Source organism: Salinicola sp. CPA57 (assembly GCF_003206035.1).
Lineage (GTDB): Bacteria > Pseudomonadota > Gammaproteobacteria > Pseudomonadales > Halomonadaceae > Salinicola > Salinicola socius.
On record NZ_PZJR01000019.1, the window covers coordinates 1 to 57,671 of the forward strand.

The 57,671-nt window shown below is 62.4% G+C and carries 49 protein-coding genes, 1 tRNA gene and 1 riboswitch (1 of these 51 running past the window's edge); of the genes, 15 read left to right on the forward strand and 35 right to left on the reverse strand.

What is annotated here, in order from left to right; all coding sequences use genetic code 11:
* Nucleotides 1–201, forward strand: a 201-nt coding sequence (locus tag DOM36_RS20530) for a hypothetical protein (protein ID WP_232823927.1), incomplete at its 5' end; no start/stop codon positions are given.
* A gap of 220 nt (nucleotides 202–421) precedes the next feature.
* Nucleotides 422–1,210 (forward strand): GntR family transcriptional regulator, encoded by a 789-nt coding sequence (locus DOM36_RS18720; protein WP_110644002.1) that lies wholly within the window; start codon nucleotides 422–424, stop codon nucleotides 1,208–1,210.
* Here the strand turns inward: DOM36_RS18720 and DOM36_RS18725 are convergent, their stop codons facing one another.
* The gene (locus tag DOM36_RS18725; protein WP_075570237.1) at nucleotides 1,211–1,744 is read right to left on the reverse strand and encodes a gamma carbonic anhydrase family protein; all 534 of its coding nucleotides are present in this window, start codon (nucleotides 1,742–1,744) and stop codon (nucleotides 1,211–1,213) included.
* 52 nt (nucleotides 1,745–1,796) lie between these two features.
* On the reverse strand, nucleotides 1,797–3,137 hold the full coding sequence (locus tag DOM36_RS18730; RefSeq protein WP_110644062.1) for a sodium-dependent transporter: 1,341 nt from the start codon (nucleotides 3,135–3,137) through the stop codon (nucleotides 1,797–1,799).
* A gap of 230 nt (nucleotides 3,138–3,367) precedes the next feature.
* Between DOM36_RS18730 and prlC the strand changes: the two genes are divergently transcribed.
* Both prlC and DOM36_RS18740 read left to right on the forward strand, forming a co-directional pair.
* Nucleotides 3,368–5,419 (forward strand): oligopeptidase A, encoded by a 2,052-nt coding sequence (gene prlC / locus DOM36_RS18735; protein ID WP_075570248.1) that lies wholly within the window; start codon nucleotides 3,368–3,370, stop codon nucleotides 5,417–5,419.
* A gap of 67 nt (nucleotides 5,420–5,486) precedes the next feature.
* Nucleotides 5,487–5,744 carry a YheV family putative zinc ribbon protein gene (locus DOM36_RS18740; RefSeq protein ID WP_075570238.1) on the forward strand — a complete coding sequence of 86 codons (258 nt, stop codon included), beginning with the start codon at nucleotides 5,487–5,489 and terminating at the stop codon, nucleotides 5,742–5,744.
* A gap of 22 nt (nucleotides 5,745–5,766) precedes the next feature.
* Here the strand turns inward: DOM36_RS18740 and DOM36_RS18745 are convergent, their stop codons facing one another.
* From DOM36_RS18745 to DOM36_RS18765, 5 genes are all read right to left on the reverse strand, one after another.
* Entirely contained in the window at nucleotides 5,767–6,429 is a 663-nt protein-coding gene (locus DOM36_RS18745) for a haloacid dehalogenase type II (protein WP_110644003.1), read from the reverse strand.
* A gap of 55 nt (nucleotides 6,430–6,484) precedes the next feature.
* Nucleotides 6,485–7,156 (reverse strand): metal-dependent hydrolase, encoded by a 672-nt coding sequence (locus DOM36_RS18750; RefSeq protein ID WP_110644004.1) that lies wholly within the window; start codon nucleotides 7,154–7,156, stop codon nucleotides 6,485–6,487.
* 165 nt (nucleotides 7,157–7,321) lie between these two features.
* Nucleotides 7,322–7,855 (reverse strand): superoxide dismutase family protein, encoded by a 534-nt coding sequence (gene sodC / locus DOM36_RS18755; protein ID WP_075570241.1) that lies wholly within the window; start codon nucleotides 7,853–7,855, stop codon nucleotides 7,322–7,324.
* A gap of 90 nt (nucleotides 7,856–7,945) precedes the next feature.
* Nucleotides 7,946–8,785 carry a methylenetetrahydrofolate reductase [NAD(P)H] gene (gene metF / locus DOM36_RS18760; RefSeq protein ID WP_075570242.1) on the reverse strand — a complete coding sequence of 280 codons (840 nt, stop codon included), beginning with the start codon at nucleotides 8,783–8,785 and terminating at the stop codon, nucleotides 7,946–7,948.
* 210 nt (nucleotides 8,786–8,995) lie between these two features.
* Nucleotides 8,996–9,988, reverse strand: coding sequence for a cation diffusion facilitator family transporter (locus tag DOM36_RS18765; RefSeq protein ID WP_075570243.1), 993 nt, complete (start codon nucleotides 9,986–9,988; stop codon nucleotides 8,996–8,998).
* A 284-nt stretch (nucleotides 9,989–10,272) separates the two neighbouring features.
* Between DOM36_RS18765 and DOM36_RS18770 the strand changes: the two genes are divergently transcribed.
* The gene (locus tag DOM36_RS18770; protein WP_075570244.1) at nucleotides 10,273–10,818 is read left to right on the forward strand and encodes a ferritin-like domain-containing protein; all 546 of its coding nucleotides are present in this window, start codon (nucleotides 10,273–10,275) and stop codon (nucleotides 10,816–10,818) included.
* A gap of 52 nt (nucleotides 10,819–10,870) precedes the next feature.
* Here DOM36_RS18770 and DOM36_RS20170 read toward each other — a convergent pair whose 3' ends face one another.
* The 16 genes from DOM36_RS20170 to DOM36_RS18845 all read right to left on the reverse strand — a co-directional run bounded on the left by DOM36_RS20170 (nucleotide 10,871) and on the right by DOM36_RS18845 (nucleotide 32,570).
* Nucleotides 10,871–11,041: a hypothetical protein gene (locus DOM36_RS20170; RefSeq protein ID WP_157958685.1), complete on the reverse strand. Its 171-nt coding sequence runs from the start codon at nucleotides 11,039–11,041 to the stop codon at nucleotides 10,871–10,873.
* A gap of 606 nt (nucleotides 11,042–11,647) precedes the next feature.
* Nucleotides 11,648–11,743: transfer RNA gene (locus tag DOM36_RS20175), tRNA-Sec, on the reverse strand.
* 30 nt (nucleotides 11,744–11,773) lie between these two features.
* Nucleotides 11,774–13,732: a selenocysteine-specific translation elongation factor gene (selB, locus tag DOM36_RS18775; RefSeq protein ID WP_110644063.1), complete on the reverse strand. Its 1,959-nt coding sequence runs from the start codon at nucleotides 13,730–13,732 to the stop codon at nucleotides 11,774–11,776.
* A complete protein-coding gene (gene selA / locus DOM36_RS18780) occupies nucleotides 13,729–15,192 on the reverse strand; it encodes an L-seryl-tRNA(Sec) selenium transferase (protein WP_232823928.1) in 1,464 nt (487 codons plus the stop codon). The genes selB and selA overlap by 4 nt, the downstream gene beginning before the upstream one ends.
* Nucleotides 15,193–15,344: 152 nt before the next feature.
* Entirely contained in the window at nucleotides 15,345–16,328 is a 984-nt protein-coding gene (gene fdhE, locus DOM36_RS18785; RefSeq protein WP_232823929.1) for a formate dehydrogenase accessory protein FdhE, read from the reverse strand.
* Nucleotides 16,312–16,959: a formate dehydrogenase subunit gamma gene (locus DOM36_RS18790; RefSeq protein WP_110644005.1), complete on the reverse strand. Its 648-nt coding sequence runs from the start codon at nucleotides 16,957–16,959 to the stop codon at nucleotides 16,312–16,314. The genes fdhE and DOM36_RS18790 overlap by 17 nt, the downstream gene beginning before the upstream one ends.
* Entirely contained in the window at nucleotides 16,956–17,885 is a 930-nt protein-coding gene (gene fdxH, locus DOM36_RS18795; RefSeq protein ID WP_075570246.1) for a formate dehydrogenase subunit beta, read from the reverse strand. Before fdxH ends, DOM36_RS18790 begins: the two co-directional genes overlap by 4 nt.
* 9 nt (nucleotides 17,886–17,894) lie before the next feature.
* Nucleotides 17,895–20,969: a formate dehydrogenase-N subunit alpha gene (fdnG, locus tag DOM36_RS18800; RefSeq protein WP_280952814.1), complete on the reverse strand. Its 3,075-nt coding sequence runs from the start codon at nucleotides 20,967–20,969 to the stop codon at nucleotides 17,895–17,897.
* A 223-nt stretch (nucleotides 20,970–21,192) separates the two neighbouring features.
* Nucleotides 21,193–23,382 carry a TRAP transporter permease gene (locus tag DOM36_RS18810; protein WP_075571436.1) on the reverse strand — a complete coding sequence of 730 codons (2,190 nt, stop codon included), beginning with the start codon at nucleotides 23,380–23,382 and terminating at the stop codon, nucleotides 21,193–21,195.
* Between the two features lie 24 nt (nucleotides 23,383–23,406).
* Nucleotides 23,407–23,901 carry a DUF1850 domain-containing protein gene (locus DOM36_RS18815; RefSeq protein ID WP_075571435.1) on the reverse strand — a complete coding sequence of 165 codons (495 nt, stop codon included), beginning with the start codon at nucleotides 23,899–23,901 and terminating at the stop codon, nucleotides 23,407–23,409.
* Nucleotides 23,902–24,017: 116 nt separating this feature from the next.
* The gene (locus DOM36_RS18820; RefSeq protein ID WP_110644007.1) at nucleotides 24,018–25,364 is read right to left on the reverse strand and encodes a TAXI family TRAP transporter solute-binding subunit; all 1,347 of its coding nucleotides are present in this window, start codon (nucleotides 25,362–25,364) and stop codon (nucleotides 24,018–24,020) included.
* Nucleotides 25,365–25,489: 125 nt separating this feature from the next.
* On the reverse strand, nucleotides 25,490–26,737 hold the full coding sequence (locus DOM36_RS18825; RefSeq protein ID WP_110644008.1) for a sodium:proton antiporter: 1,248 nt from the start codon (nucleotides 26,735–26,737) through the stop codon (nucleotides 25,490–25,492).
* Nucleotides 26,738–26,955: 218 nt separating this feature from the next.
* On the reverse strand, nucleotides 26,956–28,176 hold the full coding sequence (gene metK, locus DOM36_RS18830; protein WP_110644009.1) for a methionine adenosyltransferase: 1,221 nt from the start codon (nucleotides 28,174–28,176) through the stop codon (nucleotides 26,956–26,958).
* Between the two features lie 211 nt (nucleotides 28,177–28,387).
* Entirely contained in the window at nucleotides 28,388–29,209 is an 822-nt protein-coding gene (locus DOM36_RS18835; RefSeq protein WP_110644010.1) for a hypothetical protein, read from the reverse strand.
* Nucleotides 29,206–31,011 (reverse strand): glycerol-3-phosphate dehydrogenase/oxidase, encoded by a 1,806-nt coding sequence (locus DOM36_RS18840; protein WP_110644011.1) that lies wholly within the window; start codon nucleotides 31,009–31,011, stop codon nucleotides 29,206–29,208. The genes DOM36_RS18835 and DOM36_RS18840 overlap by 4 nt, the downstream gene beginning before the upstream one ends.
* Nucleotides 31,008–32,570, reverse strand: a complete 1,563-nt coding sequence (locus DOM36_RS18845) for an FGGY-family carbohydrate kinase (protein WP_110644012.1) — start codon at nucleotides 32,568–32,570, stop codon at nucleotides 31,008–31,010. The genes DOM36_RS18840 and DOM36_RS18845 overlap by 4 nt, the downstream gene beginning before the upstream one ends.
* A gap of 281 nt (nucleotides 32,571–32,851) precedes the next feature.
* Here DOM36_RS18845 and DOM36_RS18850 point away from each other — a divergent pair, with 281 nt between their 5' ends.
* On the forward strand, nucleotides 32,852–33,958 hold the full coding sequence (locus DOM36_RS18850) for an alcohol dehydrogenase catalytic domain-containing protein (RefSeq protein ID WP_198651335.1): 1,107 nt from the start codon (nucleotides 32,852–32,854) through the stop codon (nucleotides 33,956–33,958).
* The gene (locus DOM36_RS18855; RefSeq protein ID WP_110644014.1) at nucleotides 33,955–34,758 is read left to right on the forward strand and encodes a DeoR/GlpR family DNA-binding transcription regulator; all 804 of its coding nucleotides are present in this window, start codon (nucleotides 33,955–33,957) and stop codon (nucleotides 34,756–34,758) included. Before DOM36_RS18850 ends, DOM36_RS18855 begins: the two co-directional genes overlap by 4 nt.
* A 94-nt stretch (nucleotides 34,759–34,852) precedes the next feature.
* Here DOM36_RS18855 and DOM36_RS18860 read toward each other — a convergent pair whose 3' ends face one another.
* The 6 genes from DOM36_RS18860 to rpiB form a co-directional block, all read right to left on the reverse strand.
* A complete protein-coding gene (locus DOM36_RS18860; RefSeq protein ID WP_110644015.1) occupies nucleotides 34,853–35,809 on the reverse strand; it encodes a D-ribose ABC transporter substrate-binding protein in 957 nt (318 codons plus the stop codon).
* Nucleotides 35,810–35,884: 75 nt separating this feature from the next.
* Nucleotides 35,885–37,054 (reverse strand): ABC transporter permease, encoded by a 1,170-nt coding sequence (locus DOM36_RS18865; RefSeq protein ID WP_075571428.1) that lies wholly within the window; start codon nucleotides 37,052–37,054, stop codon nucleotides 35,885–35,887.
* A gap of 40 nt (nucleotides 37,055–37,094) precedes the next feature.
* Entirely contained in the window at nucleotides 37,095–38,651 is a 1,557-nt protein-coding gene (locus DOM36_RS18870; protein ID WP_198651336.1) for a sugar ABC transporter ATP-binding protein, read from the reverse strand.
* Nucleotides 38,651–39,301 (reverse strand): DUF2291 domain-containing protein, encoded by a 651-nt coding sequence (locus tag DOM36_RS18875; protein ID WP_075571427.1) that lies wholly within the window; start codon nucleotides 39,299–39,301, stop codon nucleotides 38,651–38,653. Before DOM36_RS18875 ends, DOM36_RS18870 begins: the two co-directional genes overlap by 1 nt.
* A gap of 31 nt (nucleotides 39,302–39,332) precedes the next feature.
* On the reverse strand, nucleotides 39,333–40,445 hold the full coding sequence (locus DOM36_RS18880; RefSeq protein WP_075571426.1) for an alcohol dehydrogenase catalytic domain-containing protein: 1,113 nt from the start codon (nucleotides 40,443–40,445) through the stop codon (nucleotides 39,333–39,335).
* A gap of 299 nt (nucleotides 40,446–40,744) precedes the next feature.
* The gene (gene rpiB / locus DOM36_RS18885; protein WP_075571425.1) at nucleotides 40,745–41,206 is read right to left on the reverse strand and encodes a ribose 5-phosphate isomerase B; all 462 of its coding nucleotides are present in this window, start codon (nucleotides 41,204–41,206) and stop codon (nucleotides 40,745–40,747) included.
* A gap of 363 nt (nucleotides 41,207–41,569) precedes the next feature.
* Here rpiB and DOM36_RS18890 point away from each other — a divergent pair, with 363 nt between their 5' ends.
* The 3 genes from DOM36_RS18890 (at nucleotide 41,570) to tkt (ending at nucleotide 46,270) form a co-directional block, all read left to right on the forward strand.
* The gene (locus DOM36_RS18890; protein ID WP_075571424.1) at nucleotides 41,570–43,294 is read left to right on the forward strand and encodes a dihydroxyacetone kinase family protein; all 1,725 of its coding nucleotides are present in this window, start codon (nucleotides 41,570–41,572) and stop codon (nucleotides 43,292–43,294) included.
* A gap of 84 nt (nucleotides 43,295–43,378) precedes the next feature.
* Nucleotides 43,379–44,146, forward strand: coding sequence for a triose-phosphate isomerase family protein (locus DOM36_RS18895; protein WP_110644017.1), 768 nt, complete (start codon nucleotides 43,379–43,381; stop codon nucleotides 44,144–44,146).
* Between the two features lie 129 nt (nucleotides 44,147–44,275).
* A complete protein-coding gene (gene tkt / locus DOM36_RS18900) occupies nucleotides 44,276–46,270 on the forward strand; it encodes a transketolase (RefSeq protein ID WP_110644018.1) in 1,995 nt (664 codons plus the stop codon).
* A 166-nt stretch (nucleotides 46,271–46,436) separates the two neighbouring features.
* Here the strand turns inward: tkt and DOM36_RS18905 are convergent, their stop codons facing one another.
* A complete protein-coding gene (locus tag DOM36_RS18905) occupies nucleotides 46,437–47,423 on the reverse strand; it encodes a sugar-binding transcriptional regulator (protein WP_075571421.1) in 987 nt (328 codons plus the stop codon).
* 148 nt (nucleotides 47,424–47,571) lie between these two features.
* Nucleotides 47,572–47,736, forward strand: a riboswitch (FMN riboswitch).
* 151 nt (nucleotides 47,737–47,887) lie between these two features.
* On the opposite strand from DOM36_RS18905, the gene DOM36_RS18910 reads away from it, so the two are divergent.
* Nucleotides 47,888–48,385, forward strand: coding sequence for a 6,7-dimethyl-8-ribityllumazine synthase (locus tag DOM36_RS18910; RefSeq protein WP_075571420.1), 498 nt, complete (start codon nucleotides 47,888–47,890; stop codon nucleotides 48,383–48,385).
* 99 nt (nucleotides 48,386–48,484) lie between these two features.
* Here the strand turns inward: DOM36_RS18910 and DOM36_RS18915 are convergent, their stop codons facing one another.
* The 4 genes from DOM36_RS18915 to DOM36_RS18930 form a co-directional block, all read right to left on the reverse strand.
* Entirely contained in the window at nucleotides 48,485–49,987 is a 1,503-nt protein-coding gene (locus DOM36_RS18915; protein WP_075571419.1) for a tripartite tricarboxylate transporter permease, read from the reverse strand.
* A gap of 18 nt (nucleotides 49,988–50,005) precedes the next feature.
* A complete protein-coding gene (locus DOM36_RS18920; protein ID WP_075571439.1) occupies nucleotides 50,006–50,449 on the reverse strand; it encodes a tripartite tricarboxylate transporter TctB family protein in 444 nt (147 codons plus the stop codon).
* Between the two features lie 93 nt (nucleotides 50,450–50,542).
* Nucleotides 50,543–51,595 carry an ABC transporter substrate-binding protein gene (locus DOM36_RS18925; protein ID WP_075571418.1) on the reverse strand — a complete coding sequence of 351 codons (1,053 nt, stop codon included), beginning with the start codon at nucleotides 51,593–51,595 and terminating at the stop codon, nucleotides 50,543–50,545.
* A gap of 267 nt (nucleotides 51,596–51,862) precedes the next feature.
* Entirely contained in the window at nucleotides 51,863–52,915 is a 1,053-nt protein-coding gene (locus tag DOM36_RS18930) for a class I fructose-bisphosphate aldolase (protein WP_075571417.1), read from the reverse strand.
* Between the two features lie 567 nt (nucleotides 52,916–53,482).
* Between DOM36_RS18930 and DOM36_RS18935 the strand changes: the two genes are divergently transcribed.
* The 3 genes from DOM36_RS18935 (at nucleotide 53,483) to DOM36_RS18945 (ending at nucleotide 55,549) form a co-directional block, all read left to right on the forward strand.
* Nucleotides 53,483–53,911: a CidA/LrgA family protein gene (locus DOM36_RS18935; RefSeq protein WP_110644066.1), complete on the forward strand. Its 429-nt coding sequence runs from the start codon at nucleotides 53,483–53,485 to the stop codon at nucleotides 53,909–53,911.
* Entirely contained in the window at nucleotides 53,904–54,632 is a 729-nt protein-coding gene (locus tag DOM36_RS18940; RefSeq protein ID WP_110644019.1) for an LrgB family protein, read from the forward strand. The genes DOM36_RS18935 and DOM36_RS18940 overlap by 8 nt, the downstream gene beginning before the upstream one ends.
* Before the next feature lie 158 nt (nucleotides 54,633–54,790).
* Nucleotides 54,791–55,549, forward strand: a complete 759-nt coding sequence (locus DOM36_RS18945; protein WP_110644020.1) for an alpha/beta hydrolase — start codon at nucleotides 54,791–54,793, stop codon at nucleotides 55,547–55,549.
* A 50-nt stretch (nucleotides 55,550–55,599) separates the two neighbouring features.
* On the opposite strand, the gene DOM36_RS18950 is transcribed toward DOM36_RS18945, so the two are convergent.
* Nucleotides 55,600–56,571: a DUF126 domain-containing protein gene (locus DOM36_RS18950; protein WP_232823932.1), complete on the reverse strand. Its 972-nt coding sequence runs from the start codon at nucleotides 56,569–56,571 to the stop codon at nucleotides 55,600–55,602.
* Between the two features lie 276 nt (nucleotides 56,572–56,847).
* Here DOM36_RS18950 and DOM36_RS18955 point away from each other — a divergent pair, with 276 nt between their 5' ends.
* Nucleotides 56,848–57,671: the 5' portion of a glyceraldehyde 3-phosphate dehydrogenase NAD-binding domain-containing protein gene (locus DOM36_RS18955; RefSeq protein WP_110644067.1), read on the forward strand. 241 nt of this gene lie beyond the right edge of the window; only the first 824 of its 1,065 coding nucleotides appear in the window; it begins with the start codon at nucleotides 56,848–56,850; its stop codon lies beyond the right edge, outside the window.

A 57,671-nucleotide genomic window follows, 5' to 3' on the forward strand; every position in this document is an offset into this window, starting at 1 on the left:
CCTGCCGGGCGCCGCTGCTGCTCAGTGGTGCCGATCCTGCGAAGAACTGGGAAGCGATTATGCCTGCCTCACCGCCTTGCGTCAACCGATTTCTTCAATCAAATCAAACGCTTGGCTTTCTCCTTCACCGCCTCCGAGAACCTGTCTCGGCGGCAGCGGATGCGTACTTTACGGACCCGCCAGCGTCTTGGCAAGCCCTGATTGGTAAAAAATCAAATTTGATAGCAGACGGTTGCCACAACGGCCTCCCCTCCAGCGACTGGAATCGCTCTAAGCCGCCGTCATGCCAGCACATCGCCGTAAAGAGAGACCTTTGGCCCAGTCTGCTCGAAGTAGCTCTGAGCGCCACCAAAGAAGCGTTGATAAATGCACCAGCATTGGTAAAACCAATTTCACGAACCGGTATCAGGAGCTTCATCTCGTGGCCTACCCCTCCGTCAGGCAGCCCCGTCTGGCCGACGTCATCACCGAACGTCTCGAAGCGATGATCCTCGAGGGCAGCCTCAAGCCTGGCCATCGCCTGCCGGCTGAACGCGAGCTGGCCGAGCGTTTCGGTGTCTCACGCCCGTCATTACGCGAAGCCATTCAGAAGCTGGCCGCGCGCGGACTGTTGACCAGCCGCCAGGGCGGCGGCACCTATGTCAGCGAACGCCTCGCGGACAGCTACGGCGATCCCATGCTGGAAATTCTGTCGCGCCACGACGAATTTCAGCTGGACGTACTGGAGTTTCGCGACGCCATGGAAGGCATTACGGCCTACCATGCGGCAATGCGGGCAACTCCCGCGGACAAGGAGATGCTGCAGCGGCGGTTCGAAGCGCTGGACAAAAGCTACAGGGATCCGGATCAGCAGAGCGACCCGCTACGCGAAGCCAAGGCCGACGCCGCTTTTCATCTGTCCATTGCCGAGGCTGCGCACAACGTCCTGATGCTGCATACCATTCGCGGCCTGTTCCATTTGCTGGAGAAGAGCATCGTCGGCAACCTGGCACACCTGTTCGAGCGCCCCAATGCCCGCCAGCTACTGATGGCGCAGCACCGTGCGCTGCTAGAGGCGATTCAGGATGGCAGAGCCGAAGACGCACGCACGCTGGCGCACGAACATCTCGATTACGTCAAGACGGGACTGATGGACCTGCAGCGCGCCGAGTCTCGCGCCCGGCGCGCCGAAAGGCGTTCTCAACTGCTGGGCGATCCTCATCCACGTTGATCACTCGCCGGCCAGGTGCTGATCCTTGAGCTTGACGTAATTGCCCGCGGAGTAGCGGAAGAATTCCCGCTCGGCGGCCTTGAGTTCGCGCAGCGGTTTGGCAGGGTTACCGGCGTAGACATAGCCACTCTCCAGCACCTTGCCCGGTGGCACCATGGCGCCAGCGGCGATGATCACCTCATCCTCGACAACCACGCCGTCCAGCACCACGGCACCCATCCCGATCAGCACCCGATTGCCGATCTTGCAGCCGTGCAGCGTGGCCTGATGCCCGATCGTGACTTCATCCCCGATCACCAGCGGATGACCACCGGGGTTGTAGTCGCTGGCGTGGGTGCAGTGCAACACGCAACCGTCCTGCACGCTGGTGCGCGCGCCGATACGAATGCGATGGACATCGCCACGGATGACCGCCATTGGCCATACCGAGCAATCATCGCCAAGTGCGACATCTCCTAGAACGACGCTGGCGTCATCGACGAATACCCGCTCGCCGAGGCTTGGCGTGACACCCTGAAACGTTCGAATTGCCATGTTCTCAACTCCTGTCGCTGTCCAGAATTCGGTGACCGATGGAAGGCATTGGCTACATGAGGCTAGTCATTAGCACGACGACCGTCAGTGGTATCGAGACGTAACGCACCAGCCCCAGCCACAGGCGGAAACCGCCGGGGCCGACGTCCAGCGCCGCCGAAGCGGCTTCGGGAGACATGCGCCACGCCGCGAAGATGGCGATCAGCAAGCCGCCGACCGGCAGGAAGATATCCGGAGGAATGGTCGATACCAGCGTGAAGAAGTTCATCTCCCCGACCCAGTGCACGTCCGCCAGCGTGGAGAACGACAATACCGACAATAGCCCCACCAGCCATACCAGCATTCCGATCAGGATAGCAGCCCGGCTACGCCGCCACCCGGCGCCGACGAGCATCGACACCATCGGCTCGGCCAGGTTGATCGACGATGTCCAGGTCGCGACGAGCAGCAGCAGAAAGAAGGCACCCAGCCAGACCTGCCCGCCCGGCAGATCGCTGAACGCGATCGGCAGCGTGACGAACATCAGTCCCGGCCCCTCGCTGGGGTCGAGGCCGTGGGTGAAGACAATGGAAAAGATCGCGATACCGGACAGCAGCGCCACCGCAATATCGAGCAGCGCCACGGCGAAGACCGCCCTCGGCAGACTCTGCTCTTCCGGCATGTAGGCGCCGTATGCCATCAGCGCACAGGCGCCCACGGCCAGCGTGAAGAAGGCATGGCCCATGGCATTGAGCACCACGCTCCAGGTAATGGCGGCGACATTGGGCGTGAACAGCCAGTGCATGGCGGCGCCGAAGCCGGAAGTGGTCACCGCGTAGCCACCCAGAACGATCAGGATGCCGTACAGCAACGGCATCATCACGTTGTTGAGCTTCTCGATTCCGTTGGCAACGCCGGCCGCCACCACCGACATCGTCAACAGCATGAACAGGGTGTGATTGAAGGTCATGCGCAAGGGGTCGGCCAGAAAGGCATCGAAACTTGCGCCGATCTGTTGAGGCGAGCGACCCACGAAGCTGCCGTTCACCGCACTGACCAGATATTCGATCGACCAGCCGGAGACCACCGAGTAGAACGATAGAATGAAGAACACCGTAATCGCGCCGAAAAGTCCCAACCATTTCCAGTGGCGGCTGACATCGGCCTCGTCCGCCAGGAACGCCAGCGCCTGCATCGGGCTGCGGCGACCGGCGCGCCCGATCATGATCTCCGCCATCATCATCGGCAGCCCCAGCAACAGCACGAACACGATGTAGAGCAGCAGGAACGCCGAGCCCCCGTTCTCGCCGGTCATGTAGGGAAAACGCCAGATATTGCCCAGGCCGACGGCCGCGCCGGTGACTGCCAGAATGAACGCCCGGCGGGACTGCCAGCGCTCCAGAGTTTCACTCATCATTCGGGACCTTTATCGAACGGGTTGCGGCCGCGGATGGCACGCCAAACGGCATGCAAGGCTGGCACGAAAACGCGAAGAGCCTATCAGGGCCGCGACGGAGCGCCAATCCGTTGAAAGCCAACGCGCAACGCCCCATGGATCGGATACCACCTGGTGCCCATACGGATTGAAAGCGGCACCGGCTCCCCCCATATAGAATGCCACTGATTCCATCGTCCGAGGTGACCATGCCGAATAACCCGCTGCTCGAGCATCATACCCTGCCGCCGTTCGAGGCAATTCGTCCCGAACACGTCGTCCCGGCCATCGAGAAGATCATTGCCGACAGCCGTCAGGCGACCGAGGCGCTCGCCCAGCAGCAGAACGTGAGCTGGCAGACGCTCGCCGCGCCGCTGGAAGCGCTCGATGATCGCCTCTCCCAGGCCTGGTCGCCGGTTTCGCATCTCAATTCCACGATGAACAGCGATGCGCTGCGCGACGCCTATCAGCAGTGTCTCGCCATGCTCTCCGAATACAGCACCTGGGTTGGCCAGCATACGGCGCTATTCAAGGCTTTCGAACGTCTTCGCGAGAGCGACGAGTTCGCGACGCTCGATACCGCGCAACGCAAGGCGATCGACAATACCCTGCGCAACTTCCGTCTGGCGGGTGTCGATCTGCCGGCCGACGAGAAAAAGCGCTATGGCGAGATCCAGGCCCGACTGTCGGAACTGGGCAACACCTTCTCCAATCAGTTGCTGGATGCCACCCAGTCCTGGTATCTGGATCTCGATGACGCCCAGCGTCTGAACGGCCTGCCCGAAAGCGCGCTGGAAACGCTGAAGGCCAACGCCGAAGCCAAGGGCAAGTCGGGCTACCGCATCACCCTCGACGTGCCGAGCTTCCTGCCGGTCATGACCTTCGCCGAAGATCGCGAGTTGCGCCGCGAGGTCTACACCGCCTATGTCACTCGCGCCTCGGACCAGGGCCCCAAGGCCGGCGAGAACGACAACGCGCCGGTGATCGAAGAGACGCTGGTCCTGCGCCAGGAACTGGCCCGTCTACTCGGTTTCGACACCTACGCCGATTATTCGCTGGCCACCAAGATGGCCGAGAGCCCCGAGCAAGTTCTGGGTTTCCTCGACGATCTCGCCGAGCGGGCGCATCCCCAGGCACAGCGCGAGTTCAACGAGCTCGAAGCCTATGCCAGGGAGACCCTGGGACTGGATTCCTTGAAGCCGTGGGACACCGGATTCGCCAGCGAGAGGCTTCGTCAGGCGCGCTACGATATTTCTCAGGAGCAGCTGCGTCCCTACTTTCCCGCGCCGCGCGCCATCGAGGGATTGTTCCGCGTCACCGGCAAGCTCTATGGCATCCGCATGGCGGAAAATCCGGAAGCGCCGCGTTATCACCCCGACGTGCAGTACTTCGACGTGCTCGATGGCGAGCGTCCAATCGCCGGCTTCTATCTGGACCTCTACGCCCGCGAGGGCAAGCGTGGCGGGGCCTGGATGGACGTCTGTCGAACGCGTCTTCAGCGCGAGAACGGCGAGCTGCAGCTGCCGGTCGCCTATCTGACCTGCAACTTCACTCCACCGGTCGCGGGCAAACCGGCGCTGCTGACTCACGATGAAGTGCTGACGCTGTTCCACGAATTCGGCCACGGCCTGCATCACATGCTGACACAGCAGACGGTGGCCGATGTCTCCGGGATCAGCGGTGTCGCCTGGGACGCCGTCGAACTGCCGAGCCAGTTCATGGAAAACTTCTGCTGGGAACGCGAAGGTCTCGATCTGATCGCCGGCCATGTCGATACCGGCGAAAAGTTGCCGGACGATCTGCTGGGCAAGCTGCAGGCCGCGCGCAATTTCCAGTCGGCCATGCAGATGATGCGCCAGCTCGAATTCTCGCTGTTCGATTTCCGCCTGCACCACGAGTGCCACAAGCCGAGCTCAGCCGACGTTCAGGCGCTGCTCGACGACGTCCGCGCCAAGGTCTCGGTCGTCACCGCCGTTGACTTCAACCGCTTCCAGAACGGTTTCGCGCACATTTTTGCCGGAGGCTATGCCGCCGGGTACTACAGCTACAAGTGGGCCGAAGTGCTCTCCGCGGATGCCTACAGCGCCTTCGAGGAAGCCGGCATCTTCGATCCCGAAACCGGCCGGCGTTTCCGCGAGGCGATTCTCGAACAGGGCGGATCGCGCGAGGCGGCCGAACTATTCGAGGCTTTCCGTGGCCGCGAGCCGAGTATCGACCCACTGCTACGCCATGCCGGCATCGAGCCCCGCAACGCGGCCTAGATTCCGGCGTCTTCCGTCATCCGAGTGGACGCACCGGCGCGTCCACTCACCGATTCCGAGGTAACCCATGACCCAGACGCCGAAGCGCTTCATCGCCGGCGCGATCTGCCCCCGCTGTTCAGCCATGGATCGCATCCGCTCGTGGGAGCAAAACGGCATTCGCTATCGCGACTGCGTGAGCTGCGATTTCTTCGAACAGCTGCCGATCGAGGACGACGCGATCCAGGAAGTGCCCACCCGGGTCAATCAGCCTCGGGAACGCCAGCGGCCCGCAAGCGAAGAGATCACGCCGGTACGGATTCTCGATCCCCGCAAGCCGCATTGATCCCGACGGCGGTCACGTCAGCTTAGCCAGCGACGACACGTTCGAGCAGACGCGACAGATCGTCGTCCCGCCAGTCCGGTACGCCAGCGAGCGCCGGATCCATCGCCTTGCCGGGCCGCGCGATGAAGCCGGTGCGCATGCCGGCAGCATTGGCGCCGATCAGATCCCAGCCATGAGCGGCGATCATCACCAGCTCGCGGGTATCCACGCCCCAGTGCCTGGCCGCGTGTCGATAGGGCTCCGGAGCCGGCTTGTAACGCTCGACACTCTCCACGCTGAGAATGGCGTCGAAGTGGCCCTCCAGCCCAACGTGCTCCAACTGCCGATGTGCCGCCTTCAGTGCGCTGTTGGTCAGCGCCGTCAATGTGTGCCCGCGATTGCGCAAGGTCGACAATGCCGACTGGACATCGCCATGCGCCGGCATCGAGAGAATCGCGTCGACCAGCGCCTGCTCGTCGTCTGCCGAGATCGCGACATCGTGCTTGGCACCGAGCTGGCGCAACGCGCTTCTGGCCAGGCTCGAGAAGGGATCGAACCGGCCGATTAGATTGGCCGTCATCCAGCTTTCCTGAAGCGTCAGGAACCACTCCGGCCGCGTCGCTTCACTGCCGAACCAGCGCTGGAACAGCGGGTCCAGAGCGCGGGTATCGAGCAGGGTTTCGTTGACGTCGAATATCAGATGCATCGCGACCTCGTTGTCAGAGTCGATAAGCGTGGCGCCGAGCTGGTGAGGCACCGGCTCAGCGCCACAGCGCCAGGCCTTGGGTGAACAGCTGGCCCAGCGCCGCAAAGGAAGGCAGCCAGCTCAGTAGATGTGCCGACACCAACGCCAGCATCAATGCACTACCTGGCGCCTGCCAGCTGAAAAGCTTGAGCGCGGTGCCGAAGGAGCGTTTGAGCCTGGCACCGGTAAGATCGACGCTATATAGCTCATCCAGGGTCAGATGAATGATGAAACCCAGCGTCATTGCCAGGCCGTGAACCCAGGCCTGCCGCTCGGGCTGACCGAGCAACGAGAAACTGATTGCCGCCGTCGATAGCCCGCTGACGCCGGCCGCCAGCAGTGAATGCCACAGACCTCGATGAACGGTGAAGCGCGCAAACAATGCGCTCGCCAGGTAACGCACGCCGACATAGGCACCGCCACAAGCGATGAACAGATAGGCCGGCGTGACTTTATGTTGCAGAACCATGACCGCCAGCACCACGGCAATGACGGCCAGAATGTTGAAGATCAGGCGAATCGCCTGCGACTGGTCGGCGTCGATATCCGGCAGAATACCGCCGAATGCCACCAGCGATGCCACGATCATCGCCTGCCAGCCACTCCATTGCCCCGCCTGGCAGCCGGCCTGGGCGAAGACGGCTCCGCCGACACTCGCCACGCCGAAATGCGTTCGAAAATTGGCCATCGGCCCGGGCGCCCCATAACTGGATAAATGAACAGATTATGGCGCGACGGGCGTCTTGAAAACAATAGCTTACGAGCAATGAACAATGGTAAATGCCATGCCCTCACGCAGAACGGCCCTGCCAGTGGCAGAGCCGTCGCCAAGATGATGCCGGTACGGCAGAGGCTAGCGGCTTTCGATAACCCCGCAGGCCACGCGACTTCCGCCGCCGCCGAGCTTGGGCTCGTCGGAATAGTTGTCGCCGCCCTCATGGATGACGAAGGCATGACCGCTCAAATCCGACGCTTTCAGACGGGGGGCCAATACCGGAGTCGTGGCCTTGCCATCGCTGTCGACCATCAGCGCAGGTAGGTCGCCGAGGTGGCCTTCATCACTGTAAGGCCCCTGATGCGTGCCGGTCTCCTGCGGATCGAAGTGGCCGCCGGCAGCGCCGGCCGGCGTCACCTCGCCATCGCTCTCGCTGGTGTCGCAGCTGGCGTTCTGATGAAGGTGAAAGCCGTGAATCCCGGGGTTCAGGTCGGAAAGGTCCGGCGTCAGCAGCAAGCCATGATCGGTGTCTTCGGCCATCACGGTGCCGACGCTGTCGCCGACCCCATCCTTGGAGATCGAGTGCATCTCCACGTGGGTCTGGGCCTGGGCGGCGACGCTCAGCGTCATCGCCAGCCCGGCGCCGAGTGCCAATAGTGCGTTGTGTCGCATGTCGTCTTCCTGTCCGTGGGTGACACTTCAAGTTAGACCCGACATGACCAGGACGCGAATTCCCGGGTTCAGCGGAAAGCGCGGTCGATGCTAAAGGGAGAGATTGTCGAGCACCCGCAACGAAGGTGCCGATTGATTCAAGGTATAGAAGTGCAAGCCAGGCGCGCCGCCATCCAGCAGACGCTGGCAGAGATCCGAGACCACCTCGGTGCCGAACGCCTGAATGCTGTTGCCATCATCGCCATAGGCTTCGAGCTGCTTACGAATCCAGCGCGGAATATCGGCACCGCAAGCATCGGAGAAGCGCGCCAGCTTGGTGTAGTTGGTGATCGGCATGATGCCCGGCACGATCGGGGTCTCGACACCCATCGCGCGTACCCGATCGACGAAGTGGAAATAGGCTTCGGCGGTGAAGAAGTACTGAGTAATGGCGATATCCGCTCCCGCCTTGGCCTTGCGGGCGAAATTCTCCAGGTCCCGTTCGAAACTTGGCGCCTGCGGATGCGCTTCCGGATAGGCCGCCACCGCGATCTCGAAGTGATCACCGGTCTCGTTACGGATGAATTCGACCAGCTCGTTGGCGTAGCGCAGCTCACCCGCCCCACCCATGCCCGACGGCAGATCACCGCGCAACGCTACCAGACTGTCCACGCCATCCTCTCGATAGGACTGAAGCAGCTCGCGGAGCGCGCCCTTCTCGCTACCGATGCAGGAAAGATGAGGCGCCGTGGTGACGCCACTGCGACGGACGGTCTTGACGGTGTCGAAGGTGCGAGCCTGGGTGGAACCTCCGGCCCCGTAGGTCACGGAAAAAAAGCGCGGCTCCCGCGCGGCCAGGGCATCGCGAACGCCACCGAGTTTCTCCCTTCCCGCGTCGGTATTGGGAGGGAAGAATTCGAAACTGACGCCCAGCGGAGGCTGCGTGCTCATGACATGACTCTCTTCGATACTGGCCAGCGCGATAGAGCGCCGGTCGAAGGTGACGTTACCGGATCACGATCAGTCCGGAACGCCCCCCGATAGTGGATTGACGACGGCATATTGGCGATTCTGCCTGCCTCGAAGGATAACGGCCAATGAAACTTTCCCGCCGTCATCATGAACATCGAGCATCGTCATGCTTGATGCCTAGCGCCCGATTCAGGGATGCACCACCATACCGTGATTGCACTCCCCACCGGTCAGACAGTCACGCGTTTCGACCTGCAGCGTCGCGTGCTGGATGTCGAAGCGGGTCTGCAGCATGTCGTAGGCGCGCTCGATCACGCCATCGTGAAGTTCCGGCGCCTCGATCACCAGGTGCACGCTGAGCAACGGATCCTGCGGCGTCAGCCCCCAGACATGAATGTCATGCAGGCTCTTGACCCCCTCGACATCGAGCAGCGCCTGGCGAATCTGGCCCACATCGACCCCCTCCGGCGTTCCCTCCAGCAAGGTATGCGACGAGCGCCGCAGAATTTTCCACGCCGCGCGCAGAATCAGCGCAGCGGCCAGCATCGACAGCAGCGGATCGATCGGCATCCAGCCGGTCAGCATGATGACGACGGAAGCCACGATCGCCGCCACGGAACCCAGCAGGTCGCCAATCACATGCAGCATGGCACCGCGCAGATTGAGGTTCTCCTGATCGCCGCCGTGAAGAATCTTGAACACCACGAGGTTGATCATCAGCCCCAGTATCGCCACCACCATCATCGGTCCCGCCAGCACATCGACCGGCTGGGTGAACCGCTGGATCGCGGCTATGAAGATCCACGCCGCGATCGCCAGCAGCGTCAGGCCATTGACGAAGGCGGCGAGCACCTGGAATCGCTGGTAGCCGAAGGTGCGCAACTTGTCGGGAGCCTTGTCGCCCATGTAAAACGCGAACAGCGCCAGCCCCAGTGAAAAACTGTCGCTGAACATGTGCCCGGCGTCGGCCAGCAGCGCCAGCGAACCCGAGATCCAGCCCCCCGCCACCTCGGCCAGCATGAATCCGGCAGTCAGGATCATCGCCAGCCTGACCCGTTTGACACTATCTGTCGTTACGGTTGGGGCGTGATCGTGCGAGTGGCCGTGAGAATGATCGTGGTCATGGGAATGATCGTGGGGATCATCAGGAGAAACGTGATGCGAGTGATCGTGCGAGGCCATGAAACGTGTCCTGACGAGAATATCCTTGAATCTTAGCCTAGGACCCCGACGCTATTGTATTACACGCCCTTCCTCGTCCGGATCGATATCTCTGGGACAACCCGACACCATCGACTACGTTGAAACGACGTCCCGTGGGAATCCCTTGCGAGGTGGCAGTGACAGCCGAGCTCGGACCATGGTTGCGCTGTCATCGCGGCTGGACCGCCGCTGGGTTGAAGTCACAGTTGGGCTAAGTCGCGGCAGTCAGATGTCGCACCGTCATTCCTATGAAGGAGCAGCACATGAGCGAGCAGACATTTCTGACCGATATCAAAACGATTCGCGAGCGTGCACGCCAGCACATCGAGGATGGCGCGGTCACCGAAGGTTATGGCGCCGATCGCGAGACGGTCATCAATATTCTCAACGAAGCACTGGCCACCGAGATCGTCTGTGTGCTGCGCTACAAGCGCCACTACTACATGGCCGACGGTCTCAGTTCGAGCATCGCCAAGGGTGAATTTCTGGAGCATGCCCAGGAAGAGCAGCAGCATGCCGACCAGCTCGCCGAACGCATCACTCAACTGGGCGGCGCACCGAATTTTTCTCCAGAAGGACTGCTGAGCCGCTCTCACTCCGAGTACGCCGAAGGCGAAACCCTCGAGGAGATGATCAAGGAAGACCTCATCGCCGAGCGCATCGCGATCGACAGCTATCGCGAGATCATCACCTATCTCGGCGACAAGGACCCGACGTCACGCCGGGTGATGGAGGAAATACTCGCTCAGGAAGAAGAGCACGCAGACGACATGGCATCGCTGCTTGAAGGCGTGAGAACCAGCACCTGAAGACAACGCCTGGCTGTCCGGTGTGGCGAGACAGCCAGGCGCTAGAGCGGCATCAGTCATCTCGATTCGAGCGCTGCCGCCACAGATCCCAGGCGATTCCCGAGGCAATGCCCGCGCCGATACCCCAACCCCACCCGGCCGTCGTCATCCAGACGACGACGCCCACCACAATACCTATCAGGGAACCCTGCATGATCTCTCCATGGACAGTGGATAGCGACATGGCCGGCATCATTGTAGCCGTCACGCTCAATCAGCGCAGTGGCAAACGCGATGAACCTATTGGCATGCGATAGCTGCCAGCGCATTGGAGTATCGACAAAGAAAGTTGGGCCAAAAACCGCCGTGGCGTCAAATAGTCGCGAGGTCAAATAGTCGCGAACTGGAAAGTCGCAAACTCGAAAGGTGAAATAGAGAGCGGGAATTAGTTCACGGAGCGCGTGCACTTTCAGCAATGGGCTGCAGCAATGGGCTGCAGCAATGGGCTGCAAGCGGTAGGCATCGCCACACGCCGGTACCCGGTAGAGCCCACTCCCACGATCCATCGCGGTGAGAGCCACTTGGCTAAGTGGGCAACTCCAGAATGGACCGCAACCCACGGTTATCCAAGAGACTTTTCGTGATGCGCCAAGCATTTTTGCTAATGGCAAAACTTAAGTGTTCTTAATCATGGACTTATAAGTGACTGACTCTTAAATGAAAGTTGTAATTTTTTGAAATGCGATAAAAACCAACGGGTCTCGCGAGCACGGATCCTGGAAAGGCGATCCAACACCGACTCGGGAACTCGAGATGAATCGTTCCGGCATCCGGTTCCGGCACCCAGAACTGGCGGAAGAGAGAGGGAGTCGAACCCACCAGGGACTGCTGGCAGCCCCTACAGGAGTTGAAGTCCTGGCGTCCCACCGGGGAACGATTCTCTTCCCGATTATTCGGCCCACCGGCAGCCGACTGTTCAGTCGAACAGCATATCGTCTCGAATCACTCTGTGACCATCCCCGATTCGGCGAGTGAACCCTATCCGATCGAAAAACTCGAGAATCGCCACGGCCAGCTTACGACCACCGCCAATCCGATCGCGAAAATCCGCAGCCGTGGCCCCAGCCGGCGCGATCGCATCCAGTTCCCGGATCATTCCGGCCAGCTCGGCGACATGCGACGTCAAAAAGAAATGATCCTGACGCAGCTGGTAAACACTGCCGAGCAGCGCACAGCTTCTCAACAATTGCCGCACATCCCCTTCGGGCCACTCGAATTGCTGCGCGATATCGCGAACCCGCGGCGGATCGTAGGGCGAGGCTTGCAGCAACGGCTTCACCTTCTGCCAGCGCAGGGCTTCGTCGGGCGACAGTGTCGCCTCGTGGGAGGCCAGCGCCACGAACGGACCGTGCTGCACGATTTCGTTGCCAGCCTTCCAGCGTTCGAGCAGCGGCCGGAACAGCCCTGCCGCAAGCTGGGGAGCCACCATTCGGCGCAGTCGATCGATATCGACGCCGCGCATGGCCGGCTCCTGCTCATGGATCAGCGCCAATCGTTCCTGCGCCTGGCGATACAGATGCCGATGCGTCTCTTCCGGAAGCGCATAGCTGACCCCTTGATGAGTGATGACCCACCAACCGGCAAGCGACGCGCTGCTCTCGAGCTCGCGGCTATCGCGATCGAGGTTGGCGGCCAGCGCGGTCAGATCCACGATGCCGTCGTCGAGAGCTGCCCGGCGCCACAGAACTCGCAGATCCTGAACGCCGCGCTCATCCGGTAGCATCTCCCGCAGCTGATTCAGCCAGGCGAGACGCCGGGGCTTGCGAGCGCCTCGACGTGGCGGTGCGGTATCCAGCACGCGAGCCCCGCCCAACGTGTCGCTGGCCCCGCGGTCGCGAATCACGACGCGATCGCCGTGTGCCGCCTGCAACGGCGAATCCAGCACCAGTTGAGCGAGCATCGACGTTCCAGGCGCCAGGACTTCCGCTTCCAACAGCGAGACACGCCCGGTGACATGGGCGCTGCCGTGATGAAGATGCACCGACGTCCAGTGCTTGAGCGGCGGCGACGCCGGCAGCCAGCGGAGCACGACATCGAGCCGCAAACGGCTTTCGAGCCGGGAAGCCTCGGCCACGACCCAATCCCCGCGATCGAGGCGTCCCGTTTCGATATCGGCCCCACTGAGATTGATGGCACAGCGCTCACCCCGGCTCGCGGTCTTCGCGTCGCGATCCTGACACCGCAATCCCCGCACGCGAGCCGCCAGACCGGTCGGTAACAGTCGAACGCTGTCCCCCAGCGCCACCCGACCGCTGCGCACCGTTCCGGTGACCACGACGCCCGCGCCCCGCTTGGTGAAGACACGGTCGATGGCGAGTCGAAAGCGCCCCGAATCGGGAGGCGCTGTCGCGACGCCCTCCGCGACATGGGCGGCCGCCGTCCACAGGGCGTGTCCGAGTGCACCGATGCCCTCGCCCGAGGCATTGGACAACGGAAATATCGGTGCTCCCGCAAAGGCGGTATCGGCCAGCCAGCGCTGCAGCTCGAGCATGACCTGCGCGACACGGTCGGGGTCGACACGATCGACCTTGGTCAGCGCGACCCAGGCCTGCGTCACGCCCAGCAATTCCAGAATGCGAGCATGTTCGCGCGTCTGCGGCATGATGCCGTCGTCCGCCGCGACCACCAGCAACATCGCCTGGATACCCACGGCGCCGGAGAGCATGTTGGCGATGAAGCGCTCGTGGCCCGGCACGTCGATGAACCCCAGCGTAGCCCCTGCATATTCCGGTGGCGGCTCGGGGTAGGCATAGCCGGCCTCGATGGTGAGACCGCGCACCTGCTCTTCTTTCAGACGATCGGTCGCCACACCGGTCAGCGCGCGAATCAGTGCCGTCTTGCCGTGATCGACATGGCCCGCGGTACCGACGATCACGCCGTGCGATCCCACAGCGGCCGAAGGGTATCGAGCTGCTCGACGAACTGACGCTCTTCCCTGTCGCCATCCAGACAGCGCAGGTCCAGCCACAGCGCGCCCTCGTGTACCCGTCCGATCACGGGTCGCGGCAAGCCGCGAAGCACGCGCTCCAGCCTGGAAAGATCCCGACTCCGTTTGCAATGCAGCACCAGCGCGCGGCTGTCGAGCCGATCGACCGGAAGGGACCCGCTGCCGAGCTGGCTGCGGCAATCCTGGCCGCTGACTTCGGCGATATCCTGCAGCACCGCCTGCACCACCGGCTGCAGTCTGCTCACCTGATCACCAATCGTGGTTGCGTCACGTGCCAGCATCGACAGCGTCGGCAGGGAGCGCGACGGAGCCTCGCTGTCCCGGTAGCACCGGAGGGTAGCTTCCAGGCCCGCCAGGGTGAGTTTGTCGCAGCGCAGCGCCCGTTTGAGCGGATGCTGCTTGAGTCGGGCGATCAGCTCGCGGTTGCCGACGACGATGCCCGCCTGCGGGCCGCCGAGCAGCTTGTCGCCGCTGAAGGTCACCAGATCGGCGCCCGCCGCGATCGCTTCGGCCGGTTGGGACTCGTGAGGCAGGCCAAGCGTGCGGAAGTCGGTCAACGCGCCGCTGCCCAGATCGATCATGAACGGTATGCCATGCTCGTGGGCAATCCGGGCAAGCTCGCGCTCCGGCACGCTGCTGGTGAACCCGGTGATCGCGTAGTTGGAGGTATGCGCCTTGACGATCAACCCGCTGTCGTCACCGAGCGCCTGACTAAAATCCCGCGCGTGGGTGCGATTGGTGGCACCGACCTCGACCAGTCGACAGCCGGCGGCGGACATCACGTCCGGCATCCGAAAGGCGCCGCCGATCTCGATCATCTCACCCCGCGAAATCACTGCCTCGCGCCCGGCGCAGAGCGCCGTGAGTGACAGCAGCACGGCCGCGGCATTGTTGTTGACCACAGTCGCCGCTTCGGCACCGGTCAGTTCGATCAGCAGATCCTCCACCAGACGGTCACGATCGCCGCGTCCCCCCTTCTCCAGATCGTACTCCAGCGCGACGGGGTGACGGGCAGCCTGGACGACGGCCTCGATGGCAGCTTCGGAGAGCGCCGAACGCCCCAGATTGGTGTGGATGACGGTGCCGGTGAGATTGAAGACCGGCCGGATATTGGGCCGTGTCAAAAGCTCGAGTCGTGCCCTGATCGCGGCGACCAGATCGTCCTCCTCTGGCCGGCTGTCACCAATGTCGTCCGCCGCGTCTGCGGCGTCGCTCGCGTCCTCGCTCAAGCGCTGGCGATAGTGGGCGAGCGTCTCGCGAATGGCGCGTATCGGCAGACGATCGCCATGGCGCTGACGCCATGGCTGGAGCTCGGGATGGTCGAGCAGCGTCGTCACTCCCGGCAACTGGCGGCGAAGATCCATCGATGAGGCGATCGTGTCGGGCATGAAGGACTCGAGGTCGCTGACTGGGACCTCGATTTAATCGTCGAAGAGATCGCAAGACAAGCGATCCCGGGAAGAGAGATCGCTGGGGGGAGAACGTTGGCGGAGGCCCCGAGGCGCCGGCCGCCTCGGGTACCGGGAAGGGATCGAACACCTCAGGCGGGCGCTGGCTCGCCCAACACCAGCAGTGGATTGAACGCCCGCCGTTCCAGTTCTCGATCGGCGATCATCATGTCCAGAGCCAGACTGGCGAGGTCATCGGCCAGCGGATCGGCATCCGCTTCCCACTCCCGATTGACGCGCTTCAGGTAGCTATGACAGTGATCGCAGGTCTCGGCCTGAATCGGCAGCACCCGCTTGCCCTGCTCATCCTCGAGACTGCAATAATCCAGTGTCTTGCTGTCGCCACACTGCGCGCATTTGGCACGCTCGGCGTACCACTCGCTGGCACACAAGCCACACTGCAGGTAACGCACACGGGAGCGCGCCATGCCGATCTGGATCAGGCTGCCGACTGCAAGGGAGCCGCAGCACGGACACAGCCCGCTGGCAGCGCCAGCCGGTCTGGGTGGTATTGCCGGCAGCATTCTTGCCTGACGCGTCCACGCCACCTGCAGCGCCGCGCCCATCAGTGGCGCCATGGCACGCTGCTCGAGCGGCAACGGCTGGCCCTCGAGCACGGCGCGGGCCAGCTCGGCACGATCCGCGTCGGGCAGCCGGCACAACGCCTCGAACCAGGTACGCTGAGGGGCCACGACTCGTCCATCCAGCTCGCTCAGCAGTGCCTCGAGATCGTCGGACCATGACATGTCGCGCCACAATCCCTCGACGGAAAGCGGCGGGATTCCATGACGCATGGCCAACTCCGCACCGCTGGTCAATCCGGGGCGAGACTGTTGAACGACCCGGTGCTGCGCCTCGACGATCATTGCCATGAACTGGAGGTAGGGCGCCATCGCCGGCACCCTCTCGGCCAGTTGCCGCAGACGCTGGCCACGCTCGGCAAACAGCTTGCGTCCCGGCAGTCCGACCATTGGCGGCGCCCCCGGCGAAGGTGGCGACTGGCCGAAGGCGTGCTCGCGGGTCGCGCTCGGCTTGCGCGGGTTATCGGGGCTGTCGTCGTCAGGGCTGCTGCTCACGGCGCTGCGCCTCCTCTTGTTCGCGGGCCCACAGGCCGTGATGATGACGCGCCCAGGCGCGGGTCACCCAGCCTCGTGTCATTGCTCGGATCGAGCCCTTGACCCAAATGGCGGCGTAGACGTGCACCACGATGGTGACGATGGCCACGAACGCCGATACGGCATGGAGCAGGCTGGCGAAGCGGATCAACGGGATCGGGAAATAACCGGCGAACCAGGGCCGCCACATGATCACGCCGCTGAGCAGCAACAGCGCGATCGACACCACCAGCGCCCAATAGACCAGTTTCTGGCCCGGATTGTATTTGCCGATGGGCGGCAACTTGTCGTCGCGATTGTCGAGCACGTCGCCGATCTGACGCATCCACTGGACATCGTTCTCACCGAGCAGATTGCGGCGAACGTGTCGCACCGCCATGGCGTAGAACAGCAATACCAGCACCACCCCCAGAAACGGATGCAGGATACGCGCCCATACCGGCCCGCCCAGGGTATGGCTCAGGAAGAAGAAGGCAGGATGAAAGAACGCCAGCCCGGATAGCGCCAGCAGCACGAAGACCATGGCCATGGTCCAGTGGTTGGCGCGATCCAGCTGCGAATAACGAATCAGCCGATCGCGTGGCATCTTCATCGGTCTTCCCCCCGCGGACGGGTGGCATCGTAGCCCAGCGAGTGCGGCGGCGTATCGTCGTGAGCGTACGTCTCTTCCGGCTCCTCTTTCGGCCCCTTGGTCATGTAGTGGATCACGCCTGCGAACGCGGTGATGCCGATGATCGCCGACATGATCGGCTTGGTCACGCCCTTCCACGCGCCGACCAGCGGCGAGATACGCGGATCCTTGGGCAGGCCACTGTAGCGATTGGGGTCGTTGGCGTGGTGCAGTACATACATGACGTGCGTGCCGCCGACCCCGGCCGGATCGTAGATGCCGGCATCACGGAAACCGAGCGCCTTGAGATCGCCCACCCGCTTCTCCGCTCGAGCCAGCATGTCCGTCTTGGTGCCGAACTCGATGCAGTTGGTCGGACAGGTCTTGACGCAGGCCGGCTCCATCCCCGCGTTGACCCGATCCGAGCAGAGCGTGCATTTGTAGGATTTCTGATCCTTCGCCGATATCCGCGGAATATCGAATGGGCACCCGGTAATGCAGTAGCCGCAGCCGATGCAGTGCTCCGAATTGAAGTCGACGATGCCGTTGGCGTACTGCACGATGGCACCGGGGGCCGGGCATGCCGTCAGGCAGCCCGGTTCGGCGCAGTGCATGCAGCCATCCTTGCGAATCAGCCACTCGAGGTTGCCCTCCTGCGTCTCGTGTTCGCTGAAACGCATGACCGTCCACGAATTGGCGGTCAGATCGGTTGGATTGTCGTAGGTACCGTGGCACTCGCCGACATCGTCGCGCAGGTCGTTCCACTCCATGCACGCCACCTGACACGCCTTGCAGCCGATGCATTTGGAGACATCGATCAGCTTGGCCACTTCATCGACGTGACTCCGGACCTGAGGAGGCGTCGTCGTGGTGGCGGAGCGGGCGATGATGTTCTGGGAGTTGTTCATGTGCCCTCCTTAGACCTTGTCGACGCGGACGGTGAACGACTTGTATTCCGGCGTCTGAGTATTGGCATCGCCGACGAACGGCGTCAGGGCGTTGACCAGGTATCCCTTCTTGGCCACTCCGGTGAATCCCCAATGCAGCGGGATCCCCACATGGTGGACCTGCCTGTCGCCGATCATCATCGGTCGCAGCCGTTTGGTCACCACTGCCACGGCCTTGATGAAGCCCCGTTTCGACGACACCTTCACCCAGTCACCGGCCACGATGCCGATCTCGCTGGCCAGCGCTTCGCCGATCTCGACGAACTGCTGGGGCTGCACGATGGCATTGAGTTCGGCATGCTTGGTCCAGAAGTGGAAATGCTCGGTGAGCCGGTAGGTGGTCGCCGCGTGCGGGAACTCCTCGGGCTTGCCCAGCGCCTCGCGATCCTCGTCGAAAATGCGGGCGGCCGGATTGTTGCGAGCCCTTTCCTTGCCCGGATGCAGCAGGTTCTGGGGCACCGGCGACTCGAACGGTTCGTAATGTTCAGGGAACGGCCCGTCGACCATGCTCTGCCCGGCGAACAGATGGCCGACGCCCTCCGGCTGCATGATGAACGGCATCTGCCCTTGCGACGGCGGCGAGTTGGTCGGGAAGTCGGGTACGTCGGCGCCGACCCAGGCACCCTGCTCGCCATCCCACCAGATGAACGCCTTTTCAGGCCCCCAGGGCCGTCCCTGGACGTCCGCGCTCGCCCGGTTGTAGAGAATTCGCCGATTCATCGGCCAGGCCCACGCCCAACCCAGCGTGTTGCCGGTACCGTAGGGATCGGAATTGTCGCGGTTGGCCATCTGGTTGCCGGCTTCGGTCCAGCAGCCGGTGAATATCCAGCAGCCAGACGCGGTACGCCCGTCAGCGGTCAGTTCCGCGAACCCGGCGAGCTGCTCGCCGGCGCGTCGGGTGACATTACCCTGCTCGTCGGTGAGATCCTCCAGCGCACGGCCGTTGAACTCGCGGGCCAGCTCGTCCGCCTTCGGATCGGCCGGAATCCGGTAATCCCAGGTCAGGTTGAGAATCGGATCGGGAAAGACACCCCCTTCCGCCTGATAAAGCTGCTTCAGCTTGAGAAACAGCTCGCCCATGATGCGGGTATCCGGACGCGAATCCCCCGGTGGCGGTGCCGCCGCCCAGTGCCATTGCAACCAGCGGGCGCTGTTGACGATCGAGCCCTCGTCCTCGGCGAAACAGCAGGTTGGCAGACGGAACACTTCGGTGTCGATCTGGCTGGAATCGACATCGTTGTACTCGCCGTAATTCTTCCAGAACTCGCTGGTTTCGGTGTTGAGCGGATCCATCACCACCAGATACTTCAGCGAAGAGAGCGCCCTGGTCACCTTGGCCCGATTGGGGAACGACGCCAGCGGATTGAACCCCTGACAGAAATAGCCGTTGAGCTCGCCCTTGGACATGCGCTCGAATGTGTCGAGGATGTCGTAGAGCGGCCGCTCGAGCTTGGGCAGCCAGTCGAAGCACCAGTCGTTGCCTTCATTGGCCGCATCGCCGTACCACGTCTTCATCAGACTGACGTGGAATTTTTCGTAGTTCTTCCAGTAGGAGACCTGGCCCTCGACGGTCGGCTGCTTGGTGCGTTTGTCGATATAGGCGCGGTAGTCCTGCTCCTTGGCGTTGGCCAGGGTCATGTAGCCGGGCAGGAGCTGGGACAGCAGGCCCAGGTCGGTCAGGCCCTGGATGTTGGAGTGTCCGCGCAAGGCGTTGACGCCGCCGCCCGGCATGCCCATGTTGCCCAGCAACAGCTGGACCATGGCGGCCGTACGGATGATCTGGGATCCGATCGAATGCTGCGTCCACCCCAGCGCGTAGAGGATGGTCATGGTCTTGTCGGGGACCGCCATCGCCGCGATCTTCTTCCAGATCCGCTGGATGTTGTCGACCGTGATCCCGGTAATGCTCGAGACCATGTCCGGGGTGTAACGCGAATAGTGTTCCCGCAGCAACTGATAGACGCAGCGCGGATTCTGCAAGGACGCGTCGCGACGAGCGAAACCGTCGTCGCCCATCTCGTACATCCACGACTGCTTGTCGTAGCTGCGGGTCGACTCGTCATACCCGGAGAACAGACCGTCCTCGAAACCGTAGTCCTCGCGCACGATCAGCGCCGCGTCGGTGTAGTTCAGCACGTACTCGCGCTGGATCTGATCGGTCTCGATCAGATAGCTGATCAGCCCGCCGAGAAACGCGATATCGGTGCCGGTGCGGATGAACGCCTTGTCCTGCGCCACGGCGCCGGTACGAGTGAAGCGCGGGTCGATCGTGATCAACTCGGCTTTATTGTGCTCGATGGCCTCGGTGACCCAGCGAAAGCCCACAGGGTGTGCTTCGGCGGAGTTGCCACCCATCGACAGAATCAGATTGGCATTGCGGATGTCGACCCAGTGATTGGTCATGGCACCGCGACCGAATGAAGGGGCAAGACCTGCCACCGTCGGTCCGTGTCAAACGCGTGCCTGGTTGTCGAACGCCACCATGCCGAGATTGCGCACCACCTTGTGGGTGATGTAGCCGGCTTCGTTGGAAGAGCCGGAGGCCGCCAGGAAGCCGGTCGTCGTCCAGTGGTTGACCGTCTCGCCTTGCGCGGTGCGCTGGACGAAATTGGCGTCGCGATCGTCCTTCATGTGCCGGGCGATACGGTTCAGCGCCTCGTCCCAGCTGATTCGTGTCCATTCGCTGGAGCCCGCTTCACGAACTTGCGGATATTCGAGCCGCCCCTTGCTGTGAACGAAGTCGAGCAGGCCAGCGCCTTTGGGGCAGAGCGAACCACGAGACACCGGATGATCGGGATCGCCTTCGATATGGAAGACATTCTGCTCGACGTTCTTGGAGCCGTCGCCCTTGCTGTAGATCAGAATGCCACAGCCTACCGAGCAGTAGGTGCAGGTGTTGCGGGTCTCTTTGGCGTGGGTCAGCTTGAACTGGCGGATCGAGGCTTCGGCGGGTTCGGGCGCAAACCCCATCATCGCCAGGCTCGAACTCGCCAACCCCGCCCCGCCCAGTTTGAAAAACTGGCGCCGAGTGACGTTGATTGACATGTGTCATCCTCATCGGTCATTGGCGGGCACCTCTACTCTTCAACGGTCATTCTGCGGGTGCCTCGCTTTTCTTATAGCAAACGGCTAGGCAAGCTGTCGTCATCACAAGCGCGGTAATTTGTCGGTAACGACTAAAGTCGTATCACCAGAACGGCAAAACGCCCACTCCCCGGAAGGGGGAATGGGCGCTCGTTCCGCAATGACCCGACTTGGCAGTACGTTGCTACACGGCTTTGGCAGGCGTTACCTCCGGCTTCGCCTTGGCCAGCAGGAACAGCACCACGGTAATGACCGCGCCGACGATGTCGCTGATCAACCCCGGGAAAATCAACGCCAGCGCACCGACCGCCGCCAGTATTCGCCAGAACGGGTTGAGCGGGCGTCGCAGATAGCCCTCGACCGCCACGGCCAGCAGCAGCACCCCGACCACCCCGGTCACGATGACCCACAGCGTGTTCCACAGGGTCGCATCGATCATCAGCATGCTGTGCGCGAATACGAACATGTAGGGCACCACGAAGCCGGCGATCGCCAGTTTCATCGCCTGGAAACCGGTGGCGTTGGGCGAGCCGCCGCTGATACCGGCGCCCGCATAGGCGGCCAGCGCCACGGGCGGCGTCAGGTTGGCGAACAGCCCGAAGTAGAACACGAACATGTGGGCCACGAAGATCGCCGTCTCGTTGCTGCCCGCCAGCTCCCGGAACATCGGCAGATTCAGCAGAATCGGCGCGGCCATGGTGCTGGTGATGATGTAGGTCGGAATACTCGGCAGGCCCATGCCGAGCACGATCGATGCGATCATGGTCAGCACCAGCGTGACCAGCAGCTGGATCATCGGAATCGGAATCTGCTGGCCCAGCGTCACCACGGCGTCAGCCGCTTCCAGCGCGATACCGGTGAGCGTGGCAATCCCGACAATGATCCCCACTGCCCCACAGGCCACGGCAACGGGAATGGCATTGCGCACCCCGTCGTGCATGGCATCACGACAGTCGGCCACATCCATCTTCTCGGCCACCATCCCCAGCTTGGCCCGCAGCGCGTTGATGGCCACCGTCACCGCAATGATCAAGAACAGCGTCCAGCGGCTGGCCGGAAAATTGGGCAGCGCGTGTCCACCGATCAACGCCCGCAGCTGCGGCTCGAAGATCAGCAGTGCCAGAATCAGGCTGAGCCCGATCGCCACGCGGCGCGTACCGCAGATCAGTACCGTTGCCGCGATCGACCAGAATGCCGCGAAGAACGGCGCCCGCCCCTCGAACAGCAGCCATAGCAGCACGGCCATCGGTATCAGCAGGTGACCGCGCTTGAGCATGACCTCCTTGAGCGGCGTGAGCTGGGAGCGAGGAATACCCTCCAGGCCGTTGCGCATGGCGCGCAGATGTACCTGGAACAGCACGCCAAGATAGTAGAGCAGCGCCGGAATGATCCCCGCCAGAATGACCTGGGTGTAGGGAACTGCCAGCACCTCGGCCATGATGAAGGCCGCTGCGCCCATGATCGGCGGCAGGATCTGACCGCCGACGCTGGCAGCGGCTTCGACCGCTCCGGCGAAGTTCGCCTTGTAGCCGGTCTTCTTCATCAACGGAATGGTAAAGGCCCCTGTCGTCACCACATTGGCGATGGCGGAGCCGTTGATCGAACCCAGAAAGCCGCTGGCGATGACCGCCACCTTGGCCGGCCCGCCCCGGGTATGTCCGGCGATGGCCAGCGCAAGATCGTTGAACAGCTGCCCCAGTCCGGACTTGCCGAGAAAGGCACCGAACAGGATGAACAGAATGATATAGCTCGCCGAGACCCCGATCGCCGTGCCCAGCAGCCCTTCGGTGATAAACACCAGATGGGAGATGATCTGCTTGCAGGTGGCGAGGACGATCGCCTCGTTGACCTGCGGGTAGAACGAGAGCTTGGCATAGAAGCCGTAGACCAGGAACAAAGCGGCCAGAATCGTCAGGCCCCAGCCGGTGACACGCCGGGTTGCGTCCAGCACCAGCAGAATCGCCACCATGCCGACCACCATGTCGACATTGTTGATGCGTCCTGCCGAAGCGATCACGCGATCGGACACCATCAGCATGTAGACACCGATGCCGAATGCGATCAGTGCCACGATGGCGTCGCCCCATGGCACCCGGTCGCGGGCTCCCTTGCGAGTCAACGGATAGAGAATGAAGGCCAGACCCAGCAGGGTATAGAGGTGGATGCTGCGCTGGGCGACATCGACCAGCGGCCCCGAAAACGAGGTGTAGAGATGAAACAGTGCCAGCAGTACCGACACGGCCATGACGAACCGGATCACCGAGCGCGGCAGTCTGTCTCGTACCAGACTTTCGCGGTCGAATTTTTCCAGTGCCTCCTTGACCGACGGATCCTGTGAATCGTCGGCGGAGATCGTGTTTTTCTGTTCGGACATGTGCCTTCCTCGCCAAGCGGGGATCTATGACAACCAGGGTCGCACCAGTGCCGGCAAGACTTGCCACAACGGCACCCTGAGTATGGAAAAAGTCAGTATTCGGGGCGGATCGCCGCGCGACAGCGGAATGGTATGGCCCGCGAAGATCAGACGGTAATGCTCTTCCACGGCTGCCTGCACCGCCAGCGGATCGACCACGCGATCGATGCCGGTCATCACCACCCAGCCATCCTCGAGATGGGTTTCGGTACCCGCATGCGACGGAACACCCGCACCGAACGTCTTGAAGCGCGTGCCGGTGATCTCTATGGCGTCGCCCGCGGTCACCGCGAACCACTCTTCCCAATCTTCTTTCTCGACCGAATGCATCCAGCGCAGCGTAAAGGTCGTGCCCTGCCACCCCGGAAAGGCAAAACGCCACTGCGGCCCATCACGAATGACCAACCACGGTAGCGGATACGCAGCGGTGGCGACCCCCAGGATCACCACCGCTGCGATACTCAGCCAGATTTTACGCATCAAGACGATTCATCAGAACGATTTATCAGACCGATCCACCAGGGCGATCCACCAGTACGATTCATCGAGACCGTCATCATGACTGGCGCCTTGATCGGTCGGTCACGACATCCCGCTCAGGATTGCGGCTCCTTGTCCTGCGCGTTGTCATCACCGCTGGTCTCGCTCCCCTCGGCAGCGTCGATGTTGTCTTCGGGCGTCTCGGCGCTGGTCTGCTTGGACGGTTCAGCTTCGGCACCATCGGATGTCGTCGTCGACGCTTTCTCGTTGGCCGGCATCGAAGCGGTCTCTTCCGACAGATCGCTATCATCACCGGCACTAGCCGCATCGCCATCAGTTGCTGCACCCTCGGAAGAAGACAGCGTTTCGTAGAAGGCTTCGGCGCCCGGATGCACCGGTACGACCAGATTCTTGTCCATGGTGCTGGGATCGAACTGCTTGAGCGCACCCACGGAGACGCTGTCGGATTCCAGATAGTCATGGAACCGCTTGGCCAGATCCTCGGCCACATCGTCCCGCATGGAGGACGGCACGATCATGATGTTGCGGATCGCCACGGTATCCACGGCGTCACCCAGATTGTAGCGCTCGGGCGCCCCGGCCGGGATCTCGTAGTTCTCGTAGTACGGATACTTTTCCAGCAGCGTGGAGGCAACGTCGCCGCTGACCGGAACGAAGGTCACGTCGGTGCTCTGCATCAGCCCGGTGATGCTGGAGTTGGGCACGCCGGAGGTGAAGAACGCGGCATCGAGGTTGCCGTTGCTCATCTCGGTCACGCTGTCGGCATAGCCGGTATGGCTGACCTGGGCCAGATCGTCGTAGCTGAGGCCCGCCGATTCCAGCACCTTGGCAGCACTCTGTTCGACCCCGGAGCCGACCTTGCCCACGCCGACACGCTTGCCTTTCAGATCGGCAATGCTGTGGACATCGCTGTCGGCCGTGGCGACGACCTGCACCACGTTGGGATACAGGCCGGCGATGGTCTCGATATCGGCAGGCTGGCCTTCGAACTGGTTCTGGCCCTTGACGGCGTCGTAAGCCACGTCGCTCATCACGATGGCGACCTGATTCAGACCATCGTTGATGTTGTTGATGTTCTGCACGGAGGCACCGGTCGATACCACCTGTACGCCGTCGACCAGGTCGCTCTTCTCGAACACGCTCTTCAGCGCCCCGCCGATCGGATAGTAGCTGCCACCGGTGCCGCCGGTGCCGAAGATCAGATTGACGGGTTCGCCGCCGGCGGCAGCCGTGTCCTGGCTATCGGCATTATCTGCACTGCCGGCGGTGTCCGAAGACGCCGTGTCCTGAGTGCTGGAACCGGAGGACTGGGTCTCCTGTTGCGACGATGATGACTCTTGAGACTCGCTTTTGGCCTGATCATCACTGTCGTCACCGCAACCCACCAGCAGTGCGCCGGAAAGGCCCAGCGCCGCGACCAGCATTCCTGTGCGTAACATCATGGTTCACCCCGTCATTGAAACGTCATCGACCCATCTGATCGACGAAAAAGAAACCGTACAGTGGCCCAAGAGTAAGGAACGCCCGGCGGCGATACCATGCCTGAACCACTGCATACCACTAAAGTCTAAGATTTTTTGGCATCCTGCGATAACACGCGTCGTACCACGCCACCGATGGTCAGCCCCTGAACCAGGATCGAGAACAGCACGATGATGTAGGTCACCATCACGATGGTATTTCGGTAATCGCTCTCGGGCAGGCCCAGCGCCAAGGCCACCGAGATGCCACCTCGCAGCCCGCCCCAGGTCAGCACACGCGTGGTGCCGTGACGAAAATGGACCCACCGGTTCAATATGGCAATGGGTAGACCGATGGTGAGCAGGCGCGTCACCAGAATGACGACGATGATCGGGCCAGCAACGATGAGGTACGACCACTCGAAGGGAATGAGCAGCAGTTCGAGGCCGATCAGTACGAACAGCACCGCGTTGAGAATCTCGTCGATCAGTTCCCAGAAGCCGTCGACGTAGCGACGGGTGGTATCCGACATGGCATGTTCGCGGCCGCGATTGCCGATGAACAGCCCGGCAATGACCATCGAGATCGGCCCCGACACATGAAGATGCGTCGCCAGCGTATAACCGCCCAGCACCAGCGCAAGGGTGACCAGCACCTCGATCTGATACTGATCGATGCTCTTCATCATCCAGTAGGCGACATACCCCATCACCAGCCCGAGCAGAATGCCGCCGCCGGCCTCTTCCAGGAACAGCATCGCGGAGTGCGTGACCGTCAGCGCTTCGGTCGCGTTCGCCGCTCCCAGCATCATGGTGAACACCACCACCGCGACGCCGTCGTTGAACAGCGACTCGCCGACGATCTTGATCTCCATATCTTCCGGCGCGCCCGCGCTACGCATGATCCCGAGTACGGCGATCGGATCCGTCGGCGAGATCAACGCCCCGAAGACCAGGCAGTAGAGATAAGGCACCGCGATATGGAAGGTGGCGAAAAGCCACCAGGCCGCGCTACCGATCACCACGGTCGAGATCACCACGCCGACGGTCGCCAGCAGACCGATCGAGTAGCGATAACGCTTGAGCTTGTGGAAATCGACGTGCAACGCCCCGGCGAACAGCAGCAGCGACAGCATCCCGTCCATCAGCAAGGTGTTGAAGTTTATCTGCCCCAGCCAGGTCTCGGCCCAATCGGTAATCCCGTCGAAGCCAGCGTGGCTCAACGCGATCAACAACATCGAAGCCAGCAGCGAGATGCACATCACCCCGATCGTCGCCGGCAGCTTGAGGAACCGGTAGTTGAACCACGCAAACAGCGCGGTGATCGTGATGAAGACTGCTGCGATTTCCAGCATGGAATTCTTCCCTGTGCCTGCCGCGGCGAATTGTCGGTGAGCGTCCGGCCCGGAGCCTTTACGATAGAGGATCGCAGCGGGGCGGGCTTGATAAGGGTTCATTCAGCCGATCGGTGACAAAAAAAGCGGGCCCGGAAATCCGGGTCCGCTTCGTCGTCGTGTGCCGATCAGACCCTGCAGGCCGGCGCCGACATGCAGGGCTCTCCAGGGACTCGCGATTACAGACCGGCAGCGGCTCTCAGCGTCTCGGCCTTGTCCGTCTTCTCCCACGGGAAGGCGGTAAAGGTCTCGGTCTGCGTTTCGCCGTTGACGTCGGTCCAGGTGTAGCTCGATTCGAACGGTTCGCGTCCGAAGTGGCCGTAGGAGGCCGTCAGTTGATACATCGGATGGAGCAGATCGAGCATGCGCGTAATGGCGTGGGGGCGCAGGTCGAAGTGCTCGCGCACCAGCTCGATGATCCTGGTTTCGCTGACACTGGCGGTGCCGAAGGTGTTGATCGAGACCGAGGTCGGCTCGGCGACACCGATGGCGTAGGAGACCTGAATCTCGCACTTGTCGGCGAGACCGGCAGCCACGATGTTCTTGGCCACGTAGCGCCCGGCATAGGCAGCACTGCGGTCGACCTTGGACGGATCCTTGCCGGAAAACGCGCCGCCGCCGTGGCGCGCCATGCCGCCGTAGGTATCGACGATGATCTTGCGTCCGGTCAGCCCGCAATCACCCACAGGACCGCCGATCACGAACTTGCCGGTCGGGTTGATGTGGAACCGGGTCTTGTCATGTATCCACTTCGCCGGGAGGACATCACGGATGATCAGATCCTCCACCGCCTTGCGCAGATCTTCCTGGGAGATGTCTGGATCGTGCTGGGTCGACAGCACCACGGCATCCACGCCGTTGGGCTTGCCGTCGTCGTCATAGCTGAAGGTGATCTGGCTCTTGGCGTCGGGACGCAACCACGAAAGCGTACCGTTCTTGCGCAGTGCCGCCTGACGCTCGACGAGCCGGTGCGAATAGTGGATCGGCGCCGGCATGAACGATTCGGTCTCGTTGGTGGCGTAACCGAACATCAGGCCCTGATCGCCCGCGCCCTGATCTTCGGGCTTGCTGCGATCGACGCCCTGGGCGATATCGACGCTCTGCTTTCCGATCAGGTTGATCACGCCGCAGGTTTCGCCATCGAAGCCGACTTCCGAAGAGGTATAGCCAATATCGATGATCACCTTGCGCACCAGGTCTTCCAGGTCGACCCAGGCGGAGGTTGAAATTTCCCCGGCAACGATGGCGACGCCGGTCTTGACCAGCGTCTCGCAAGCCACGCGCGCCTGCTTGTCCCGCGCGATGATGGCGTCCAGCACGGCATCGGAAATCTGATCGGCGATCTTGTCCGGATGACCTTCGGACACGGATTCGGAGGTAAACAGAGAGTATTCGCTCATGGCGTACGGAGATCCCTTCGTTCACTGGTTGCGGCCCGCACGTGCGACCCGCCTGACAAAACGCAGCGCCGTCGGTCGGGAAGACGGATGAAACGACGCACGACATCGCTCTCCCGGACACGCCGGGACAGGGTACAAAAGTCTACACACAGAATGGCTAGCTGCCTATGTTTTGCCACCCGCGCGGATGATTGACCGGTGCTATCGAGGGCTAGCGGCCAGGGCTACCGGTACCGTGCACGATATCGACCAGCCGCTCGATACCCGCCGTGGCATTCTCCCGCTGCCAGGCATTGCGGCCGAAAATCACGCCCCGTGCGCCGTTATCCAGTGCATCCCGGGTGAAACACGCCAGCGCCTCGTCGTCGTTCATCGCCGACCCACCCAGGACGAGTACCGGAACCGGACAGCTCTGTACGAGGCCCTGCATGTCCCGAGGGTCGCCGGTGAACTGCGCCTTGATCAGATCGGCTCCCAGCTCGGCGCCGATCCTCGCCACCCGCGCGATGCGCTCGCCATCGAGACGACCGTCTTCGCGCCCTTGCTCACGGTGCCCCCACACCACCGCCTCGACGATCAGTGGTAGTCCGATCGCCTCGCACTGGCGGGCGGTCTCCGCTACCGCCCGGAGGTTGTCGGCTTCGCGCCCGGGGTCGTCGTAACCGGAAATCAGACACATCACTACCGCGTCCGCCCCCATCGCCTGCGCCTGGGCGGGCGTTGCGATCATGCGGTGATACTCCTCTCCCGCCAGCGTGAAGTCGCCCACCATCGGATAGTCGATCCGAAGCACCACTTTGGGCGCGCGGCTGTCGGCGAACAGGTCAGCGCAAGACTTGAGCATGCCGGGCGACAACAGCACCGCTTCCGGACCGGCCGCGACGATCGCCTCGCAGGTCCGACGCGCATCGAGCGCATGCTCCACAGGTCCCGCCAGCAGCGTACGATCGAACGCCACCATGCAGCTCGATCCGGTCTCGCGGCGAAACAGCCGTCCGGTGCGCAAGCCGCTGGCAGAAAAGACGGTCGTCATGGTGTGATCTCCTGGGCAGAGGACGTTCCCGGGTCTTCAGTGGCAGCCGCGACAGGCTCCGGCGGCTCCCCGCAAATTGGCGCGAGCGAAACGCCATGCGCCCGCAGGGCCACCTCTCGCACCGCCTCGATTTCGTCCCGGCAGCGTGATTCGGACCATTCCAGGGCCCTTCGGCAATGCGATGCGACCTCCTCGACCACGACGCCGTCCAGTTGCCCGGAGAGCGCAATCGGCAGACGACGGAACAGCACGTCCGCCAGATGCTCGACGCGCTCGAAGCGGCAGACGAAATCGATCTCCCCGACACGATAATCCGTCATCGAATTCAGCGGGCGCTGACGACAGACACCATCAGCGCTCATCCTCGCGCAGTGCCGCCCTACCGCTTCGCCTCGAGTGCCATAGCGGCTCAACAGGGTGATCGCCCGATGCCGGTCGCCGTCGCAGAGCGCGGTTACCCGCGCAAGCCAGGCCTCCCGCGATATCGCATCGCGGGGGTAATCCTTCCCGCCTCCGATCGCCAGCTCGCGGGTATCGATCTCGCGTCGGCGGCCGAGCCTGGCAAGCACGTCGTCGGCGACCTCCTCGGCAAACCCGCGAAATGTGGTCCATTTGCCGCCGACCAGCGACAGCACCGGCCAATCCTGGATGCGATCCTCGACGATGGCGTGATCTCGGCTGATCTGGCCCGGATCGGCGGCGTCGCTGCGCGGGAGCGGACGCACCCCGCTATAGCGATAACGCACCTGATCCGGTCCGATCGGCACGTCGGGGAACAGATAGCGCACCGCCTCGAGCATGTAGTCGCGTTCGGCATCCTCGCAGACGGCCTGGTCCGGATCGGGGCAACGAATGTCGGTGGCGCCGACCAGTACGTGATTCATGAACGGATAGATCAGGCAGATGCGACCATCCGGGGTGCCGAAATAGATCATCCGCCCGTCGAGCTGATCCCGAAGGATCGGCACATCGACGATCAGATGGCCGCCCTTGGTACCACCGATGTGCTGCGTTTCGCGCCCCAACCGACGGTTGATCTCATCGATCCAGGCGCCGCCGGCGTTGACGATGAGCTGGGGGCGGACCGTGAAAGCGTTGCCGTCTTCATCGTTGAAACTCACCGCTCCGCCTTCGCCACCGGTCAGGGTCACATGGTTGAGTGCCATCGCCCCGCGATGGGTCCGGCAGCCATCGTCGATCAGCTCGTAGCCGAGGCGTTCGGCCTGGCTGATCGCGGCATCGTAGTAGGTGTGAAGCGCACGAACGTCGCGGCGAATGTCCGGCAGCGATTCCCGCACCCGGCGCCCCAGCATCAGCGAATGACGCGGCATGCTGCGAAAGTGGCGACCGAAGAAGTCATAGAGCGTCAGCCCGACTTCACTGATCAGGATGCCGCGGTCGTCGATCTTCGCCGGGCGACGAAAGAACCGCTGGATCGACGGCCAGATGCCACCCCACCAGCTGTGCGTCGGCATCGCGGTGCGCAGCGGATGCACCACGTGCGGCGCGTTGCGCAGCAGCAGATTACGCTCGCGGGTCGACTGCGCCACCAGGCGGAACTCCCCGGTCTCCAGATACTTGAGGCCGCCGTGAATCAGTCGCGAAGGCGCCGCGCTGGCCCCGGCACAGAAGTCCTGCTTGTCGACGATCAGCGTATCGACACCCTGCAGCGCCAGATCGCGAAACAGGCCGGCACCGTTGATGCCGGCGCCGATGATCAGCACCGAGACCGCCGGATCGGCCCGCAGTCGTTCCAGCGTCTGCTGACGCGTCAGCGGTGGTGGATTCAGAGATTCGGTCATCGTGCGGCTCCCACCGTTGGACTGGGTTGAGGTTCGACTGCCGGCGATGCCAACGGCGGCGCGTCGGCATCGAGCGTCGCCCACAGCGGACGCAGGCACTCCACCAACCGCTGGTAACGTTCGAAGCCCCGCTGACACTCGGCCTGGCGCCGGGCCTTGGGTGTATAGCGATGGTCGATCTCGCAAAGCGGTGTAGCTGACGCAATGGCGGGGAACACCTCGGCCGCCACCCCCGCGCAGATGGCGGCACCCCAGGCGGCCGCTTCCTGGATACGGGACGTCTCCAGCGGCCGGCCGAGCGAATCGGAGAAGAGCTGCGCCAGCCGCGGCGAGTGACTGCCGCCGCCGGTGATGCGCACGCGGTCGATGGGGAAAGTCGACGCCAGCGCATCGACATGGACGCGATGATTGAACACCACGCCTTCCAGAATCGCGCGGAGTACATGGCCGCGATCATGCCAGCCCTGCAGCCCGAACAGCCCGGCGCTGGCGGGTTCGTCATAGGGTGAGCCGTAAAGGAACGGGTGATAGACCAGTCGAGACGGGCTTTGGAACGCGGCGTCCAGCGATGCTTCCATCTCGGCGAAAAAGGCACCGGTATCGCCGTCGCCGGCCCGCCCCCATTGGCGATGAAACCATTCGAGATTGCTCGAGGAAGCCGGTGAAATCGCCATGTTGAGCCATTGGCCAGGGCGCAGTCCGTTGCGCGTGGCCCAGCGCGAGTCGGGCTTCGGCGCGTCGGAGAAGACCTCGTTGATGCTGAAGGTGCCGGCTGCGATGGTCAGGGTATCCGACTCGACATTTCCCAACCCCACCGCGCTGGCCGTGACATCGTGAAGCCCCGCCGCCACCGGCGTACCGGCTTTGAGGCCGGTGGCGCGCGCAGCCGCCATGCTGACATGGCCGGCAATCTCGTCGGGCATGCGGACAGCCGGCAGCGTGTCGAAGACACTATCGATACCCAGCATCGACAGCGCCTCCCGGCTATAGCGCTGCGTGTTCACATCGGTATAGCCGGTGCTGGCCTCGGTGAAGTCGGTGGCAACCTCGCCGGTCAGCTTGAATCGCAGCCAGTCCTTGCAGGTCAGCACGTGGCCGAGCGCGGACAACCGTTCGGGTTGATGTTCCTGCATCCATGCCAGCAAGGTCACCGGCGAGAAGGCAAAAGGCATCTGTCCGATCCGCGCCAGCGCCTCGTCACGCACGCCTTCTCGACACCAGCGTTCGACGATGCCCGCCGCGCGGCTATCGAGCGAGGTGATGGCTTGGCCGAGCGGCTCGCCGTTCCGATCGAGCGGATAGAGCCCATCGCCGTGCGCCGTGACGCCGATCGCCACAATCTCGCTGCCATCCACGTTGGCAGCGGCCAGCGCAGCGCGTATCGCCTGAGCGGCACTTGCCCAGGTGGCATTCATGTCACGTTCGACCCAGTGTGCCTGAGGATGCTCGAGCCGGGACGCCTCCCGCCCGATGCCCACGACATTGCCGTCGGTATCGAAAATCACCGCTTTGGTGGAACTGGAGCCTCCGTCGAGCCCCAGCAGATAACCGCGTGACATGGCTGTCTCCCGTCAATCGCATCCCCGCACCGCCGAAAAGGTACGGAATGAACGCTTCATGCCGCCATTTCTAACACTCTTTTGTGATCGAGCGACGTTAGACGTTGGTGTTAAACATCACCGCTGACAACAGATATTATTTTAATTTCAATCAATTAAATTTTATCGCTAAAAGGTGAATCCTCTTCAAGACCAAAGTCATACGGCAAATCATCACTTTTTGATGTTATTTAATTGGCACTCGCTTCATTTATCCCAACATGTCATCGCCGAGGTAGCTCATGCCCGATTCTCGAGTGTCTCTTCCCGACAGCATGCAGGCCGTGGTCTGTCGCGGGCCCGGCGACTATCGCCTCGAACGCGCGCCGACGCCCAGGCCCGGCCAGGGCGAGCTGATGCTCAGGATCCAGGCCTGCGGCATCTGTTCGAGCGATCTCAAATGCCGCGACGGAGCCGCGATGTACTGGGGCGACGGCGACCGCTTCGCGCCTTTCGTGAAGCCGCCAATGATCGTCGGCCACGAATTCGCCGGCGAGGTGGTCGCGCTGGGCGAAGGGGCTGCCGAGCGTTTTGGCGTCTCGCTGGGCGATCGGGTGGTGCCGGAGCAGATTCTGCCCTGCCGACAGTGCTTCTATTGTCAGCGCGGCCACTACTGGATGTGCGAGGTGCACAACATCTTCGGCTTTCAGGGTGGCGTCGCCGATGGCGGCATGGCGGAATACCTGCGCGTGCCGGCCAACGCGGTGCTGCATAGGGTCGATCCTCGCCTGAGCGTCGAGGACGCCGCCTTCCTAGAGCCGCTGGCCTGCGGTATCCATGCGGTCAATCGCGCCGAGATCCAGTTCGACGATACCGTGGTGATCGCCGGCGGCGGCCCGATCGGCCTGGCCATGGTTCAGCTCGCCAGGCTCAAGACGCCCAGACAGCTGATTCTGGTCGACACTCATGACGACCGCCTGGATCTGGCTCGCGACTACGGCGCCGATCACGGCTTCAATCCGCATCGCGACGATATCGCCAAGGAGATACGTGCTCTCACCGGCGGTTACGGCTGCGAGGTCTATATCGACGCCACCGGTTCATCGAGCGGCGTAGTCCAGGGCCTGGAATCGCTACGCAAGCTGGGCCGTTTCGTCGAGTTCAGCGTGTTCAAGGAACCCACTACCGTCGACTGGTCGACGATCGGTGATCGCAAGGAGCTGGATATTCGCGGCTCGCACCTATCACCGCACACGTATCCGGTGGCGATCGACCTGCTCGCTCGCGGGTTGGTGACGACCCGCGGCATCGTCACCCATCACGTTCCGCTGGCCGATTTCGAGCGAGGCTTCGAGATCGCCGCCCAGCGCGACTCGATCAAGGTCGTGCTGACGACGGGCGCGTCATGAGCTCGCTCGAAGCCGTACCGCCTCGCACCGCGACGAGGGGCGCAACAGCACGCCGCCAGGCGATGCTGGACTACATCATTCAGGCCGGCTCGGCCCAGGTCGACGAGCTGGCCGAGCGCTTCGGCGTCAGCCGGATGACGGTACATCGCGATCTCGACGGCCTCTCCGACCAGGGCATGGTCAACAAGCAGCATGGCGGGGTCACCACTCGCTCCTCCAGCGTGTTCGAAAGCAACTTCGCGCTGCGTTCGCATATCGCCACGCGGGAAAAGCAGGCGCTGGCCCGTGCGGCGCTGGAGGAGATCGCGTCCGGCGAAGCGGTGATGCTGGACGACTCCACGACGGCTGCCGAATTGGCTTCACTGCTGCCCAGCCGTGAGCCGTTGACCGTCATCACCAATAGTCTGGAGAGCATCGAACGGCTCAAGGCCGCCAGCGGCATCAAGCTGATCACCCTGGGCGGGGATTACCAGCCGCGCTTCAACGCAACGTTCGGCCTGCTGTGCGAGCAAACGCTCGCCAACCTGCGGGCCAACGTCGCGGTGCTTTCCGCATCGGCCATCCTCGGCACCACGGCTTACGTGCAGGACCCCGCAGTGACCCAGATCAAGCGCGCACAGATGGCGGCGGCAGAGCGCCGGATACTGCTCGTCCACAGCGCCAAGTTCGGCCACGGCGCATTGCATCGGCTGGCCGACCTGGGCGAATTCGACCTGGTCCTGATCGATGCGGGCCTGACGGACGAGCATCGCCAGGTACTGGATGATGCCGAAATTCGGTATCGGTTGATCGCTATCTGATCTGATCGGCGAAACGTCATCGACTGCCCCCCAACGAAACCGCCGCGAGCCTTAGCCCGCGGCGGTCGGTCGTCCTCAACCCGGTTTCGGAGGATCACTGCTCCATGACGAACGCGGAGGTGTACTGATCGACATTGTCCGGCGTGATGAGGATGCAATCGTAGAGTTTCTTCTCGCCGCCGAGCCCGGTTTCACCTGAAGTGATGAACTTGTCTGCCATGCGTACGGCGTCTTCGGAAAAGATCGCGACCGGCTGCAGCACGGTATACGCCAATTCACCGGCCTTGATCGCATCGACCGCATCGGGCGAACCGTCGAAACCACCGACGACGATATCCTTCAGCTTGCCGGCTTCCTTGAGGGCCGCAATCGCGCCCAATGCCATCTCGTCGTTGCCGCTGATCACGCCCTGGATATCCGGGTTGGCCTGTAGCAGGCTCTGCATCTTGTTGAACCCTTGGGTGCGATCCCAGTTGGCAACGTCCTCGCCGACCTTCTTGAGATCCGGATACTGACTCAGCACGGTTTCGTAGCCGTTGGAGCGGGTCGCCGCGTTGTTGTCCGACGGAGCGCCTTTCAACTCGACGTAGTTGGCCGAGTCGCCGACCGTCTGAACCCACTGCTGGGCGCCCATTGCCGCCCCCTGCGCGTTGTTGGACACCAATTGCGCCTTGGCCAGGCCCTGCTCATTGATCTCGGCGTTGACCAGAAATACCGGAATGCCGGCATCGACGGCCTTACGCACCGCGCCGACCGATCCGTCGGCGTTGGCAGGGTCGAGAATGATCGCCTTGGCCTGGTTGGTGATCGCGGTATCGATCTGTCGACTTTCCGTGTTGGTATCGCCCTTGTGGGCACTGACATTGGCCTCGTACCCCAACTCCTCGGCGGTTTCACGGGCGATCTTGCCTTCCGTGAACCAGTAAGGGTTGGAGGTATCGTTGACGATGATCGAGATCAGCCCCTTGTCCTGCGCCATGGCACTTCCGGCGAGTAACGGCGCACTCACGGCGAGGGCTGCGATCAGCAGGCGCTTTCCTGTCTTGAACATGATGGATCACCCTTTTTTGCGGTTGTGTTGGTCTAACGTGTTGTGCTCTAGCTCGCGTTGATCGAGACGCACGGATCAATGCTGTGTTGCCGGCTTGCCGGCGGGACTTTCCGCCCCGGTCGTCACGCGTTCAGCGTCGGCGTTCGAGGCTGGAGAAGAGGGGGGCTGGGGCGTCTTTGGCTCTGGAGACGTAGGCTCGGACAATTTGCCGGCGCGTTTCTTGCGCCCGCTGTACTGAATGCTGTTGAGCAGCACCGCCAGCACGATCACGGCGCCTGTGAACACGGTCTGCCAGTAGGAAGAGACACCGATGATGACGAGGCCATCGGAGAGGAAGCCGATCACGAACGCCCCGAGCAGCGTGCCGCGCACGTTGCCACGACCACCGGTCAGTGCGGCACCGCCGATCACGACACCCGCGATGGCGGTCAGCTCGTAGGTGGTACCCGCCGTCGGGCCGGCCGACGTCAACTGAGAAGAGAGCACGAGGCCCGCGATGGCCGCGCAGATGCCAGAAAGCACGTAGACAGAGACCTGGACCCGCTTGACCGGCACGCCGGAGAGCTCGGCGGCACGCGCATTGCCGCCCGTCGAGTAGACCCAGCGCCCGAAAGGGGTGCGCGCCAGAGCCAGAATGGTGATGACCGCCACTGCTGCCAGAATCAACACGCCCACCGGTACGCCGAACAGACGGTTGAAGCCGAGCCAGTCGAAGCCGGTGTTGCCAAGCTCCGGGCTGCCACCGAGATTGTTGTAGGTCAGACCATCGGTCATCAGCAGCGCCACGCCTCGGGCGACATAGAGCAGACCCAGCGTCGCGACGAAGGCCGGTACCTTGAAGTAGGCGATCAGTACGCCATTGATGGCGCCGATGAACGCGCCGACCGCGCAGGTCAGGATCACCACCACCCACACCGGCGGATAGAGCGTGACGCCGAACATGTCGAAGGTCACGCCCTGCATCAGAAAGCCCGCGACCACCCCGCACAGTCCCAGCGTCGAGCCCACCGACAGATCGATACCGCCGGTGAGAATGACCAGCAGCATGCCGATCGACAGCAACCCGAAGATCGCCACGTGGGACGACATGGTCAGAAAATTACCGGTCGAGAAATAGACCGGTGACAGCGCCGAAAAGATGATGATGATCGCGATCAGGGCGAAAAAGGCTCGCCCCTCGAGCAGCAGGCGCCCCAGATCGAAGCCACCCCGTTGGCGCTCTGCCGCTTGGCTGTGTTTGGACATATCAAAACTCCGTTCGAGAAAAGGCGCTAACGTGTTCTTGTCAGGCGACCACGGCTTCGCCGGAGGCCGCCATGATCTGCTCCTTGGAAGCGTCGGCGCCGAATTCGGCCGCGATACGTCCGCGACTCATCACCACGATGCGGTGTGCGATGCTCAGGCATTCGCCGACTTCGGAAGTGGAGAAGATCACCGCCAGGCCCTGTCGGGATGCGCCTTCCGCCAGCAGTTTGAACACCTCGGCCTTGGCGCCGATATCGATACCGCGACTCGGCTCGTCGAGAACGACGACCCGCGGATGGGTCGCCAGCATCTTGCCGATGACCACCTTCTGCTGGTTACCACCGGAGAGCGATCCGATTTCGGCTTTGGGGCCATCCGTCTTGATATGCACGCCGGCGATCGACTCATCCACCACGCCGCGTTCCCGCGGGCCCGAGGTCAGCAACCAGCGGGTGAACGCCTTGATGCTGGCCAGCGACAGGTTCTCGCCCACCGACATGGTCTGAACCAGGCCATCGCGCTGGCGATCTTCCGGCACCAGCACCAGCCCCTTGGCGATGCGATCGGCGATACTCAGGTGCGAGACGTCCTCGCCCTCCAGCACCACCCGCCCACCGCTCAGCGGCACGCGACCGGCCACGCACTCGAGCAGCTCGGTTCGCCCCGCGCCCATCAACCCGTAGATGCAGACGATCTCGCCGGCACGCACGTCCAGCGACAGATGATCGACCACCGAGCGCTCCGGCACGGCGACATCGGCGATGCTGACGTCGTCCAGCGATAGCGCCACCTCGCCCAGGGCGTGACCGGTCGGCGGCGAGCCCAGATCGAAGTTCTCGCCGACCATGTTGCGCACGATCCACTCCAGATCGATATCCGCGCGCCTGGCGTAGGCCGTCATCACGCCGTCGCGCAGCACGACCGCGTGATCGGTGATCAGCAGCGCCTCTTCCAGATGGTGAGAGATATAGACGATCGACACCCCGCGACTCTTGAGATCGCGGATCACCCGGAACAGCACTTCGACTTCGGTCGCCGACAGCGCCGAGGTCGGCTCGTCCATGATCAGAATGCGCGAATTGACCGATAGCGCGCGGGCGATCTCGACGATCTGCTGCTGGCCCAGGCGCAAATCCTCGACCGGGGTCAACGGATCGATCGGCTCGTCGAGTTCTTCCATCAACGCACGGGTCTGACGCGCCTCCTCGGCGTAGTCGATACCCATCGCCCCCTTCAGCTCGCGCCCCATGAAGATGTTGTCGCGAACGCTGAGGTTGGGCGCCAGGCTGAGTTCCTGATGGATGATCGATATCCCCAGGCGCTGGGCGTCGGTGGTCGAGGCGAAGCGCACCGGCTCGCCTTCCAGCAGGATCTCGCCGGAGGTCGGCTGCATCACACCGGAGAGGATTTTCATCAACGTCGACTTGCCGGCGCCGTTCTCGCCGAACAGCGTGGTCACCTGACCGCGATAGACGTCGAAGTTGACGGTCTTGAGCGCATGCACGCTACCGAACGACTTGGCGACATCCCGCGCCGACAGCACGATGTCGTCGGCGGGTTCGCTGGCAGGCGCAGGCTGGATGGGAGATGAGGGCATCATTCCACCTCCAGACTGACGGGCGTCACCAGCCAGTTCTTGGGATTGATCAACTTGAACACGCCGGTCACGCCGACGCTCTTGCCGCTCAGATTGGCAGTATCGATATCCGCCAGCACCGCCTGCTTCATGGCGTCATTGATCGACGCTCCCGCATTCTGATACTCGATCTGGTTGGTGAACTCGCCGAACGATATCTCGCCGGTAGCATCGCGCAGGTCGGTGCCGTTGATCGCCGGGCCGGTCTGCACGCGAATGGTGATGTCGTCGGACACGCCGTCCACCGTGACCGGATAGATGCCGGAACGGGCCTCGCCGAAAGTGCCGGTGAACGTGACCGGCACCACCGGCCCGAAGCCTTCACCAATGCCGTACTTCTGTCCCGCCGCAGTGGAGTCATCGAGAACGGCCGATGCCAGCTCACTGGCCTCGACCGCACGCTCTTCGACGCTGGCCTGGATGTCGGGAAAATGCTCGCCACCGTAGGTGTCCGCCGAGAAGCCACCCTCGAGCGCCGCCTCCGAGCCGATCTCGACCACCTTGGTATCCCAGGCCATTATGGCCAGCACTACGACCACGCAGGCACCGATGATCAGACGTCCCTTCAGCTTGTTCGGCGCCGCTGGCCGACTGGCAACTGCTGCACTCATGAAAAGCGTCCTCTTTTGCAAACCTGTCGGCTCAAGGGATCAGCACGATCTTCAAGGACTTCGAACCGCTCTTCATCAGCTCGAACCCTTCCTCGTACTTCTCCAGCGGCAGCTTGTGAGTCACCACCCCTTCGGTCGGGAAATCGCCGTTGCGGATCCCCTCGATGACCAGCGGATAACAGTACGGGCCGAGGTGGGAGCCCAGCACGTCGAGCTCCTTGCGGTCGGAGATGATGCTCCAGTCGACGCTGACCGGATCCTTGAACACGCTGAACTCGACGAAGCGCCCCAGCTTGCGAATCATCGACAGCCCCTGCTCGACCGACTTGGGATGCCCGGTCGCCTCGATATAGACGTCGCAGCCGTAGCCCTCGGTCATCTCCTTGATGATCGAGACCACGTCGTCGCGCCTGGGGTTGAGGGTCAGGTCGGCGCCGAACTTCTTGGCCAGCTCCAGACGCTCGTCGAACAGGTCGAGCACGATCAATTTCTCCGCGCCCGCTTTCTTGGCTGCGCCGACCATGCCGAGCCCCAGCGTGCCGGCACCGGAAAGCACCACCACATCGCCCAGCTCGATTCTGGCGCGCTGCACCGCATGCAGCGAGCAGGCATAAGGCTCGATCAGGATCGCCTTCTCCAGCGGCAGCTCCTCGGGGACGTGATAGTTGATCGCCTCCTTGGTGAACTTCATGTACTCGGCCATGCCGCCGTTGACGTTGTTCTGGAAGCCGTAGAGATCGTGCTTCTCGCACATCCAATACTGGCCGCGACCGCAGAAACGACAGTTCCAGCACGGCACGATCTGCTCGGAGATCACGCGGTCGCCGACCGCATATCCCTCGACCTCGGCGCCAACCTTGACCACCCGCCCGATGAACTCGTGCCCCGGGATCATCGGCGCCTTGATATAGGCGGGCTGCGTCTCGTCGCCCCAGAAACTCGGCGCGCCGTCGTAGGACTTGATATCCCCCGCGCAGATGCCACATCCCTCGACCTTGACCAGGATCTCCTTGGCGTCGATCTCGGGGACCGGCACTTCCTCGTAGCGATAATCGTTGGGCGCATAGGCGACCACCGCCTTCATCGTCTTGGGAATATCGCCAGCGGGGCTTGGCTGCGTGGATGCCGCGGTGGACTCGCTCATGAATGGCCTCCCGTAAAAACACATGATCAAACTTCGGTCATATGTTTTTAGCCCCAATCCCCTCAAGACATCAATAGACAAACTTCTAAGACTTTAGCCATAGCATTTTTTTATTTTTTAAATTCAAAAGCTTATAGAAAAAATTAAGGATCGGTTGAGACTAAAGTCATTGGTTGTTTTTTATACGCCTCAAGACGAAATTGATGCCGCAAGACGACCTAAAGAACAGATTGATGATCATATGATCAATACCAATAAAAAAGGCGCCGAATTGGCGCCTTGGACAGCAGGACATCGGCTCAACGGTGACTCTGTTCGTAGGCCTCGATCCGATCCACCTTGGGTTGAGATCGACCACCCGACTCGAACTCGCTGCCAAGGAAAGCCTCGACAATCGTCTTGGCCAATTCGATGCCGATCACGCGCGCCCCCATGGTGACGATCTGGGCATCATTGCTCTTGCGCGCACGCTCGGCCGAGTAGGTGTCGTGGGCCTGCGCGGCACGAATGCCCGGCACCTTGTTGGCGGAAATCGCCACGCCGATACCGGTGCCACACATCAGGATCCCGCGATCATGGCGACCCTCTGCAACGGCTTCCGCGACCTTGATCGCGATATCCGGATAGAGCACGGGCTTCGCATCGTGAGTGCCGAAATCCTCGACTTCGTGCCCCAGCGACCTGACGTGCTCGATCATGGCCTCCTTCATGTCATACGCCGCTTCATCACACCCCAGCGCCACTCGCCACTTCTGTGCCATCACTCACCTCCCGTGCTGTCAATGGCGTCGATAGCCGACCGACACATCATAGCCATACACCGCTCATATGAACAACATTCCTTCATATGAGCAAAAGGTCGCGACCGGAAGCGCCAAAAAACGAGGCTAGACGACGGTAAAAGCCACTCACCCCGGGGAATCCGACTCCTTACCGAGTGCTATTGGCCCTTGACCATCGCCACCAAAGTCTCATATCGCGCGGTTCTGCTCTCGTTATGATGATCTCTTGAAGCCCTTCATATCCAAATGCGCACCACAAGATCATTTTTTCATCGGCTGAAGCGATCGGATCCTCATCAACCGTCCAGGCCGATATCCACCCAACCGCCCGGAGCGTCGGCCATGACACGCCTCTACAACGATCCTGTAAATTTCGTCGACGAAGCCACCGAAGGATTTGTCGCTGCCCATGCCCAACGTGTCTGCCAGGTGCCCGGCGGGGTGATCCGCAGTACCCGCAGCGAACCCAATACCGTCGCCGTGGTCATCGGTGGCGGGTCGGGCCACTATCCGGCTTTCGCTGGGCTGGTCGGCCAGGGTCTGGCCCACGGCGCGGTGATGGGCAACCTGTTCGCCTCCCCGTCGGCCCAGCAGGTCTACAACGTCTGCAAGGCCGCCAACAACGGTGCTGGCGTCCTGCTCAGCTTCGGCAATTACGCCGGTGACGTGCTCCACTTCGGTCAGGCACGGGAACGCCTGATTCGCGAAGGCATTCCCTGCGAGATCGTCGCCGTCATCGACGACGTTTCCAGCGCCAGTCAGGATGAAATTCACAAGCGGCGCGGCATCGCCGGCGACTTGACCGTGTTCAAGATTGCGGCGGCGGCCGCGGAGGCGGGCTATTCGCTCGAAGAGGTCGTTCGTGTCTCGCGCGCCGCCAATTTCCGCACGCGCTCGATGGGCGTCGCGTTCGATGGCTGTACCTTGCCGGGCGCGAAGGATGCGCTGTTCCATGTGCCTTCGGGCAAGATGGCGGTTGGCCTGGGTATTCACGGCGAACCGGGCATCAGCGAGCAGGAGGTGCCCTCCGCCGATGCCCTGGCGGAACTGCTTGTCTCGCATCTGCTCGAGGAGATTCCCGACGGCATCGACAGCGCCAGAGGCGCCAGGGTCTCGGTGCTGCTCAACGGCCTGGGTTCGATCAAGTACGAAGAGCTGTTCGTGGTCTATCGCCGGGTTCACCAACTCCTCGGCGATGCCGGACTTGAAATCGTCGAGCCGGAAGTGGGTGAACTGGTGACCAGTCTCGACATGGCAGGCGCCTCGTTGACGCTGTTCTGGCTCGATGACGAACTGGAGCGTCTATGGCAGGCGCCGGCGGATGCCCCTGCCTACCGCAAGGGTAGTCTCGAGGCTGCGCCCCCCGTCGATCGCTCCCAGCTCGACATCCCCGATGTCGATGCCATCCCCCCGGCGAGCGAGGTGTCGATTGCCGCCGCCCGACGCGTCTATCAGGCCTTGAGCGCGACGCGCAAGATCATCGACCAGAACGTCGAAGAACTCGGCCGTCTGGATGCCATCGCCGGCGACGGCGACCACGGCATCGGCATGCAGCGCGGTGTCGTCGCCGCCGAACTGGCTGCCGAGGACGCCGTCAGCCGCAACGCGGGCGCCGGCACTCTGCTACGCTTGGCCGCAGAGGCGTGGGCAGACCGCGCCGGTGGAACCTCCGGCGCCATCTGGGGTGTCATGCTCAACGCGCTGAGCGTGACCCTCGGAGATGAAGACGAGCCGACGCCGGCGCACTACGCAAGCGGCATCAGCAAGGCCCGGGACGACGTCATGACGTTCGGCAAGGCCAAGCTGGGCGACAAGACCCTGGTCGATGCGCTGGTGCCATTCAGTGAGACGCTGGAACGCGCCCTCGCCGCCGGAGACGATTTTTCGGACGCGTGGCGCAAGGCCGTCGACGCGGCCGCCAATGCCGCCCAGGCCACGGCCGAGCTGAAGCCAAAATTGGGGCGCGCGCGCCCGCTGGCGGAGAAGAGTCTGGGCACACCCGACCCGGGCGCCGTCTCGCTGTCGATGATCGTCGCCGCCGTCCAGGGCGTCATCGATCGGCAATGAGCCGCGCGGCAACAGACTTGGCGACAATGCGCCGGACAGGGCCGCCTGGGCCCATACCGAGTGAATGATCCACACGAGAACATCATGGCAAAACGTTCCGTTACGCTGGGCATCAGCTTCAAGATGTACTTCGGCTATGCCCAGACGGTGGACTGGTGTCGCCAGATCGCCGATAACCTCGCCCATCACCCTGCCGTCCTGGACGGCAGGGTGTCGCTGTTCGTGCTGCCGAGTTTCCCCGCGCTGCCCCCGGTACTCGCCTGCTTTGCCGACACGCCCATTGGCGTCGGGGGGCAAAACCTGTATCAGTCGCCTAACGGTGCTTATACTGGCGAAGTGAGTGGGGCCATGCTGGCTGAAATGGGCTGCCGCTTCGTGGAGATCGGCCATGCCGAACGGCGACGCCTGTTCGGTGAGGATGACGCCATCATCGCCGCCAAGACGCGGGTCGCATTGTCGCATCGTCTGGTGCCGGTGCTCTGTATCGGCGAAGCGGATCGCGGCGATCCGGCCGACGCCGTTGCCGAATGTCGCGGACAGATCGATTCGGCCCTGGCACTGGCGACAGCGGCGCAGCGACAGCAGCCCGTGGTGATTGCCTACGAGCCACACTGGGCGATCGGTGCCGCACAACCGGCGTCGCTTGCGCATATTGCAGCGGTCTGCCGAGGGTTGCGCCAGTATCTGGGGGCGCAATCGCAGGCCAGCGTGATCTATGGCGGCAGCGCCGGTCCGGACCTGTTGACGCGACTGGCCGGCCAGGTCGACGGGCTGTTCCTGGGACGGTTTGCCCATGACCCGGCCGCGTTCGAGGCGATCGTGAACGAAGCTTCGGAACTCGCGTCCAACTAATCATTCACCTCGGACGAGACAATCGCATCGAATCGAGTGATCGCATCCAGCCAGACACATGCGTCACGATGCATGCCAGATCACGTCTCGCGCCATCATCCATATACGATCTAGGGGATCCGAAAGCCAATGCCATCTCGTCGTCAGCTAGCCAACGCCATCCGTGCGCTTTCCATGGACGCGGTACAGAAGGCCAACTCCGGCCACCCCGGTATGCCGATGGGCATGGCGGATATCGCGGAAGTGCTGTGGAACGATCATCTCAAGCACAACCCGACCAACCCGGATTGGGAAGATCGCGACCGCTTCATTCTCTCCAACGGTCACGGTTCGATGCTGCACTACTCGCTGCTTCATCTGACCGGATACGACCTGCCGATGAAGGAGCTCGAGAACTTCCGTCAGTTGGGTTCGAAAACCCCCGGTCATCCGGAACACGGCTACACCGCCGGCATCGAAACCACCACCGGTCCGCTGGGTCAGGGGCTGGCCAACGGTGTCGGCATGGCCATCGCCGAGCGCACGCTGGCCGCGCAGTTCAATCGTGACGGCCACGAGATCGTCGACCACCGCGTCTGGGTCTTCGCGGGCGACGGCTGCCTGATGGAAGGCATCAGCCACGAGGCGTGCTCGCTGGCCGGCACGCTCGGTCTCGGCAATCTGGTCGTGTTCTACGACGACAACGGCATCTCGATCGATGGCGAAGTCGAAGGCTGGTTCACCGACGATACCGGCAAGCGTTTCGAAGCCTATCACTGGCACGTGATCCGCGATGTCGACGGCCACGATGCGGAACAGATCAGCGCCGCCATCGAAGAAGCCAAGCGCGTGACCGACAAGCCGTCGCTGATCATGTGCAAGACGGTCATCGGCTTCGGCTCGCCCAACAAGGCCGGCAAGGAAGAGAGCCACGGTGCCGCTCTGGGCGAAGACGAAGTCGCCGCGGCGCGCAAGCAACTCGACTGGGAATACCCGGCCTTCGAGATCCCCGACGAGTACTATCAGGCATGGGACGCGCGCGACAAGGGCCGGAAGCTCGAAGCCGAATACGACGAGAAGCTGGCCGCCTACGAGAAGGCGCATCCGGAACTCGCCAAGGAGCTCAAGCGCCGCTACAACGGCGAACTGCCGGCCACCTTCGACGGTGACGCCCTGATCAAGGCCGCTCAGGAGAAGTCCGAGACCACCGCCTCCCGCAAGGCGTCGCTGGGCGTGCTCAATGAACTGGGCCCGGATCTGCCCGAACTGTTCGGCGGCAGCGCCGACCTGGCACCGTCCAACCTGACGCTGTGGAAAGGCGCCAAGGCGATCACCAAGGACGACTTCAACGGCGGCTATCTGCACTACGGCGTGCGCGAATTCGGCATGGGAGCGATTGCCAACGGGATCGCCACCCATGGTGGTTTCATTCCTTATGACGCCACCTTCCTGGTGTTCATGGAGTACATGCACAATGCCGTGCGCATGTCGGCGCTATCGCACACCCGGATCCTCCATGTCTTCACTCACGACTCCATCGGCCTGGGCGAAGACGGCCCGACACACCAGCCTATCGAGCAACTGGCGGATCTGCGTAACCTGCCGGGCCTGGCGACCTGGCGTCCGTGCGATGCCACCGAAACCACGGCGGCCTGGGTCGAGGGGCTGAAGCGGGAGAAAGGGCCGACGGCGCTGATCTTCTCGCGTCAGGACCTACCGGCGCAGTCACGTGACGAATCTCAGTTGAAGAACATCCGTCGCGGCGGCTACGTGCTGAAAGATGCCGAAGGTGGCAAGCCTGAACTGATCCTGATCGCCACCGGATCCGAGGTGGGCCTGGCGATGGATGCCGCCAAGGAGCTCGAAGGCAAGGGCAAGCGAGTCCGCGTGGTTTCCATGCCCTGCACCAGCGCTTTCGATGAGCAGGACGAGAGCTATCGCGAGTCCGTGCTGCCCAGTGCAGTCCGCTCGCGTCTGGCGGTAGAAGCGGCCATTCCGTCGACCTGGTACAAGTACGTCGGTCTCGACGGCGACGTCATCGGCATGACCACCTACGGCGAGTCAGGCAAGGCCGGCGATCTGTTCAAGCACTTCGGCTTCACCGTCGACAACGTCGTCGCTCGCGCCGAGAAGCTGCTGGGTTGACCTTCGAGGCTCGGATGGGCTGACCATCGACGCCCGACGCAGGCACTCATCGAAACGCCCGGCCCTGGCCGGGCGTTTTTCGTTGGCGGATTCGTTGCCAGCCGGGGCGAGCGCCGCAACGATCCGGATGGGTCGGAAAAGCCATCGAGCGATGGTCAGGCAAAACCTAGTCGGGTTTGTCGTCGACCCGCGTCGCTTCATCCAGGCGCAGAATGGTATGGGCGTTAGTGACGCTGGTCGCGAGCGTATCGATGACGCCCGTGCGTAGCGCCCCGAGAATGCCGGCCGCCTTGGTGTTCTCGGCGGCGATGGCGATGACATCGGGAATACGCGCGAGGTCAGTGATGGTCAGGCCGATGACGCGGCCCTGCATCGGTGTCATCGACGGCCGGCCGTAGATGTCGATGAAGTCGTAGCCCATCATGTCGCCGACGGTGCCGGAAAGCCGCGCCTCGGCGGTCTCCTGCGGCGTGAACCAGCCCATCCGCACCATGTTGCTGTTTTCGCTGAGATCGCCGATGCCGATCAGGGCGAGATCGGCGCGTCGGGCTCGGTCCAGCGTCTGGCGAATGGTCGGATTTTCGTACATCGCGTCGCGCAGCTCGAGATTCTGCACCAGTGCCGGCGCATAGAGCGTCTCGCTGTCGCCGCCGAACTTGATCGCCAGGCGCCGGCAGATATGGTCGGGATTCATGTACTCCCCGGCCCGCACCGATCCTCCGATGGCGCAAACGAAGGAACACTGGCGCTGGCCCTGCTCGAACACGTTGTCCGCCACGGCTCCGACATTGCGGCCCATACCGACGGCGACGATCGCCCCTTCGCTCAACTGGCGGGAGAGATGATCGGCCACCAGGCTCGCCACGTTGGCTCGCTGACCGTCGGAATCGGCATGATCGAGCGCGATCAGGGCGCGCTTGATGCCGAAACGCCGCTTGAGCGCCTGTTCGATTTCCGCACTGACGGCGGGATGCTGACGCACCCTGACGTCGACGATACCTTCTGCCTGCGCACGCTTGAGCAACCGCCCCGCCTTGACGCGAGAGATCCCCAGCCGATTGGCGATGACCTCCTGCGTTTCCCCCTCGGTGTAATAGAGAGTGGCAATTTCCGTCATCAGGGCGATATCGGCGTTTTCGTTGCGCTCGTTCATGCACGCTTCCATGTTTTGAGAAAATCGAATTCTGAAAGGTCGAATCCGGCTCGGCTCGGCCGCCCAACGATACCACAAGCGCCCTCGACTCCGGCTTTCTCGCGGGCCAGGAACGGCGTAGACTATTGGCGGATTGCGGTTCGCCGCAGTCGGTTCTCAGGGCGGGGTGAAAGTCCCCACCGGCGGTGATGATGCGGCGTGGAAAGACGCCAGCATCTCAGCCCGCGAGCGCTCGAAGGCATCGCCTTCGAGGTCAGCAGATTCGGTGTCATTCCGAAGCCGACGGTGATAGTCCGGATGAAAGAGAACGGTTCCCCTTGCTAGGATTTGAAAACCTAATGACGATCCGGCCGGTTCATCCGTCGCTATCGATGTTTCACCATTGATCGACGCTTACCCGCCAGCTCCGACCTCAAGCGGATCCGCAGCCCTGATTCTGGTTAACCAACGTTCAGGAAACGACCATGAATCAGTCCTATCCGCCACAGCTCTCCCCCCAGACGCTGTCGCAACGCATCGCCTTCATCCGCGCCGACTGGCACGGTGATATCGTCGGCAATTGCCACGCCGCCTTCCTGGAAGCCGTCTCCGAACGCGGCTTCTCCGCCGATCAGGTCGACACCTTCACCGTTCCCGGCGTGTTCGAGATCCCGCTGCAGGCCAAGCTGCTGGCGAAGAGCGGCCGCTACGCGGCGATCGTCGCCTCAGGGTTCGTCGTCGACGGCGGCATCTACCGTCATGACTTCGTCTCCACCGCCGTGATCGACGCGCTGATGGCGCTGCAATTGGAGCAGGAAGTGCCGGTGCTCTCCGCCGTGCTGACACCGCATCACTTCCACGAACACGAGGCGCATACCGCGTTCTTCCGGCAGCACTTCCTGACCAAGGGGCGCGAAGCGGCCGAGGCGTGTCTGACGACGATGGAGAATCTCAATCAGGTGCGGAAGCTTAGCGCCGACTGATCCGGCCCGCGGGGCCTGTGAATCAAGAACACGCCAACAAAGGGCGTGGAAAAAAAAAGCCCCGCNNGATGGCGGGGCTTTTGCATGACTAACGACGGTTCAGCTCTCGATTTCAGGCTGGCGCCGGTTGCGGATGTTGAGATAGATCGCGAAGGCCAGTGATACCGCAATCAAGACCCACAGGAACATGGCGATCGGGCTCTTGGTGAAGAAGATCGAATAGTTGCCGTAGGACTCGAGACTCTTCACGAAGTAGACCTCTGCCGACTTGCCAAGAATGAAGCCGATGATCAGTGGCACGGTTTCCAGACCGATCTTGTGCGCGACCCAACCAAAGACGCCGAAGAGCAACAGTGTCCACACATCGAACATGATGCCGTAATTGATCGCATACGCCCCGACCACGCACATCATGATGATCAGCGGGTAGAGAATGTACTTGGGAACTTCAATCACCTTGGCAATATGCCGAATCGCAAAGTACATGATGCCGAACATCAGCACGTTGGCGATGACCAGAGCAATGATGATCAGATACCAGGTATCCATGTTATTGCCGATGAACAGCGGTCCGACCTGGATGCCCTGCAGCGTGAACGCCCCGATCAGGATCGCGGTGGTGGAATCTCCCGGGATGCCCAGCGAGAGCAGCGGTACCAGCGCGCCCCCTGTCAGAGCATTGTTGGATGCCTCCGAGGATACGATGCCCTGCGGTGCGCCCTTGCCCATTTGCGAGGAGTCACGCGAAAAGTTCTTCTCCTGGCTGTAAGCCAGTACCGACGCCGCACTGCCGCCGACGCCCGGCAGCATGCCGACGAAGGTGCCGATCCCCGAAGATCGAACCAAATTGGTCAACTGACCCTTGAACACGCCGAAAGAGAATTTCTTGCCGCCCTTGAGTGAGATCCGGCCGTGTTCACTGTCGCCCTTGAACCCGGTCTCGGCATCGAGCAGCACCGTGGTCAGACCGAAGATACCGATCAGCACCGGCAGCAGCGAGAAGCCGTCGATCAGGTAGTACTCCATGAAGTCGAACATCAGACGGGTCTCGCCGTTACCGCCCTCCATGATCGAGTAGGTACCGATCAGACTCAGCCAGACGCCCAGCACGCCGCTGAAAATACCCATCAGCAAGTTCGAACAGAGCGAGGCGATGACGGTCAGCGCCAGCAAAATGATCAGGAATTTCTCGACGTTCGAGAACTTGATCGCGAAATCCGCCAGTACCGGAGCAAAGAAGAAAAGAACGGCCGCACTGAAAAGCCCACCGAAGATCGAGGCGACGATGCCGGTCTTGAGTGCGCGTTCGCCCTCGCCCTTTTGGGCCATGGGATAGCCATCGAACGTGGTACAGATCGACGAAGGCGTACCGGGAATATTGAGCAGCACCGCCGGCACCATACCGCCGGAGATCCCGCCGACATAGAGACCTAGCAGCAGCGCAACGCCATTCTCGAGACCGAAGGCGTAGGTCAGAGGCAGGCAGACAGCGACGGCCATGGTCGCGGTCATACCGGGAATGGCACCGAAAATGATGCCGATCAATGTTCCCGCGGCGATCAGCCCGAAGAACATCGGTGTTAGGTGAGACAGGATATCCATGAGGCGAGTCTCCGATGGTCAGGGCAGCGTGATGCGAAACAGTTGCGCGAGCACATACCACGCAATCGCGGGTGCAATCAGTGCGTTCAACACAATGATCACCACCAGCCGCCGCGACAACTGGCCAACGTACAAAAGCGATAACAGGAACACGAAAACGATAGAGCAGATCAGGAAGCTGTATCCCGTATTGGGAAAGACATCGCTCAACACGCCCATCATGTAGAAGTAGACGGTCGTCAGCGCCAGCGTGCCGAAGAATCGCTTGCGATCGAAATCGCCCTCGCGCCCGGCCAGCACGCGACCCGCATGTTTCAAGCCCGGCACCAGCAAGCGGTAACGAGTCAGCAGAATCGCAGCCAGCAGGATGAGCAGTATCCAAGTGACGATTCGGGGGAAAAAGAGATGCGATTGATCGAAGTCGATAGTCACATCGAATAGCGACAACCATTGGCTTTCCATGGAAAGCGGCTCCTGCGCCGGGGCGTCGCCGGCAGTATCTTTGGTGGAAACGAACCGTGCCGGCCAGCGAACGCCGGCCGGCACGCCGCAGGATCAACCCTTGAGGTTGTTGATGATGTTTTCGTACTTGCCGTTCTTCTGCTGAATCCACTCCGAAGCCTCGGTCGACGGCTTGAAGTCCGGCACGAGGAACGTGCGCTTGAGCTGCTGCTGGAGTTCGTCTTCCTCGAAGACCTGAGCCAGGGTGTCGTCGATGCAATCGATCGCCGCCTGATCCATGTCTTTGTTGTAGAGGAAGAAGAACTCCTTATCGAAGGTGAAGCTCTCGTCGGAGTCCGCACTCATGGGAATGTCGACGTTGGCGTACTTCATGAGCTGCTCGCGAGTCGTATCGCCCATGCCCTCTTCATTGGTCTGGGCGATGGTTTCCTCGGGCGAGGTGAGCCAGACGAAGCGCATCGCTTTCTGGTCATCTTCCGGCAGGTTGGTGTATTGCTCATTGGCCTGCACCGAGCCGTTGATGACGTCCACCGCACCGTCGAACAGCAGCTGGTTCTTGTCAGCCTGCGAGCCGGTGTTGACCGCAACGATGTTACCTTCCTTGCCCGGATGCTCGAGGCGAACCGCGTTCTTGAGCGCGGAAAAACCGAGCTCGGAAACGCCGCCGGGCTGGATGGCGACACGAATCTTCTTGTCGTTGCCGGCTGCTGCGATGATGTCGTCCATCGACTGATAGGGCGAGTCCTTCGGCACCAGATACGCGTTGCCCGGGTTGATGGCGAACGTCGGACCGACCTTGTAGCTCTCGAAGATGTCGGGATAGCCGTTCACACCATAGAGGTTGCCGAGATAGCTGCCATCGTGGAACACCATGATGGTGTTGCCGCGGCGGTCACGCTCGAGGGCGCGGAAGGCGCCCATTACGCCCACGGCGTCGACCTTGGCATTGATGTCGAGCTTCTTGGCGAGCTGGTCGACGACGATGCTGGACGCCTGATAGGTATCACCACCGGTCGAAGTCGAACCGATCACGACGCGCAGGTTACCCGGAATAGGACAATCTTCAGCGGCTTGCGCCGTTGCCGATACGCCGATGGCGGCACTGGCCAGCATTGCCAGGCAGGTCTTGCTCCAAATCGCTTTCATGATGCGTCTCCCTCATGTTCCGTTGTCACCATTCGACGCACGGCTCGCCGTGTCATCCAACCGGTGGGAATCAAATGATAGCGTTATCATCGAACACGTCTTGCACGGTAGAGAAAGCGACTTTGTCAGACAATTCAACTTAAGTATCCCGACCAAAGTCGCATAAGACTGGCTATGACAACTTGCTGATATCGGGACAAAAAAAGAGCCCGGCCAAAGCCGGGCTCTTGCCACTGACAACCAACGTCTAACGCCGGGTCATCATGTTCAGGCGATCGTCACGTCCTTGGAGAGGTAGACGTCCTGAACGGCGTTGAGCAGTTCGATACCTTCCTTCAGCGGCTTCTGGAACGCCTTGCGTCCGGAGATCAGACCCATGCCACCGGCACGCTTGTTGATGACGGCGGTGCGGACGGCTTCGCCCAGATCGGAATGGCCTTTGGAGCCACCGCCGGAGTTGATCAGCCCGGCACGTCCCATGAACGAGTTGGCCACCTGATAGCGCGCCAGGTCGATCGGATGATCGCTGGTCAGCTCGCTGTAGACCTTGTCGTGGGTGTGACCGAAACCGATCGCCTTGTAGCCGCCGTTGTTCTCCGGCAGCTTCTGCTTGACGATATCCGCCTTGATGGTCGCCGCCAGATGCACCGCCTGGCTGGTGAGGTCGGAGGAGACGTGATAGTCGGTGCCGTCCTTCTTGAACTCCGGATTGCGCAGGTACGACCACAGCACGGTGACCATGCCCAGCTCATGAGCGCGCTCGAAAGCCTCGCTGACTTCCTGGATCTGGCGGCGGCTATCTTCGGAGCCGAAATAGATGGTGGCGCCGACCGCGATGCAACCCATGTCGTGGGCCTGCTCGATCTGCGCGAACATCGTCTGTTCGTACATCGCCGGCAGCGTCAGGCTTTCGTTGTGGTTGAGCTTGAGCATCATCGGGATCTTGTGGGCATAGCGTCGCGCCACCGACGACAGCACGCCGAGCGTCGAACAGACGCTGTTGCATCCACCCTGCAGGGCCAGCTCGACGATGTTCTTGGGATCGAAGTACATCGGGTTGGGCGCAAAGGAGGCGCCGGCCGAGTGCTCGATGCCCTGGTCGACCGGCAGGATGCTGAGATAGCCGGTGCCACCCAGACGGCCGTTGTTGAACAGCGTCTGCAGGTTGCGCAGCACGTGCGGGCTGCGGTCATTGTCGGAGAACACGCGGTCGACGAAGTCGGGACCAGGCAGATACAGATCCTCTTTCTTGAAGCCCGTGCAGGTGTAGTTGAGAAGGCTGTCGGCTTCATCGCCCAGCAGCTTGGCAATATCGGTCATGTTGCTTGTCCTCTGTCCTCAAGATGGGTCATCGGGGAATCTCGACCTGAGCCGCTTCCCTCTCTTAACCATGGATGGCTACCGAAGATGGCTATCCCGCTCTGCCAAGGAAGACAAATCGATAGTGCCTGTCCCGGCGTCACCATAACGCGCACTACCAGGAAAGGCAGGTATCAGCCCGATGGCGTCGCACGACCGGTCCCACCGAACCCGATCACGCGCTGGTTTACTGAACAACATCTGCCGCCGTTTCACACCGCGCCGCCCGTTCCGACACCCCTCTTCGTCGCGGCGATCATCGACTGACAACGAAATCATCGCCAAGAATAAGCGACAATGCGCCGCAGATCACGTCCGTGCATCATTTCTGCATCGCTCGTCTCTTCTGCCCGACGCCCTGACGGGGGCTATCCCAGATTGTCACGTTTCGTATCCTGGCGACGGCTGAAAATCGTCATGGGAAAGTCTTGAGCCGTTGGCCATGGCCCTGTCTCGAGCATCACTGCGGCCGGGTAACGCCGGGCATTTGATATGATGGCTCTCTTTTCAGCGACCGAGACTTCCGTGATGTCCGTTCTGCGCGGCTTCCTGTGGCTGCTCGCCTTCCTGCAGCTGGGGCAAACCCTGGTGCGGCTGTTCCACATTCCGATGCCCAGCGGCGTGATCGGGATGCTGCTGCTGACCTTGTGGTTCAGTTTTCGCGGTCGCATGAACCGGGATGTCGTCCAGATCAGCCAACCGCTGATCGCCATGCTGGCGCTACTGATCATGCCCGGTGTGGTCGAGATATTCTTTGTCGCCGATCAATTTGCGGATCAATGGACGGCGATTCTGACCGCCCTGATCGTCGGCACGTTGCTCAGCGTGCTGTCGAGCCTGTTGCTGATGCGTCGCTATCTGGCTCATGACGACTTGTCTCACAACGATTTGCCTCGCAACGACACGCCTCGCAACGACGATCCTTCCAGCCCTGTCGGAACCGTTGACCATGAATGAGTGGCTCGATCGCCTTTCACAGTTGCCACAGCAGTGGTTCGAGTCGCCGATCGCCGCCATCGCGCTGACGCTTGGCGCCTATTTCTTCGGCGTTCGCCTGTTCAAGCTGTTGCACCGCCCCACCTGGTGCCCGCCGATGCTGATCGCGGCGATCGGGATTGCCACGGTGATTGCCCTGCTCCCCATCGGCATCGACGACTACAACCGCGGCGCCAGTTGGCTGATGCTGTTGCTGGGGCCCGCCACCGTGGCGCTGGCCGTGCCGCTGTATCAGCAGCTACCGCAGATTCGTGCCCTGTGGAAACCGATTCTGATGACACTGCCGCTGTCGGCGACCCTGGCTGCCTGCTACGCGGTATTGATAGCGGCGATCATGGGCGCGCCGCAGGACGTGCTCGCGTCACTGGCACCGAAGTCGGTGACCTCTCCCATCGCGCTCAGTCTGGCCGAAGAGCTGGGTGGCTCACGGGCACTGCTGATGGGGGCTCTGCTGACGACGGGGGTCACCGCCATTTTCGGGGTGGAATGGTTGAGCCGAATGCTAAGAATCCGCGACCCCCGACTGATCGGCCTGGCGCTGGGCATCAATGGGCATGCCCTCGGCACGGTGCGCGCGTTCGAGATCAGCGGTGTCGCCGGCGCTTTTGCCTCGCTGGGCATGAGTCTGACCGGCGCCTTCACCGCCATCGTGCTGCCGCTCGTCTGGCATCTTTTCTACTGAACGTCGCTTGTTGGCTACTGGGCAGCGCGCGTTTTACCCGAATCAGCGCTTGATACATGTGGTGCCGATGCCTGACAGCGACGCAGATCCCGCTACGCTGTTAGCAGTCGTCGAATTCCTCGACGTCCTTGGTCAGGTCCGTGCAAAGGAGAGCCACGATGACGATAGCCAGTGACAGCGGTCAGGGAGACCCGACGCTGGTGCTGATGCACTTTTTCGGCAGCTCCCATCATGAGTGGGAAGCGGTCCTGCCACTTCTCGACGAGCGATACCGGGCGATCACGCTGGACATGCCAGGATTCGGCCGTGCCAGCGAGGTGACGGGATTCGACGTCGCCTCGATGACACGACACGTCGAACAGTGCATCGAATCTGCCGAACTCGACAACGTCATTCTGGTGGGGCACTCGTTTTCCGGTCGCATCGCCATGACGGTCGCCGCCAATCGGCCGGCGTGGCTGCGGGCGCTGATTCTGATCGCCCCGTCGCCGCCGGGCCCACAGTCGATCGGCGACGAGGAGCATCGATTCCAGCTCGACTTCGATTTCAGCGAAGCCCAGGCTCGTCAGTTCATCGACGGCGCCAGCGAAGTCTCGCTCGCCCCCACGCTTTACCAGCAGGCGGTGGAGGACGCGGTCAACGCCAACCCGGCGGCGTGGCGCGCCTGGCCGACGACGACCTACTCCGAGGATTGGCGCGAGGCCGTCGGCAAACTCCCCTACCCGGCCTGGGTGCTGGTCGGCGACAAGGATCCATCGCTACCGCCGGATTCGCAGCGCAAGGAAGTGATGCCGCACCTGCCCCAGGGCAAGCTCGAGGTGTTCCCCGGCTACGGCCATCTGCTGCCGATGGAGATGCCGGAAACGCTGGCGGAACAGCTCAACGCAATCTCCGCCCAATGGAGCGCCAGCCGCTGAGCGACAAGGACGTTGCTGTGGAGAACACGGCTATAGGGAACGTGGCGGGATCAGTGGACGAATGGCGCCGGCGCCCGCCCGGTCAACGCGACACATAGTGCGAGCGGCCATGGCAATGGCGTGCGCTCCAGCACCGTCTCTGCGCTGGCAGCGGGCGATGCACCGAGCTTCCGGCAAAGCTCGATGAGTCGTTCCGTCGCCTCCGTCGACGCAGCCAGCGAGTCGCCGGTCGTTTCCACTGACGGAACGGTCGTGTCGAGGCGCGTCTCGACAGCCGTCGGCACGCAGACATGCCCGCCCCACTCGACCAGACGCTCAGCAAAGACCAGTCCAGCCGCCCCCGTGTAGAGGCAGCCATCTATGTGTACGCGAGTCACATCGAGCAGTTCGACTGCGCCCTGCAGTCGCGCCAGTCGCACCACGATACGCATGGCGACCTGGGCTGCCGGGCCTGCGTCACCGGCAAGACAGCGCCGATCCGCCGGCGACAGTGCAAAGCCGTCATTCGCCGCCGTCGTTGGCGCTGGCTCATGCCCGAGCGCCCCACCGGCCGTCACGCTGGCCAAGCCCGCCAGACGCGGGCCGCTGATCACCAGCTGCCGGCCACGATGGAGTGTGATGAGATGCGCCGCCTGCGCCAGGGCAAAGCGCGCGGGGTCCAGCACCACGATCGGCACCGAGAGCGACAGTACCTCCTCGGCGACGATGGCAGCCAGCGCGATGATGCCATCGGCCCGGTCGAGCACGATCAACGCCGGCGCCTGCCCGGCGTAAATCGCCTCCAGCAGCACCGCGCCGCCGATATCGGAACCCTGATCGTGGGGAATGACCAGTGCCCGCCCGACCAGGGACTCGCCACACAGCGGGTGGTGTGGATCGATGATTTCGCCCCGGCTGGGGTCCACCCCGCCCCATAGACCGAGCGGCGTAGAGCTGGCCATGACGACACCGCTGCCCTCGCCTTCGACCAGGCATTCATTGGCGGAGAGATAGAACGATAGCGACTCGAGACGGCGCGTCATCACGATCGAGCCCCCGAATGCGCCATCAAACGCTGAAACTTCGGTATCGCATTCGGGACCATAGCCATCTGCAACACCACTCAAGGCAAGAAACTTCCTCTCAAACTATGGGGCGGTGCTCCTTTCGTCCAGCCTTTCCGTCCAGCGGTTTCCTCTATTCGGCTGAGATTTGTCCTCACCGATCGGTGCCCGGTTCAGGCTCGGCTCGTCATGATCGAATGCGTTAAGATGTCGATCTCGAACCGTCTCCTCAACATCGGGTTATCAGATTCGCCCATGACCTACCGCGTCGCCATCAACGGCTACGGCCGTATCGGCCAGAGCGTGCTGCGTGCGCTGATCGAACGCCCCGATCTCCCGCTGGAAATCGTGGCGATCAACGAGCTCTCCGACCAGGAGACGATCGCCTACCTCACGCGCTACGACACCACCCACGGGCGGTTTCCCGGTCACGTCGAAGCGCGCGACGGCTGCCTGATCGTCAACGGTAGATCCATTCGTATTCTCAACGCCGCCGAGCCGGAGGCACTGCCGTGGGAGGCGCTTGGCATCGATCTGCTGCTGGAGTGCTCCGGCAGCTTCAAGGATCGCGCCACCGCCGAGCGACATCTGCAGGCCGGCGCGGCGCGGCTGCTGTTCTCCCAGCCGGCGGAAGCGGACGTCGATGCCACCGTGGTCTACGGCGTCAACCAGAGCGCGATCACCCGCGACATGCGCGTTCTTTCGGCAGCCTCCTGCACGACCAACTGCCTGGTGCCGATCCTCGACGTGCTGGAAGATGCCTTCGGGGTTTCTCACGGCGTTACCACCACCATCCACTCGGCCATGAACGACCAGCCGGTGATCGACGCCTACCACAACAGCGATCTGCGCCTGACGCGTTCGGCGATGCATTCGATCATCCCGGTGGACTCCGGCCTGGCTCGCGGCATCGGCCGCCTGATGCCGCATCTGGCCGACCGCTTCGAATGTCTTCACGTTCGCGTGCCGACCATCAACGTCTCGGCCATGGACCTGTCGATCTCGCTCGAACGCGATACCGACGCCGCCGCCGTCAACGCCTGCCTGGAAGCCGCCAGCCGCGAACGTTATCTGGGCCT

Bases quoted from the DNA above. Each gene is read 5' to 3' on its own strand.
- DOM36_RS18880 (WP_075571426.1), bottom strand. From the start codon at position 40,445: ATGAGCGAGTCCACCGCGGCATCCACGCAGCCAAGCCCCGCTGGCGAT.
- DOM36_RS18875 (WP_075571427.1), bottom strand. From the start codon at position 39,301: ATGAGTGCAGCAGTTGCCAGTCGGCCAGCGGCGCCGAACAAGCTGAAG.
- DOM36_RS18820 (WP_110644007.1), bottom strand. From the start codon at position 25,364: ATGATGTTACGCACAGGAATGCTGGTCGCGGCGCTGGGCCTTTCCGGC.
- DOM36_RS18855 (WP_110644014.1), top strand. From the start codon at position 33,955: ATGAGCTCGCTCGAAGCCGTACCGCCTCGCACCGCGACGAGGGGCGCA.
- DOM36_RS18835 (WP_110644010.1), bottom strand. From the start codon at position 29,209: ATGACGACCGTCTTTTCTGCCAGCGGCTTGCGCACCGGACGGCTGTTT.
- DOM36_RS18815 (WP_075571435.1), bottom strand. From the start codon at position 23,901: ATGCGTAAAATCTGGCTGAGTATCGCAGCGGTGGTGATCCTGGGGGTC.
- DOM36_RS18930 (WP_075571417.1), bottom strand. From the start codon at position 52,915: ATGACCGATATTGCCAAGCTGCTGGGCGATGAAGCCGACAGCCTTCTC.
- DOM36_RS18925 (WP_075571418.1), bottom strand. From the start codon at position 51,595: ATGAAAGCGATTTGGAGCAAGACCTGCCTGGCAATGCTGGCCAGTGCC.
- DOM36_RS18810 (WP_075571436.1), bottom strand. From the start codon at position 23,382: ATGTCCGAACAGAAAAACACGATCTCCGCCGACGATTCACAGGATCCG.
- prlC (WP_075570248.1), top strand. From the start codon at position 3,368: ATGCCGAATAACCCGCTGCTCGAGCATCATACCCTGCCGCCGTTCGAG.
- DOM36_RS18745 (WP_110644003.1), bottom strand. From the start codon at position 6,429: ATGCATCTGATATTCGACGTCAACGAAACCCTGCTCGATACCCGCGCT.
- DOM36_RS18890 (WP_075571424.1), top strand. From the start codon at position 41,570: ATGACACGCCTCTACAACGATCCTGTAAATTTCGTCGACGAAGCCACC.
- DOM36_RS18905 (WP_075571421.1), bottom strand. From the start codon at position 47,423: ATGAACGAGCGCAACGAAAACGCCGATATCGCCCTGATGACGGAAATT.
- DOM36_RS18860 (WP_110644015.1), bottom strand. From the start codon at position 35,809: ATGTTCAAGACAGGAAAGCGCCTGCTGATCGCAGCCCTCGCCGTGAGT.
- DOM36_RS18790 (WP_110644005.1), bottom strand. From the start codon at position 16,959: ATGAAGATGCCACGCGATCGGCTGATTCGTTATTCGCAGCTGGATCGC.
- DOM36_RS18950 (WP_232823932.1), bottom strand. From the start codon at position 56,571: ATGACGCGCCGTCTCGAGTCGCTATCGTTCTATCTCTCCGCCAATGAA.
- DOM36_RS20170 (WP_157958685.1), bottom strand. From the start codon at position 11,041: ATGTCGCTATCCACTGTCCATGGAGAGATCATGCAGGGTTCCCTGATA.
- DOM36_RS18845 (WP_110644012.1), bottom strand. From the start codon at position 32,570: ATGTCACGCGGTTATCTGCTGGGGCTCGACGGAGGCTCCAGTTCCACC.
- DOM36_RS18945 (WP_110644020.1), top strand. From the start codon at position 54,791: ATGACGATAGCCAGTGACAGCGGTCAGGGAGACCCGACGCTGGTGCTG.
- DOM36_RS18725 (WP_075570237.1), bottom strand. From the start codon at position 1,744: ATGGCAATTCGAACGTTTCAGGGTGTCACGCCAAGCCTCGGCGAGCGG.
- DOM36_RS18910 (WP_075571420.1), top strand. From the start codon at position 47,888: ATGAATCAGTCCTATCCGCCACAGCTCTCCCCCCAGACGCTGTCGCAA.
- DOM36_RS18895 (WP_110644017.1), top strand. From the start codon at position 43,379: ATGGCAAAACGTTCCGTTACGCTGGGCATCAGCTTCAAGATGTACTTC.
- DOM36_RS18870 (WP_198651336.1), bottom strand. From the start codon at position 38,651: ATGCCCTCATCTCCCATCCAGCCTGCGCCTGCCAGCGAACCCGCCGAC.
- metK (WP_110644009.1), bottom strand. From the start codon at position 28,176: ATGAGCGAATACTCTCTGTTTACCTCCGAATCCGTGTCCGAAGGTCAT.
- selA (WP_232823928.1), bottom strand. From the start codon at position 15,192: ATGCCCGACACGATCGCCTCATCGATGGATCTTCGCCGCCAGTTGCCG.
- fdxH (WP_075570246.1), bottom strand. From the start codon at position 17,885: ATGAACAACTCCCAGAACATCATCGCCCGCTCCGCCACCACGACGACG.
- DOM36_RS18840 (WP_110644011.1), bottom strand. From the start codon at position 31,011: ATGACCGAATCTCTGAATCCACCACCGCTGACGCGTCAGCAGACGCTG.
- DOM36_RS18750 (WP_110644004.1), bottom strand. From the start codon at position 7,156: ATGGCCAATTTTCGAACGCATTTCGGCGTGGCGAGTGTCGGCGGAGCC.
- rpiB (WP_075571425.1), bottom strand. From the start codon at position 41,206: ATGGCACAGAAGTGGCGAGTGGCGCTGGGGTGTGATGAAGCGGCGTAT.
- DOM36_RS18825 (WP_110644008.1), bottom strand. From the start codon at position 26,737: ATGCTGGAAATCGCAGCAGTCTTCATCACGATCACCGCGCTGTTTGCG.
- metF (WP_075570242.1), bottom strand. From the start codon at position 8,785: ATGAGCACGCAGCCTCCGCTGGGCGTCAGTTTCGAATTCTTCCCTCCC.
- DOM36_RS18770 (WP_075570244.1), top strand. From the start codon at position 10,273: ATGAGCGAGCAGACATTTCTGACCGATATCAAAACGATTCGCGAGCGT.
- DOM36_RS18935 (WP_110644066.1), top strand. From the start codon at position 53,483: ATGTCCGTTCTGCGCGGCTTCCTGTGGCTGCTCGCCTTCCTGCAGCTG.
- DOM36_RS18865 (WP_075571428.1), bottom strand. From the start codon at position 37,054: ATGTCCAAACACAGCCAAGCGGCAGAGCGCCAACGGGGTGGCTTCGAT.
- DOM36_RS18740 (WP_075570238.1), top strand. From the start codon at position 5,487: ATGACCCAGACGCCGAAGCGCTTCATCGCCGGCGCGATCTGCCCCCGC.
- tkt (WP_110644018.1), top strand. From the start codon at position 44,276: ATGCCATCTCGTCGTCAGCTAGCCAACGCCATCCGTGCGCTTTCCATG.
- DOM36_RS18850 (WP_198651335.1), top strand. From the start codon at position 32,852: ATGCCCGATTCTCGAGTGTCTCTTCCCGACAGCATGCAGGCCGTGGTC.
- DOM36_RS18915 (WP_075571419.1), bottom strand. From the start codon at position 49,987: ATGGATATCCTGTCTCACCTAACACCGATGTTCTTCGGGCTGATCGCC.
- sodC (WP_075570241.1), bottom strand. From the start codon at position 7,855: ATGCGACACAACGCACTATTGGCACTCGGCGCCGGGCTGGCGATGACG.
- DOM36_RS18730 (WP_110644062.1), bottom strand. From the start codon at position 3,137: ATGAGTGAAACTCTGGAGCGCTGGCAGTCCCGCCGGGCGTTCATTCTG.
- DOM36_RS18940 (WP_110644019.1), top strand. From the start codon at position 53,904: ATGAATGAGTGGCTCGATCGCCTTTCACAGTTGCCACAGCAGTGGTTC.
- DOM36_RS18920 (WP_075571439.1), bottom strand. From the start codon at position 50,449: ATGGAAAGCCAATGGTTGTCGCTATTCGATGTGACTATCGACTTCGAT.
- DOM36_RS18765 (WP_075570243.1), bottom strand. From the start codon at position 9,988: ATGGCCTCGCACGATCACTCGCATCACGTTTCTCCTGATGATCCCCAC.